The 57,671-nt window shown below is 38.5% G+C and carries 59 protein-coding genes, 2 pseudogenes and 1 riboswitch (1 of these 62 cut by a window edge); of the genes and pseudogenes, 17 read left to right on the top strand and 44 right to left on the bottom strand.

Features of this window, described 5'->3' with window-relative positions:
- The 7 genes from MKY45_RS11750 to MKY45_RS11720 all read right to left on the bottom strand — a co-directional run.
- Positions 1-577, bottom strand: partial view of an IS110 family transposase gene (locus MKY45_RS11750; RefSeq protein WP_341035585.1) — the beginning only. 707 nt of this gene lie to the left of the window's left edge; 577 of the gene's 1,284 nt are visible here — the first part of the coding sequence; the start codon lies at positions 575-577; its stop codon lies beyond the left edge, outside the window.
- A 159-nt stretch (positions 578-736) separates the two neighbouring features.
- A complete protein-coding gene (locus MKY45_RS11745) occupies positions 737-1,258 on the bottom strand; it encodes a hypothetical protein (protein ID WP_341172962.1) in 522 nt (173 codons plus the stop codon).
- 60 nt (positions 1,259-1,318) lie between these two features.
- Positions 1,319-1,978, bottom strand: coding sequence for an ABC transporter permease (locus tag MKY45_RS11740; protein WP_175297059.1), 660 nt, complete (start codon positions 1,976-1,978; stop codon positions 1,319-1,321).
- 96 nt (positions 1,979-2,074) lie between these two features.
- The gene (locus MKY45_RS11735; protein WP_289585248.1) at positions 2,075-2,764 is read right to left on the bottom strand and encodes an ABC transporter permease; all 690 of its coding nucleotides are present in this window, start codon (positions 2,762-2,764) and stop codon (positions 2,075-2,077) included.
- Positions 2,757-3,677 carry an ABC transporter ATP-binding protein gene (locus tag MKY45_RS11730; protein WP_341172961.1) on the bottom strand — a complete coding sequence of 307 codons (921 nt, stop codon included), beginning with the start codon at positions 3,675-3,677 and terminating at the stop codon, positions 2,757-2,759. The genes MKY45_RS11735 and MKY45_RS11730 overlap by 8 nt, the downstream gene beginning before the upstream one ends.
- Before the next feature lie 128 nt (positions 3,678-3,805).
- Entirely contained in the window at positions 3,806-4,747 is a 942-nt protein-coding gene (locus MKY45_RS11725) for a sensor histidine kinase (protein ID WP_341172960.1), read from the bottom strand.
- 35 nt (positions 4,748-4,782) lie between these two features.
- A complete protein-coding gene (locus MKY45_RS11720; protein ID WP_042533975.1) occupies positions 4,783-5,472 on the bottom strand; it encodes a response regulator transcription factor in 690 nt (229 codons plus the stop codon).
- Positions 5,473-5,725: 253 nt separating this feature from the next.
- Here MKY45_RS11720 and MKY45_RS11715 point away from each other — a divergent pair, with 253 nt between their 5' ends.
- Both MKY45_RS11715 and MKY45_RS11710 read left to right on the top strand, forming a co-directional pair.
- The gene (locus tag MKY45_RS11715; RefSeq protein WP_341172959.1) at positions 5,726-6,028 is read left to right on the top strand and encodes a hypothetical protein; all 303 of its coding nucleotides are present in this window, start codon (positions 5,726-5,728) and stop codon (positions 6,026-6,028) included.
- On the top strand, positions 6,018-6,401 hold the full coding sequence (locus tag MKY45_RS11710) for a GNAT family N-acetyltransferase (RefSeq protein ID WP_341172958.1): 384 nt from the start codon (positions 6,018-6,020) through the stop codon (positions 6,399-6,401). Before MKY45_RS11715 ends, MKY45_RS11710 begins: the two co-directional genes overlap by 11 nt.
- Before the next feature lie 253 nt (positions 6,402-6,654).
- Here MKY45_RS11710 and MKY45_RS11705 read toward each other — a convergent pair whose 3' ends face one another.
- Positions 6,655-7,878, bottom strand: a complete 1,224-nt coding sequence (locus MKY45_RS11705; RefSeq protein ID WP_084612967.1) for a CynX/NimT family MFS transporter — start codon at positions 7,876-7,878, stop codon at positions 6,655-6,657.
- 316 nt (positions 7,879-8,194) lie between these two features.
- Here MKY45_RS11705 and MKY45_RS11700 point away from each other — a divergent pair, with 316 nt between their 5' ends.
- Positions 8,195-9,472 (top strand): N-acetylmuramoyl-L-alanine amidase, encoded by a 1,278-nt coding sequence (locus MKY45_RS11700; protein ID WP_341172957.1) that lies wholly within the window; start codon positions 8,195-8,197, stop codon positions 9,470-9,472.
- A 532-nt stretch (positions 9,473-10,004) separates the two neighbouring features.
- Here the strand turns inward: MKY45_RS11700 and MKY45_RS11695 are convergent.
- Positions 10,005-10,775: a TatD family hydrolase gene (locus tag MKY45_RS11695; RefSeq protein ID WP_341172956.1), complete on the bottom strand. Its 771-nt coding sequence runs from the start codon at positions 10,773-10,775 to the stop codon at positions 10,005-10,007.
- A 21-nt stretch (positions 10,776-10,796) separates the two neighbouring features.
- Positions 10,797-11,747: a threo-3-hydroxy-L-aspartate ammonia-lyase gene (locus MKY45_RS11690; RefSeq protein WP_193062112.1), complete on the bottom strand. Its 951-nt coding sequence runs from the start codon at positions 11,745-11,747 to the stop codon at positions 10,797-10,799.
- 316 nt (positions 11,748-12,063) lie between these two features.
- Here MKY45_RS11690 and MKY45_RS11685 point away from each other — a divergent pair, with 316 nt between their 5' ends.
- Positions 12,064-12,531 carry a hypothetical protein gene (locus MKY45_RS11685; protein WP_341172955.1) on the top strand — a complete coding sequence of 156 codons (468 nt, stop codon included), beginning with the start codon at positions 12,064-12,066 and terminating at the stop codon, positions 12,529-12,531.
- Between the two features lie 16 nt (positions 12,532-12,547).
- Here the strand turns inward: MKY45_RS11685 and MKY45_RS11680 are convergent, their stop codons facing one another.
- Entirely contained in the window at positions 12,548-13,465 is a 918-nt protein-coding gene (locus MKY45_RS11680) for a DNA-3-methyladenine glycosylase family protein (protein WP_341172954.1), read from the bottom strand.
- A 168-nt stretch (positions 13,466-13,633) separates the two neighbouring features.
- On the bottom strand, positions 13,634-14,608 hold the full coding sequence (locus tag MKY45_RS11675) for a D-cysteine desulfhydrase family protein (RefSeq protein ID WP_042533966.1): 975 nt from the start codon (positions 14,606-14,608) through the stop codon (positions 13,634-13,636).
- Between the two features lie 245 nt (positions 14,609-14,853).
- On the opposite strand from MKY45_RS11675, the gene MKY45_RS11670 reads away from it, so the two are divergent.
- Complete coding sequence (locus MKY45_RS11670) at positions 14,854-15,099, top strand: hypothetical protein (RefSeq protein WP_042533964.1); 246 nt, start codon at positions 14,854-14,856, stop codon at positions 15,097-15,099.
- 450 nt (positions 15,100-15,549) lie between these two features.
- Here MKY45_RS11670 and MKY45_RS11665 read toward each other — a convergent pair whose 3' ends face one another.
- From MKY45_RS11665 to MKY45_RS11630, 8 genes and pseudogenes are all read right to left on the bottom strand, one after another.
- Positions 15,550-16,017 (bottom strand): YfmQ family protein, encoded by a 468-nt coding sequence (locus MKY45_RS11665; RefSeq protein ID WP_341172953.1) that lies wholly within the window; start codon positions 16,015-16,017, stop codon positions 15,550-15,552.
- 177 nt (positions 16,018-16,194) lie between these two features.
- Positions 16,195-17,634 carry a MocR-like pyridoxine biosynthesis transcription factor PdxR gene (pdxR, locus tag MKY45_RS11660; protein ID WP_341172952.1) on the bottom strand — a complete coding sequence of 480 codons (1,440 nt, stop codon included), beginning with the start codon at positions 17,632-17,634 and terminating at the stop codon, positions 16,195-16,197.
- Positions 17,635-17,966: 332 nt separating this feature from the next.
- Positions 17,967-18,203 (bottom strand): annotated as a pseudogene (locus MKY45_RS11655) (sigma-70 family RNA polymerase sigma factor); the annotation flags it as partial.
- A gap of 691 nt (positions 18,204-18,894) precedes the next feature.
- Positions 18,895-20,031 (bottom strand): tetratricopeptide repeat protein, encoded by a 1,137-nt coding sequence (locus MKY45_RS11650; protein ID WP_341172951.1) that lies wholly within the window; start codon positions 20,029-20,031, stop codon positions 18,895-18,897.
- A 194-nt stretch (positions 20,032-20,225) separates the two neighbouring features.
- Positions 20,226-20,783, bottom strand: coding sequence for an isochorismatase family protein (locus MKY45_RS11645; RefSeq protein WP_193062108.1), 558 nt, complete (start codon positions 20,781-20,783; stop codon positions 20,226-20,228).
- Positions 20,784-21,000: 217 nt separating this feature from the next.
- The gene (locus MKY45_RS11640; RefSeq protein ID WP_341172950.1) at positions 21,001-21,495 is read right to left on the bottom strand and encodes a GNAT family N-acetyltransferase; all 495 of its coding nucleotides are present in this window, start codon (positions 21,493-21,495) and stop codon (positions 21,001-21,003) included.
- 17 nt (positions 21,496-21,512) lie between these two features.
- Complete coding sequence (locus MKY45_RS11635) at positions 21,513-21,893, bottom strand: VOC family protein (RefSeq protein WP_341172949.1); 381 nt, start codon at positions 21,891-21,893, stop codon at positions 21,513-21,515.
- A 17-nt stretch (positions 21,894-21,910) separates the two neighbouring features.
- A complete protein-coding gene (locus MKY45_RS11630; RefSeq protein ID WP_341172948.1) occupies positions 21,911-23,044 on the bottom strand; it encodes an ArsR/SmtB family transcription factor in 1,134 nt (377 codons plus the stop codon).
- Positions 23,045-23,307: 263 nt separating this feature from the next.
- On the opposite strand from MKY45_RS11630, the gene MKY45_RS11625 reads away from it, so the two are divergent.
- Together MKY45_RS11625 and MKY45_RS11620 are read left to right on the top strand one after the other, a co-directional pair.
- Positions 23,308-24,762, top strand: a complete 1,455-nt coding sequence (locus MKY45_RS11625) for a DASS family sodium-coupled anion symporter (protein ID WP_193062105.1) — start codon at positions 23,308-23,310, stop codon at positions 24,760-24,762.
- 691 nt (positions 24,763-25,453) lie between these two features.
- The gene (locus MKY45_RS11620) at positions 25,454-26,212 is read left to right on the top strand and encodes a sulfite exporter TauE/SafE family protein (RefSeq protein ID WP_341172947.1); all 759 of its coding nucleotides are present in this window, start codon (positions 25,454-25,456) and stop codon (positions 26,210-26,212) included.
- A 111-nt stretch (positions 26,213-26,323) separates the two neighbouring features.
- Here the strand turns inward: MKY45_RS11620 and queE are convergent, their stop codons facing one another.
- The 7 genes from queE to MKY45_RS11585 form a co-directional block, all read right to left on the bottom strand.
- Complete coding sequence (queE, locus tag MKY45_RS11615; protein WP_193062104.1) at positions 26,324-27,052, bottom strand: 7-carboxy-7-deazaguanine synthase QueE; 729 nt, start codon at positions 27,050-27,052, stop codon at positions 26,324-26,326.
- On the bottom strand, positions 27,045-27,512 hold the full coding sequence (gene queD, locus MKY45_RS11610; protein WP_289585258.1) for a 6-carboxytetrahydropterin synthase QueD: 468 nt from the start codon (positions 27,510-27,512) through the stop codon (positions 27,045-27,047). The genes queE and queD overlap by 8 nt, the downstream gene beginning before the upstream one ends.
- Entirely contained in the window at positions 27,512-28,180 is a 669-nt protein-coding gene (queC, locus tag MKY45_RS11605) for a 7-cyano-7-deazaguanine synthase QueC (RefSeq protein WP_289585259.1), read from the bottom strand. The genes queD and queC overlap by 1 nt, the downstream gene beginning before the upstream one ends.
- 82 nt (positions 28,181-28,262) lie before the next feature.
- Positions 28,263-28,308: riboswitch (PreQ1 riboswitch) on the bottom strand.
- Between the two features lie 251 nt (positions 28,309-28,559).
- Entirely contained in the window at positions 28,560-29,033 is a 474-nt protein-coding gene (locus tag MKY45_RS11600) for a thioesterase family protein (RefSeq protein WP_042533943.1), read from the bottom strand.
- Entirely contained in the window at positions 29,020-29,988 is a 969-nt protein-coding gene (locus tag MKY45_RS11595) for a 3-hydroxyacyl-CoA dehydrogenase NAD-binding domain-containing protein (protein WP_042533941.1), read from the bottom strand. Before MKY45_RS11595 ends, MKY45_RS11600 begins: the two co-directional genes overlap by 14 nt.
- A 10-nt stretch (positions 29,989-29,998) precedes the next feature.
- Positions 29,999-30,883 (bottom strand): BKACE family enzyme, encoded by an 885-nt coding sequence (locus MKY45_RS11590; protein ID WP_341172946.1) that lies wholly within the window; start codon positions 30,881-30,883, stop codon positions 29,999-30,001.
- The gene (locus MKY45_RS11585; protein ID WP_042533936.1) at positions 30,873-31,463 is read right to left on the bottom strand and encodes a GbsR/MarR family transcriptional regulator; all 591 of its coding nucleotides are present in this window, start codon (positions 31,461-31,463) and stop codon (positions 30,873-30,875) included. The genes MKY45_RS11590 and MKY45_RS11585 overlap by 11 nt, the downstream gene beginning before the upstream one ends.
- Positions 31,464-31,721: 258 nt before the next feature.
- On the opposite strand from MKY45_RS11585, the gene MKY45_RS11580 reads away from it, so the two are divergent.
- From MKY45_RS11580 to MKY45_RS11555, 6 genes are all read left to right on the top strand, one after another.
- The gene (locus MKY45_RS11580; protein ID WP_341172945.1) at positions 31,722-32,870 is read left to right on the top strand and encodes a betaine/proline/choline family ABC transporter ATP-binding protein; all 1,149 of its coding nucleotides are present in this window, start codon (positions 31,722-31,724) and stop codon (positions 32,868-32,870) included.
- 17 nt (positions 32,871-32,887) lie between these two features.
- Positions 32,888-33,535, top strand: coding sequence for an ABC transporter permease (locus MKY45_RS11575; protein ID WP_042533932.1), 648 nt, complete (start codon positions 32,888-32,890; stop codon positions 33,533-33,535).
- Positions 33,536-33,551: 16 nt separating this feature from the next.
- Entirely contained in the window at positions 33,552-34,460 is a 909-nt protein-coding gene (locus MKY45_RS11570) for an osmoprotectant ABC transporter substrate-binding protein (RefSeq protein WP_341172944.1), read from the top strand.
- A complete protein-coding gene (locus MKY45_RS11565) occupies positions 34,460-35,101 on the top strand; it encodes an ABC transporter permease (RefSeq protein WP_042533929.1) in 642 nt (213 codons plus the stop codon). The genes MKY45_RS11570 and MKY45_RS11565 overlap by 1 nt, the downstream gene beginning before the upstream one ends.
- Before the next feature lie 262 nt (positions 35,102-35,363).
- Positions 35,364-36,749, top strand: a complete 1,386-nt coding sequence (locus MKY45_RS11560) for an FAD-binding oxidoreductase (RefSeq protein ID WP_042533927.1) — start codon at positions 35,364-35,366, stop codon at positions 36,747-36,749.
- Positions 36,746-37,705: a bile acid:sodium symporter family protein gene (locus MKY45_RS11555; protein ID WP_341172943.1), complete on the top strand. Its 960-nt coding sequence runs from the start codon at positions 36,746-36,748 to the stop codon at positions 37,703-37,705. Before MKY45_RS11560 ends, MKY45_RS11555 begins: the two co-directional genes overlap by 4 nt.
- 79 nt (positions 37,706-37,784) lie before the next feature.
- On the opposite strand, the gene MKY45_RS11550 is transcribed toward MKY45_RS11555, so the two are convergent.
- From MKY45_RS11550 to MKY45_RS11530, 5 genes and pseudogenes are all read right to left on the bottom strand, one after another.
- On the bottom strand, positions 37,785-38,135 hold the full coding sequence (locus MKY45_RS11550) for a hypothetical protein (RefSeq protein ID WP_052485059.1): 351 nt from the start codon (positions 38,133-38,135) through the stop codon (positions 37,785-37,787).
- Between the two features lie 117 nt (positions 38,136-38,252).
- Positions 38,253-39,218, bottom strand: a complete 966-nt coding sequence (locus MKY45_RS11545) for a DUF7309 domain-containing protein (RefSeq protein ID WP_341172942.1) — start codon at positions 39,216-39,218, stop codon at positions 38,253-38,255.
- On the bottom strand, positions 39,219-39,773 hold the full coding sequence (locus tag MKY45_RS11540; protein ID WP_341172941.1) for a plasmid pRiA4b ORF-3 family protein: 555 nt from the start codon (positions 39,771-39,773) through the stop codon (positions 39,219-39,221). It lies immediately after the preceding gene.
- Positions 39,774-39,872: 99 nt separating this feature from the next.
- Positions 39,873-41,744, bottom strand: a pseudogene (locus MKY45_RS11535) (serine hydrolase domain-containing protein).
- A gap of 218 nt (positions 41,745-41,962) precedes the next feature.
- On the bottom strand, positions 41,963-42,361 hold the full coding sequence (locus MKY45_RS11530; RefSeq protein ID WP_042533922.1) for a c-type cytochrome: 399 nt from the start codon (positions 42,359-42,361) through the stop codon (positions 41,963-41,965).
- Positions 42,362-43,109: 748 nt separating this feature from the next.
- Here MKY45_RS11530 and MKY45_RS11525 point away from each other — a divergent pair.
- The gene (locus MKY45_RS11525; RefSeq protein WP_341172940.1) at positions 43,110-44,012 is read left to right on the top strand and encodes an alpha/beta hydrolase; all 903 of its coding nucleotides are present in this window, start codon (positions 43,110-43,112) and stop codon (positions 44,010-44,012) included.
- A 522-nt stretch (positions 44,013-44,534) separates the two neighbouring features.
- Here the strand turns inward: MKY45_RS11525 and MKY45_RS11520 are convergent.
- The 7 genes from MKY45_RS11520 to MKY45_RS11490 form a co-directional block, all read right to left on the bottom strand.
- Positions 44,535-44,747 carry a hypothetical protein gene (locus tag MKY45_RS11520; protein ID WP_139089130.1) on the bottom strand — a complete coding sequence of 71 codons (213 nt, stop codon included), beginning with the start codon at positions 44,745-44,747 and terminating at the stop codon, positions 44,535-44,537.
- Between the two features lie 8 nt (positions 44,748-44,755).
- Entirely contained in the window at positions 44,756-44,938 is a 183-nt protein-coding gene (locus tag MKY45_RS11515) for a hypothetical protein (RefSeq protein WP_042533918.1), read from the bottom strand.
- A 348-nt stretch (positions 44,939-45,286) separates the two neighbouring features.
- The gene (locus tag MKY45_RS11510; protein WP_042533916.1) at positions 45,287-45,616 is read right to left on the bottom strand and encodes a PadR family transcriptional regulator; all 330 of its coding nucleotides are present in this window, start codon (positions 45,614-45,616) and stop codon (positions 45,287-45,289) included.
- A 433-nt stretch (positions 45,617-46,049) separates the two neighbouring features.
- Positions 46,050-46,805, bottom strand: a complete 756-nt coding sequence (locus MKY45_RS11505; protein WP_256706241.1) for a hypothetical protein — start codon at positions 46,803-46,805, stop codon at positions 46,050-46,052.
- Positions 46,802-47,605 (bottom strand): hypothetical protein, encoded by an 804-nt coding sequence (locus MKY45_RS11500; RefSeq protein ID WP_289585264.1) that lies wholly within the window; start codon positions 47,603-47,605, stop codon positions 46,802-46,804. Before MKY45_RS11500 ends, MKY45_RS11505 begins: the two co-directional genes overlap by 4 nt.
- Before the next feature lie 5 nt (positions 47,606-47,610).
- Entirely contained in the window at positions 47,611-48,393 is a 783-nt protein-coding gene (locus MKY45_RS11495) for an ABC transporter ATP-binding protein (RefSeq protein ID WP_256706239.1), read from the bottom strand.
- Between the two features lie 230 nt (positions 48,394-48,623).
- Entirely contained in the window at positions 48,624-49,493 is an 870-nt protein-coding gene (locus MKY45_RS11490) for a DMT family transporter (protein ID WP_042533912.1), read from the bottom strand.
- A gap of 126 nt (positions 49,494-49,619) precedes the next feature.
- On the opposite strand from MKY45_RS11490, the gene MKY45_RS11485 reads away from it, so the two are divergent.
- Positions 49,620-50,990: an aminotransferase-like domain-containing protein gene (locus MKY45_RS11485; RefSeq protein WP_193062094.1), complete on the top strand. Its 1,371-nt coding sequence runs from the start codon at positions 49,620-49,622 to the stop codon at positions 50,988-50,990.
- A gap of 139 nt (positions 50,991-51,129) precedes the next feature.
- Here MKY45_RS11485 and MKY45_RS11480 read toward each other — a convergent pair whose 3' ends face one another.
- Genes MKY45_RS11480 through MKY45_RS11460 form a run of 5 tightly spaced genes read right to left on the bottom strand, consistent with a single transcriptional unit; the run spans position 51,130 to position 55,267 of the window.
- Positions 51,130-52,179 carry a sensor histidine kinase gene (locus MKY45_RS11480; protein ID WP_193062093.1) on the bottom strand — a complete coding sequence of 350 codons (1,050 nt, stop codon included), beginning with the start codon at positions 52,177-52,179 and terminating at the stop codon, positions 51,130-51,132.
- Positions 52,176-52,901, bottom strand: coding sequence for a response regulator transcription factor (locus tag MKY45_RS11475; protein WP_341172939.1), 726 nt, complete (start codon positions 52,899-52,901; stop codon positions 52,176-52,178). The genes MKY45_RS11480 and MKY45_RS11475 overlap by 4 nt, the downstream gene beginning before the upstream one ends.
- A gap of 38 nt (positions 52,902-52,939) precedes the next feature.
- Entirely contained in the window at positions 52,940-53,728 is a 789-nt protein-coding gene (locus tag MKY45_RS11470) for an ABC transporter permease (RefSeq protein ID WP_341172938.1), read from the bottom strand.
- A gap of 31 nt (positions 53,729-53,759) precedes the next feature.
- Positions 53,760-54,533, bottom strand: a complete 774-nt coding sequence (locus tag MKY45_RS11465; RefSeq protein WP_042533902.1) for an ABC transporter permease — start codon at positions 54,531-54,533, stop codon at positions 53,760-53,762.
- Positions 54,533-55,267 carry an ABC transporter ATP-binding protein gene (locus tag MKY45_RS11460; RefSeq protein WP_341172937.1) on the bottom strand — a complete coding sequence of 245 codons (735 nt, stop codon included), beginning with the start codon at positions 55,265-55,267 and terminating at the stop codon, positions 54,533-54,535. Before MKY45_RS11460 ends, MKY45_RS11465 begins: the two co-directional genes overlap by 1 nt.
- A gap of 358 nt (positions 55,268-55,625) precedes the next feature.
- Between MKY45_RS11460 and MKY45_RS11455 the strand changes: the two genes are divergently transcribed.
- Both MKY45_RS11455 and MKY45_RS11450 read left to right on the top strand, forming a co-directional pair.
- Positions 55,626-56,093: a DUF6323 family protein gene (locus MKY45_RS11455; protein ID WP_042533897.1), complete on the top strand. Its 468-nt coding sequence runs from the start codon at positions 55,626-55,628 to the stop codon at positions 56,091-56,093.
- 3 nt (positions 56,094-56,096) lie between these two features.
- On the top strand, positions 56,097-57,533 hold the full coding sequence (locus MKY45_RS11450) for a DUF6179 domain-containing protein (protein ID WP_289585268.1): 1,437 nt from the start codon (positions 56,097-56,099) through the stop codon (positions 57,531-57,533).
- Positions 57,534-57,671 lie beyond the last annotated feature (138 nt).

Raw genomic sequence — 57,671 nt, 5'->3', positions numbered from 1 at the left:
CGGCCTTTCCATTCCATTGTTTAAATACATCCTGAAACTCTGGAAAATAGCGCTGCATGTTATTTTGTATACGTCCTTCCGTAACTGTCTGCTGTTTGATGAGTTGATCTCGTAGTTTCATGGCTTCTCTTAACTCGGCATAGATGCCGTCGAGAAGGTTTGGTATAGAGTATCTCCCATCCTTCACCAGCTGGGCAATCACGCGCGCATCTTTGGTATCATTTTTCGTTGGCGAGTTATCATCCAGTTCTTTTGCTTTCTTGACATGCATCGGATTAACCAATACAAAATCCGTATCCTTGCTGATCAGATAATAACCTAAACTCATCCAATAGTGACCTGTTGGCTCAGCTCCTATGATGACATGGTTTTTATCGTGTTCTTTCTGGAGCTTTGAAATCCATTCCAGTAGGATTTCAAAGCCTTCTATTCGGTTTTCAAAGATCAATCTTTTCCCAAATTCATAGCCTCTGTCGTCCTGTGCTCGTGCCACATGTTTGTCTTTGGCAATGTCTATTCCCACTACAAGTGTAGATGGTGTGATTTGCGATATTTTGTGATTTTGATTATAATTCATGGATGAGTCCTCCTTGGTATTTTTTAATTTCGGGGTCATTGCAATGACACCCTGTACTATACCAAGAGGGCTCTTTTTTGTTCAAACCTCAAATTTCTTCATTACAGGAATGCTCCTATTCGGTAAAAAATGTATGAAATTTGAGCCTCCCTCTTCTGGTTAAACTGCGCCTTGTAATTTGCCCTGATAGATAGAAATTAATCCAGGCAGCTGCTGAATATCCTGCGGTGTGATAAGCTCCGGCGGCTTGTCAAAAGAAACCATACCAGCTTCCATCAGCAGATAAGCCACAAATTGCGAGCAGAAGTAAGCATTTGACCGTGGAATGGGCTTATTAAACATGACTCCAAACAGTCCTATTACGTTATAGTGGTAATTGTCTTTTCTTTGCTTAAAAAATGCTAACGTTTCTTGTAATTTCTTGTTTTGTTTTGAACTGATTGCATAAGCATAGATGGAGCAGTCCGCTTTCTGAAACAGTTTCTCTTCTGTATTTTCCTTCACAAATCCTCCCCAAAATGGATTGCGTAAATGCTTCCTGCCAAAGCTGTATATTTCATTTAATTCCAAATCCAAGGCTAACGAAACATGATTGTATTCTGCTTTGGTATACAGACTAATAGCTTTCGTCAATAAAGTACCAGTGTTTGTAAATAACAAATAAATGTAGTCTTGTTTCATCGCTAGTAACTCCTGTATATTTTGATTTTTCGGTCTTTTCAAAATAGAGACCTTATGTCATTAAGATATATCTTTGTGCTCAATGTTTTTTATTGATAAGTAAGAAGCAACGATACCAATAAGACTAAGTGTCACCGGAATACCAATAAAGGATCCTATCGATAAGTCTTCATTACTGACACCAAAGAAAATGGCAATAATAACAGAGGTAATAATGGTCGTCCTAACTGATTTTTTAAGCATTCCAAAGAACAAAGGAACTAAGCTGACACCACTGGCAGAAAGGTCATATAAAATCGTATTTCTAAAATGTTCGATGAGCATGGGAATCGTTATGTCACTGTCAATAAATCCTAAGTTGCTGTTTAACATAGATAAAACAAATGCAGCAAAAATTCTGGACAGAAGCATAGAGAAAAAGGTAAAGCCTATGATAATCAATAGCTTCGAGATAATGATCTTTTTTCTGCTGATTGGGTATGTGAACATCAAGGTAATGGTTTTATCATTGTATTCTTCGATAACTAATTTTGAAATTAACACTCCTGAAAAAACGATGAATACCATTCGTGTTATACTGTCAATCAGAAATAAAAAATCTGTACTGCTGGCAGCAAATTGTTCCCTGTCTATATATAGCATGAAGAATAAAAATCCGGTAACGGCAAAGCATGCCGCTAAGGAGTTATTTATATATCGGCTAAAATTTATTTTTCTCATTTCCAAACTCATTAACTTAAAGATTTTTCTCACCACTCTTCCTATTGACATTGAAAATTACATTGTTGGCAGTAATATTCCGGAATACCCTCATCGCTACGTTACATCCTTGCGCTCCATATTTCTTATCGCTAAATACGAAGCAGCCGCACCAATAATGATAAATACCAATGATCTGACAATGAAGGAACCTATCGAAAGGTCTGATAGATTTTCATTACTTATGCCAAAGAAAATGGCAATAATAATCGATGTGATAATGGTTGTTCTAACAGATTTTTTGAGCATTCCAAAAAATAAAGGAACTAAGCTGATACCGCTGAAAGAAAGGTCATAGATCACGGTGTTTTTAAAATATTCCATTATCAAATGAATCGTTATGCCTCCATCGATAAAATCCAATTGACTGTTTAACATGTATAAAACTGCTGCTACAAAGATTCTTGATACATGTATAAGGAAAAATGTAGCACAAATGATAATCAATAATTTAGAGATAAAAATCTTTTTTCTGCTGATGGGATACGTAAACATCAAAGAGATGGTTTTATCATTGTATTCTTCAATAAACAGCCTCGAAATTAATATACCTGCAAACACAATAAAAACCATTCTCGTGCTGTCAACAACAAAGAAAAAATCTTCACTGGTGGCACCAATCGTGTTTCTATCCGTATACATTGCAAAGAATAACAATCCGGCAAGAATAAAAATTGCTGCTAAAGCACCAAAGACATACTGTCTGAGATTTATTTTTCTTAATTCTAAACGAATTAATTTAAACATTTTTTCCGCCTCCAATTAAGGACAAGAAATAGTCCTCTAATGAAGCCGACTTCGTATTGATTGATGTAATGGAAACATCCTTTTCCATTAACTTCTTATAGATTTGATTTTGTGATGTCCCTGATTCATATATCCTTATTTTGTTCGTATCAAGTACTTTGAAATTTTTTATATTCAGCTCTGAATCAATAATATATACTGCTTTCCCGGCATCATCGGTTTCTAATTCTATATACTCTGCATTATTTTCTCTAATCGAATCCATGGAAACTTCTTCTACTAGATATCCATTATTCATTACGCCTATTGTGTCAGCAATTTGCTCTATTTCCGCTAAAATATGACTTGAAATCAGAATGGTTATGCCATACTCTTTATTCAGGCTTGCCAGTAAGTCTCTCATCTCAATAATGCCAACTGGATCCAGTCCATTAACCGGCTCATCTAATATCAACAGCTCTGGCTTCGTGATTACCGCTCTGGCAATTCCCAGCCGTTGTTTCATACCTAAAGAGAAATTTTTAACCGGCTTGTTATCAATGTTTTTTAGATTCACAAGATCCAAAGCGGCCTCTATCTCTTTTTTATTGTGATAACCCATGTATTCACAATGCAAATCCAAGTTATCCATTGCAGTTAGCTTCTCATAAAAAATGGGATATTCGATAATTGCACTCATCCTTTTAAATAATTCATAAGAAGTATCCGTCAATGTTTCATTAAACACTTCAACGGCGCCCTGACTTGGTTTAAACAGATTTAAAATCATTTTCATGACTGTACTTTTACCTGCGCCGTTCGGACCTAAAAGGCCATAGATTTCTCCCTTCTTGATATTCATATTGACATTGGAAACAACATGACCTCCATGAAAAGATTTTCCTAAATCATGTGTTCTTAAAATATATTCCATAATAATAAATCCCTCCCTTTCTCTGCAATATTGCTATATTAATAATCATAAACATTAAAATTATCTTTTTTCTTAACAAAGTCTTACGAATTTCTTAAGTTTGCAAAGAACGGGACGGAAGCGGATTTTTAGTTTTCCTGCGAAGACAGTTTCTTTAATTTCACAGTAAATACTGTTTTATCATAAGCTTTGCTGGATAATGATATCTCACCTTCCAGACTTTCGACTAATCTTTTCGTAATGGTAAGCCCCAGTCCGCTTCCTTGATACAGCTTATTTCGCGAGTCCTCCAGCGTATACAATCTTTCAAAAACGCTTTCTTTATTCATTTCATCAATGCCTTTCCCCTTGTCCCAAACCTCGATGTAAGCAAATGCGTTATCATGTTTTAAGTTTAACCCCACTACTTGACCATCCTTTCCATACTTGATGGCATTCGATATCAAGTTTCTAAGGATTCTGTCAAGAGCTTCTTCATTTCCAGCTACAAAGATATTCTCATCTGGAATGTTAATGGAAACATCTAATCCTTGCTGAGTTAACATTTCATAAAACTCTAAAATGCTCTTTCTGCAAATTTCATTTATATGTATCTTTTCGAGTGTTATCTCCTTATCTCCAGACTCCAGCTTTGCCAAATCAAAAAACGTATTGATCAATGTCAGCAGCTCTGCCGCCTTTTCATGTGCTTTACGAACCTCTTTGCCCGCTTCTTTTTCGATAACTTTATTCGATTGAATGATTTCTAAATATCCAACAATAACTGTCAGCGGTGTTTTTAAATCATGAGAAATATTTGAAATCATTTTCCGAATCGATTCTTCCTTTTTTGTATAATCCGCCAATATTTTCTGATTATGGTTTAAAAGATGATTGATGCTGATCAATAAAGGAATAAGCTCTTTATCATCGGTAAAAACAAGCAGATTCTCACTGGTTTTATCAGCGATAATCTTATCCAATTTTTCATGCATATATTTTATTTGCTTGTCTCTTGCTATCTTTGCTTTATATTGAAAAATGATAATCCCGGTTAAAATCAGGGTAATCCCTATAAAGAAATAAGCCATGCCTTTCCCCCCCTTTTCAAAAGATATTCACACATCTATTCCCCTAGTTTGTAGCCAATTCCCCAAATGGTCATAATATAATGAGGCTCAGCCGGGTTGTCCTCAATCTTTTCTCTTAGTCTTCTAATATGAACATTGATGACATTTTCGTCTCCAAAGTAGTCGTTTCCCCAGACCGTGGTATATATTTGAGCCTTTGTAAAAACATTATTGGGATGCTTGAGAAACAGCTTTAAAATATCGAATTCCTTGGAAGTCAGTTTGATTTCCTTACCATGTTTTTGAACAGAGAAATTATTGATATCAATTGTTAAATCTTTATGGTTTATCACCTGCTCTTCTTTTTTTGTCTCCGAATAACTGGTGGCACGCCGCAACGCCGATTTTACTCTGGCGGAAAGCTCTATCATGGAAAAAGGCTTCGCTATGTAATCATCTGCACCAAGCTCCAGGCCTAGCACCTTTTCCACGTCCGTATCCTTCGCTGATACAATTAGTATCGGCACGGAGCTGTCCCTTCGAATTTGTTTCATTACCTCTATGCCATCTAATTTCGGCATCATAATATCAAGAATGATTAAATCAAATGTATCGTTTTGAAATTTTTGCATTCCTTCTTCGCCTTCCAAAGCAGTAACTACCTTATAGCCTTCTTTTTCTAAATAATTTTGTATCATTTCGCTTACTGAGATATCATCTTCTACGATGAGAATGTTATTGTTCAAGTGAGACAGCCTCCTATGAAATTTTAGTTTAATAGATTTCTATTATCTTTATTGCCGACTATACCCTTTTGCCTGCCTCTTTATATATTACAGAGATTTTTACAGGTATTTCATAAAGTTTAACACATTCCTTTGCACTTTATAGATGTACTTTGCCTAAGGATGCCTTTTATGGTAAAAAGAACATATAATATTCTGTTAAAAAATCATATTGTTAGCTAAGCAAATGGTTAGGAAAGGGAGGAACACTTTATTGGTATCTGATATAGCATTGATGAAACATCATGTAAACGTGTTATTTAAAAAGGATGATAATAATCGAATGACCTTTGTGAATGAGCCGCCAAACGAGGCTGCACCTCGTATTTTCATTGGCGGGACGCAGCTTGGTAATGTAGTAAGATACTCCAATGCCCTTGAGGAGAACGTAATAAAGAAGCTGGAACGAAGCACTTCATGCAGATTTTGCTATAGACTTGGCAGAAATAATCACCATTTTAAACACAGACCGGCAAATCAGCAATTTTTGGACTGGACCTGCTTTCGTGTTTCCTGATGTCAGCAGCATAACAACAAAAGCAATACGAATTACCGACTTCAACAAAGACTGCCTGAAGCAAAATTTCCCATATATCTACGAAGTGCTTAAATATAAACAGCCTTGCTTTGCTATTATTGAAGATGAAGCAGCTGTATCCGTTTGCTGCAGCGCGAGACAAACTAATGAAGCGGCTGAAGCAAGCTTAGCTACATTTGAAACGTATCGTGGAAGAGCATACGCGATAGACGCTTCCATTGCTTGGGCAGCTGAAATTCAAAGTCAAGGATTACTTGCATTGTATAGTACCTCCTGGGATAACTTTGCATCCCAATCTGTAGCAAGAAAATTACATTTAATACAATATGGAACGGACATTCATATGAAATAAGACAATATCCCCGAACACAAGTCATTCTTAAATTAATGGACACAATTACTGAAAATCTGATGTATTCTTTTTCATGCTCGAGAAATAAACCGGGATGAAGATTAACGCAAAATCAAAAATAGGCCCCCTTGGACTTGGTCAGTGGATCCTGTAAACACTCTGGAGCTCTCGTTTAACTCTCTACACAACAAAAAATCCTGCTCGTAGCAGGATTTTTATCAAACATTCTTATTAATTATCAAAGGGCAGATCGTTACACAAACTTATTCCTGCCAGCACCTAATCCTGCAACCATCATTAACAAGCAAACAACGATGATAGCAATAATCGGCGCAGACCAGGCCTGCGTAATATCAAATAGAAGCCCGATAAATAACGGTCCAATGGCAGCAAAAATATAACCGACGGATTGCGCCATCCCAGACAGCGCTCCAGCCTGACGTCCATTACGTGCGCGCATGCCAAGCATAGCAAGTGACAGGCTGATGGCCCCTCCAAAAGTAACTCCAATCAGTGTTACCCAGATGAAAATCAGCGGAAGCGGTCCCCCGATTAGCAGTCCGATAAATCCAACTGCTGCACCGCCGCTGATTCCCAGTACGATCCCCTGCTGGTTAGAGAATTTCTCTGCCAGCACCGGTGCCAGAAAAGTAGACGGCAATCCGACAAACTGCACATAAGCTATCAGCCAGCCGGCAGCAGATACGGAAAATCCAAAGCTTTGCATGATTTCTGGCAGCCACGATACCATTACATAAAATATAAAAGATTGCAGACCCATAAATAACGTAACCTGCCAAGCCAATGGGGATTTCCACAGGTTGCTGTCATTAAAAGGCTTATTGCTTAACTCCACTTGTTCTTCTTTAGGCGCAGGGTTCCGGCTGATAACAAAAATCCAAACAATGATTCCGACAAGAGCCAGCACAGCCCACGATAATAAAGCCAATTCCCATCCTAAGCCTGCTCCTTTTGCAAGCGGAACTGAAAGTCCAGAAGCCGTGGCCGCGAATATTGCCATCGATGTGGAATAGACACTCGTCATTTGACCGACTTTATGCGGGAATTTTTCCTTGATGACTGCCGGCAGCAGCACATTCATTACTGCGATGCCAACCCCGATAATAGCTGTTCCGATAAATAATGTCGGTGTATATGGAATGGACCGGGTGCCTATTCCGGCGAACAGCAGGATCAGGCCAAGCAAGACCGCTCCTTCATTCCCCAGCTTCCGGCCAAGCTTTGGCGCAAGCGGCGATACTATGGCAAATGCGATAAGCGGTAAACTGGTAATCGTCCCCGCACTCCAGTTTTCCAGTCCAATCTGATCACGAATGGTCCCTAACAACGGTCCAACGGAAGTAATTGCCGGCCTCAGGTTAAAACCAATCACCATGATAGCAATCAAATATAGCATTCTCTTATTAGAGGATGCTTCCTCAGTCAGACTATTTGTTCTTGCTCTATTTTTCTCCATCTAATACCTTCTTTTCTACTTTCCACCCCCTTTACAGGAAAGGAGGAGGAATAATTTTGCACAATATATATATGTTATGGCAATGTACATCCTATTGTCAAGACACCCATTTTTAATAGACTGCAATCAACGCATCTGCTCTGCGATGCCCCAATGTGTTAACACTGATAAAACGCAGCTTCATCCAGGAAACAGTTTTCATATTAACCTGTACCCGCAAACTTCCAATCTAATAATTTTGAATAAAAGGTATATCTATGAAATTTATTGGAGAGCCTGTCAATATAACAAACTATTAATTGGAGGTATTTCCAATATGAAGTACAACCTAATGATAGGCATTGCTTTTCTTATTTGCCTATTCATTTTTATACCAACAGTACATGCAGATAATGGGACATTGTACAAAGTTGATACGGAAACAACAGAGTTAATGGATGCGCCTGCTCAGGATACAGTCCTTCTAAGTGAATTTAAAAAAGACTATAAGGTTACTATTTTTGAAGAATCCAATGGCTGGGGCAAAACATTTTATAACGGCGAACAAGCTTGGGTCGCGTTACATCACCTATCAGCAGTGGATGAGATACAGACAGAGCCAGAAAACGAACAATCCGATACAGAAGATAATCAAGCTGAAACAGCAGCTGCTGCAGCAGAAACAAATACAGAAACTGCCGAACCAGCAGAAAACGGACAACTGTACCGAATTCAAGCACCAGCAGTAAATGTACGCAATGCGCCTGATAAGAATGCAGCTGTCGTTACGCAGATGAATCATGGTGAGAAGGTTACTATTTTTGAAGAATTGTACGGCTGGGGCAAAACATATTATCATGATGAAGAAGTATGGATCACTTTATATTTACTTGATAAAGATGACGAATCAAATGGAAATAGTGACACATCAGAAGAAAATGAAAAAACAGAATCATTAGAAACAGTAGAAGAAACCGAAAATGAAGCGTCAGAAGCAACATCTGAGCCAAAAGACGGTGAAAGCGAAAAGGAAAATGGCGAAACAAAAGAAGTTCAAGCGGAACAAAGCACTGAAAATCCGCTTGCCGGCCGTCAATTTGTGATTGATCCAGGTCACGGCGGGAAAGATCCCGGTGCAGTGGGGTCCGAAGCATATGAAAAAACATTAGCTTTAACCACAGCAAAAAAATTAGGAGAACAATTACGCCATCAAGGAGCTTCTGTTACGTTTACCAGAGAAGATGATACGTACCTCTCATTGGGAGAACGGGTCAACATAAGTAATTCTGCCAATCCAGATGCATTTATCAGCCTGCATTATAATGCGTCGGAAGACCAGGCTGCGCATGGAGTGGAAACCTTTTACAAGAATGAAAGCGAAAGCCAGATCCTTGCTGAGTATGTACAAACGTCATTGATGAGTCATGTTCATCTCGACAATCGTGGAGCTAAACAAGCAGATTTCCAAGTACTAAGAGAGAATCAGCAAACTGCGATTTTAATTGAGCTTGGTTTTATCAGCAATTCAGAGGAACAGCAGACAATTCAAACGGATAATTATCAAAATCATGCAGCAGAAGGTATTATTGCCGGATTAGAAGACTATTTCAGCTAAAATCAACGGATGAAAAGGTAAAAGTGTATCTAGGTGACACTTTTACCTTCGATTACGTTTTTTGGACTTCCTTTTAAATTACAATCTGTAATGAGCTGCTCAGGGGGAATATTACGAATCTTTCATTTTACGTTTAGAACTTTTTAGTTTTACAATCGCTATCATAATAGCTGCAACCCCGATTAATGGAAGCACAAGGAATAATGGTTCACCCGTACCAGAGTACATAATAGGTCCCCAAATGATAGGCACAATACCGTAAACAATAAGATAAATAATTCCCATTATAAATTCAAATATATGCTTTTTTTTTAGATATGGTTTCACCCTTTTAATTTGAATCCAATCAGGAATGCTAACTTATCAAGTCAGGATTTTTTAGGATGTTATTTTTAATCCATTATAAAAAAGCATCCTCTTTCACTATCTTATTCCCTTATTTTGAAATTAATTAACGTACTTCCCTTTAGAGTCCGGGCTATCATTCCATGTCTTTTCACAAAACCTGAATGGATATTAATCCCTTTACAGTTTATTTATTAAACCGTTCTAAATGATAAAACTGATACGTATTATTCGTCAGCTGTTGTCGAACTTTATCAAAAGGCAGCTGTTTTACCTCAGCTATTTTTTTTATCACATCGATAATCATATTTGGATGTGTCATCTGATTTTGAAAAGGCTCTTTAAACGGCCATGGCCCATCTGTTTCTGCCATAATAAGTTCTAACGGATATTGTTTGATTAAAGACTGAATCTCCTCTTCATACCAGCAATCAGGCGTGATAGAAATCATATATCGATTATCTATCATACGGTTAATCGTAGCTTTATCCCCTTTAAACCAATGAAAATGGGCTTGTTCCAGTTGATATTTTTCAAGCATATCACAGACAACAGAGGCATCTTCATAAACAGCATGTAATACGATTGGCAGATTATACTTTTTTGCAGCCTGTACAAACCGCTCTAATATGGCATGATAAGGTGCAATATCCAGCGAGTCATCATTACGTTTGGTATAATACGGAAGCCCTACTTCTCCAATAGCCACGATTTTTTCGAATTTTTGTTCAATCTCCTGAAAGATACGATTGATTTCTTGATCAGGCGGCAATGCTTGTTCCGGATGCCAGCCGAAAGCAGGATAAACAAACGGATATTTCTGTGCTAACCACCATACCTTTTGACAGCTCTCAAAATCACTTGAAACGGCTATCATCCCATCTGCTTGAAGCGTTTGAATTAACTGTTCCTGCTCGTCAGGCTGGTACCAATCTAAATGAATATGTGCATCAATCATTATGCAAACTCCCTCATCAAATCAATCTGTTATATCCTTAAACAAATCCCCGGCTTTTCTTACATCCACATTTCCGCCGCTTAATACGACACCTGCTCTTTTGTTTTTAACAGAAAGCTTTTGATATGCTGCTAAAGCGACTGCTCCAGATGGCTCCACAACAAGTTTTAATCGCGTCCATAGGAAGTACATAGCAGCTTTTATCTCTTCTTCAGAAACCGTGATAAAATCATCTACATGCTTTTGAATGAAAGAAAAAGTAATTTTTCCTAACGAAGGTGTATTTAAACCGTCAGCTATCGAGTTTGGAGCTTCAATCGTCTGCAATTCTCCTGCCTTAAATGATTTCGTCGCATCATTGGATACCACAGGCTCCACTCCAATCACCTTGCATTGAGGCGACAGCTGTTTTGCAGCAATGGCACATCCGCTTATCAACCCGCCGCCTCCACAAGGAACGAGCAGATAGTCAAGCTCCCCGACTTCTTCAATCAATTCTTTTGCAACGGTGCCTTGTCCGGCTACAATTGGCTCCGCATTGAAAGGAGGAATTAATGTATAACCAAATTCATCTATTAAATCCTGCGCTTTTTCCTCTCGGGATTCCGTCTTGCGGTTATATCTTATAATCGTTGCACCATAGTCTTTCACAGCTGCTGCTTTGACTTGCGGCGCATCATCCGGCATGACTACTGTCGCAGGGATACCAAGTATTTTGCAGGTTAAAGCCGTAGCCATTGCATGATTTCCGGAAGAATAAGCGATTACTCCTTTATTTTGGGACGCTTCCGGCAGAGAGCTTATCGCATTATAAGCACCCCGAAATTTAAATGCTCCCATCCGCTGGAAATTTTCACACTTGAGAAACATTTGGTTTCCGGTTAATTCATTCAATAATGTTGACGTATGGACTGGGGTTTTATGTGCAATTCCTTCTAGGCGATTTGCTGCTTCTACTATTTTTTCATACATTTTGAATTCCTCCCTCACTTTTATATCAAGACAGGTTGCTATTTTAATAATTTTTAGTAATGCCTATATCCTCCTTTCGACAAATCGGACTAAATTTCCTGCTAAAATCTTTCTCAATTGATATAAAGAACAATCAAGTCACAGTTGTATATTTAAATCGAGTTTTTAAATGATATACTTAACTTTTTATATTAGTCTTCATTTTAAATGAAATTTGCATCGCTTGTGCCATTTGAATATAATTATATAAACTAAGCTTTTTTACATATTGAAAATATCTAATCATTTCTTATCCGGACATACAAGGAGGTCAACCATGATGATAAGTCCCCAAGCTGCTGACAAACTTAACGCCAGTATAGAAGATTTAAAAAATAGTTTAGAAGAAAATGTTTCCAAAAAGCTTGATTTGGATAACTGTCATCGAATGATTCAAAGATTGGTTGAGCTTTCTTCCAGCTGTGAAGCATGTAACCAATATTTTGTTGATTTAGAAGGTCATATAGCCCAGCTTTTAGACAAGTCAGATCAGCTGACAAAAAATGATTTTAAAAACCATCACCAAATATTAAATAACATCCGTACACACCTCATGAAAAAACACAAACTAGTTGCGAAAGACTATTATCTCAGTATCTATATGTCCTGTGGTCTCAGCTTAGGACTAGTTTTTGGACTCTTATTCGATAGCCTTGCATTAGGTTTGCCAATTGGCTTAGCTGTTGGTGTAGCGATTGGAGCAGGTTTAGACGCAGATGTTAAGAAAAAAGGAAGAACCATCTAGCATTCCAATCAGCCGTTCAATACAGCATTCTCCACAGATAAAACGTAGCATACGCTTCCCAGGTTGACCATGCTGCCGATAATTCTCTAATCTCAGCTTTTGTCGGCTTTCGTTCCATTCCCTTTACAAATTGGATGGCATTGATTAATCCCACATCATCAATAGGAAAAGCGTCCGGATACCGAAGACAGCGCATCAATACGTAATTCGCTGTCCATGGACCAATCCCGCGAATACGGATCAATTCTTTTTCCGCTTGCTTCAAATCATCTACATGTAATAAGTTTTCTTTTGATAAATCTCCATTTGCCATTAACTTTGCTACACCAATAATATATTCCCTTTTCCTTTTTGTCATTTTAATATCAGCCATATCTTCCGCAGTTAATTTAGAGATTTTTTCATACAAAGGGAAAATCCAATAATTTTTTCCATTATAATCCAAATGTTCTCCAAATTTTTCAACAAATTGACGTTTTAATGTGTACGCAAACTTCAGGTTAATCTGCTGGCCTAATATCCCCCAGCATAAGGCCTCAAATAAATCATTTAAACCCATAATCCGAAGTCCGTAAAATCTTTCAATGACTGGTTGCAGTAACAAATCCCGGCGACCCATTTCATAAAAAGGCAGCAGGTCGGTGTCAAAGTCAAACCATTCACAAATATAATTTACGATGGTCTCTTTATCTTCAAATGATTCCGCTTTTGTACCGGCTAAACACTCAACAGCCAGATAGTCACTTCCTGCTTTACTTATCTGTATCAATGTACGCAGATGATTTATTTCAATCACACGGGTAATCGTATTCTCCTCTATTTCATACATGCATTCATTTGGATCCCTCAGGAAATAGTCTACATTCACTTTAAAATTAAACGGCTCCGGTGCTTTTATGAAAATGCAGTTTTTACTTTCTTTCCAGCTTCTCACTTTCTTCGTCCCCCCTATCTTCAAGATCTGTTTTATATTTTGCTTGCGAATTCAGCAACCTACTATGGTTGTACAACAAGCAGCGCTTATGCCAAAAGGCAAAGAGACGCTGTTTTCACACTGACCCTTTGCCTTTTAGTTAATGCTTGCATTATCATTTAACAAAAATTATTCTCCATCATTCTTTCTTAAAATATCCTTCACTCTTTCTCTCATCTCTTTCGTATAGCCTTGCTGTCCGCCGGTATGAATAAAAAGGATATTTTCCTGGTCAACATAGTTTCCGTTTTTAATTTCAGTCACTAACCCTTTAAAAGCCTTCCCTGTATAAACAGGGTCAAGAATCATTCCCTCATTTTTAGCAATATCCAAATAAAATGCCAGTTCTTCATCAGTTGCCTGACCGTAGCCAAGTCCAATATAGTTATCATTAATAGTAATAGAATCAAAATGATGGCTGATGTTTTCCAAATCATTTACTATTTCCATCACATCTTCTTTGAACACTTCTGCTATTTGGTCAACAGAATAGCCAATGATTTTCTTTCTGGTATCTGCCCCCTCATTTGCAAACCATAGCCCTGCATATGTTCCGCCAGAACCAATTGCAAGGTTGATAGAATCAAAATGAACACCCATCTCTACTTCCTGCTTCATGATTTCATTATAACAATTAATATAACCGTAAGACCCGATGGCATTTGAAGCACCTACCGGAATAATCAATACCTTTTTCCCTTGTTCTTCTAACTCCTGCTTCTTCTCCTCCATCGCATCTTCTCGGGATGCATCCGGCGGAATAATATTTACATTCGCTCCAAGCATATCGTCAAGAAACAGGTTTCCTTCATATTCTTTCGCTTCACCTCTAAGCACCAGATGGCATTCTAAATCCATCATGGCACAAATCGCGGCTGTCGCTCTGGCATGGTTTGATTGGCAGGCTCCTGTAGTAATGATTGTGTCATATTTATTATCCAATGCATAGGCAATAAGGTATTCCAGCTTTCTTATTTTGTTTCCCGAGACTTCCACTCCTGTAAAATCATCTCGTTTGATATAAATATTTTTCCCAAGTTCATTACTGAGTTTTTCCAGCTTTTTAATGGGTGTATCCAAATTAGCAATATTTAATTTACGCATAGTCGTTCCTCTCGCTTTCATCCAGTTTATACCTTTATGATAGCGAACAAGAACGAATATAAGCAAATAATAAATGAAAGGAATTTGTTATTTTAGTGTAAAGAATCGATGAAGAGGGTAAATTTTCTATAAGTCTGTACTCTTTTCCTGTCAGCATCAGCGGATAGAGACTGCAATTAGAAGAAAAGTTAAAAACAAGCAATTATACTTATTAAAAAAATAAAGTATGGGAGGTGTCACAACGTTTGAAAAGACCGTTGGGAGTTATAATAATAAGTTATATATTTGCTTTTAGTTCAATGCTTTTATTATTTTCTGCTATTTTTTATGATGCGGATACCGATTCCATGCGCAGTATAGCGGAACGTTTTGCATTACCGAATATACCTGAGCAATTAATGAGAGCAATAGTAGCTTTATTTTCATTAGTAATGGTCTATGGTTATATCCAATTGAAAAATGGGGCTTTTGGACAATGGTGGCTTATTTAGTCTATTTTGGAATGATTAGCTCTCTGCTCGTAAACAATCAAACCCACCTGCTATATATAGTTAATATGCTTCCTTCTCTGGCTATGCTAGCTTATACGATCTATGTAAGGAAAGCATTCTTTAATCCATCGAATTTTCAACATTAGAATAATTGAAAATGCCCTTTAAATAACAATAGAACTTCCTATTTCATAAGAAGTTCTATTGTGACGCCTATTCTATTTGAACCCAATCTTAAATGAAAACCCATATAAGAACAGAAACCAAAATAATCGCGGGCAGTCCAAGAAAATAAATATAAGTAAGACTTGAAAAACTCTTCTTTCGTTCGTAAGTATCGTCCAGCTTTTTTGTGACAAAAAGTGTTCCGATTAATGCAAGAACACATACGATAATCACCAGTATGATAAGGGTATTCAACATCTCCCTTTCCCCACCTTTATAAAATAGTCAACGCAGCCGCATAACAATAACCTCAGGCATTATGCAGCTGAATATTTCAGCCTGTTGCAGATAATCTGAATCCAGCGTATAGGAAGCGGTCTTTTTCTTCCATTGTTTCACGACATCTACCCGATTTTCATATCCGAAAACATGGAAGGTCATTTCTTTATTTTTCTTTTTAAAATGAATAATATATGGGGGCATCTTTGTTTCAGGATGAAGAAACAAAGCTTCCTTCCCTGGAAAGATATGATTCTTATATAAAAATTGAGCTTCATTAAAAGAATCTATAAATCTCCTTTTTTCATCTCCATCAAGCGGTGCTCCGTCGAAGGTTATCGTACTGTTTCCTGCATCAATTTTAGGATGCAGTTCAAATTTATTTAAAACCCATCCTACCAAAGCGCTTGGCGGGCTGGTTAAAAATTTCAATATAATTCCTGCCAGCGTAATTAATATAAATGTCCATGTCATTTTCGAATTCCATCTCCCTGATAAACTATCACTTTCTAATTTTGATATAAGGTTACACAGCTTGCTGATTTTATCCTAACCTAGTTTTATTGTACTGGATATCCCAAAAATGATACCATCCAATTCGCATAAAAATCCCCCATCCACTTTACGAGCAGACAGATTTTTATCGCTTTTTTATTTTCCGCGCAAATGCTGAAGAGCTTTCGAAAATCTGGATATTCCTTCCCAAATATCTGTGGGCGTACTCCTGCCATACGTAAAACGAACGAATCCTTTGCTCTCACCAAAAATAGAGCCTGGAACAAAAGCAACTCCTCTCTTCAATGATTCATCCAGCAATTGAAATTCATCCACCGGATCTTTCAGCTTGCACCATAAATGAATCCCGCCATCTGGTTCCAGGAATTCTGCCTGATCGCCTGAAAAATGAATCAGTGCTTTGGATAATTGCTTTCTCCGTACTTCCAGCTGCTGCCTGATTTTATGAATATGTTCATCGAATTGCGGAGATCCGATAAACTCATTTGCAACCCATTGCGGAAAAATACTATGTCCAAAATCAATCTGCTGTTTTGCATCAGCTAAGCGTTGAATAACTTTTTTCGGTCCAACAATCCAGCCGATTCGTAATCCAGATGCAACGATTTTGGATAAAGAACTGATATATAATACATTTCCGTTATCGTCCATTCGTTTTAAAGAAGCTGTTACGTTTCCATCAAATGCCGTAATGCTGTACGGATCATCCTCTACAACAGGAATGCCATACTCCGAAGAAATCTCTAATATTCTTTTCCGTCTGCTTAAAGGCATTTGCACTCCGGTCGGATTTTGGAAATCCGGATTGATAAAAACCATTCGAATGCGATGTTTTTTATGCAGTTCGACGATATCATCCGGATTAATCCCATTTTTACTGCTCTTTAAAAGAAAGGGACGTAAACCTGCTGATTTAAATAATGGCAATGAGTAAGCATACGATGGATTTTCTATTGCGACAGCATCACCAGGCTTTAGTAAACATTGCACAATAAGGTGAAGAGCTTGCTGCGCACCAGAGGTAATCAGGATTGATTCTGCATCAATAGAGATTCCCTTATACGCATACAAATGATTAGAAATCGTTTCTCTTAAACGGACATTGCCCTGAGGGTGATCATATCCCAGATGCTCTGTAAAAGGCTTCTCTTTAAAAATGGAATGAAATTGTTCTGCCGGAAATAGATCCGCCGCCAGTTCTCCGCTTGCCATATTAATCATTTCATTATTTTGTGTTTCCGTCCGTATTTTTTGAACTAACGGCAAATTAGGAAGAAATGAACCATCCTCCACATACCTTCCCCAGTTGGGAATTCTTTTATCGGATATTCCCCAGATATCCGTACTAATATGCGTCCCGCTGCCTTTCCTTCTTTCAACAATTCCAATGGATTGTAATTCATCATAAGCGGCCACTACCGTGCTGCGATTAACTTGCAGCTCTTTTGCCAGATGGCGTTCTGATGGCAGCGGGATATCCGGAGAAAAATCACCAGTAGAGATTCCGTTTTCGATATATGATGCAATTTGTTTGTATAGTGGTGTTTTCGCTGAACGGTCAAGTTTAAAATTCATGTGAATTCCTCGATTGTGTTGTAGATTTAAACGCGCAGTGAATAATACTGCCCAAAGCTCTTTATTCGTATACTAAAATGAATATATTCTTAATTTTAAACTTATCTTATGGAATTCTTTCCTAAATAAAATGATACAAAAATAAAACTGCTAAACAAAGATATCTTCTACTATCATAGCGAACAATGACCTAAATAAGCAACTCACAGATGAAATGATCCAAATTTTATTCTTTCCAGCAAAAAAGCCCGAATCACAATGAAGTTACCGGGCTTAAATGCATGGAAATAAATTTTATTAATTATCCGTTAAACATATAACTCCGGCCTACGCTAATCAAGAAAATCTTTTAAACGTTTACTGTGTCTTGGATGCCTTAATTTCCGCAATGCTTTTGTTTCAAGCTGACGGACACGCTCTCTGGTCACGCCAAATACTTTTCCCAGTTCTTCCAGCGTTCGTGACTTCCCGTCATCCAATCCAAAACGGAGACGGAGAATACTTTCTTCCCGGAGAGGAAGGGTATCCAATACCTCCTCTAATTCCTTTTTTAACAGTCCATCCGCTGCATATTTGATTGGTATTATCGTGTTGGGCATCGTTGCTTTGTGGGTGGCAACATGGGCATGGAACCAAACTTCCATCCGTCTGACGGTTTCCATGGCAGGGATGATGATTGTTTTTGAGTCTTTATTTGGACTGCTTTATTCTTTTATTTATCAATTGTCATTCCCCTCCGTATGAGAATCGATTAGTATTTTCTTTATTATCGCCGGTGTATCTTTTGGAATTTGGAGAATCAATAGAGAAAAGATTTCGGAACATAGTTTATAAAATGAAAAATAACTTTCAGAGAAATTTTTCAAGGAGAAATACAAGCTGTACTTATGAGAAAGCTGTTTTTTCTCCTTCTGACTCGGCAAGAGAAGCCTTTATTCGCTCATTCACCGTCTTCTCATATCAAAAAATCTTCCTGCTCTTCGCAGTTTCAAGATCCCATTGAATCTGTAATATCTGACGTTCTATCCACTTAAACTTCTTAAAACTTAACCAATGCAATGTTTTGAATAGGTAAAGATCGAGTGTTGAAATACCAACCTTATCTCTGTTTGAAAGAATATTCAATATTTCTCTCATGATAAAACGATACCAAGTATATCCTTATTTTAAGATGAAGCATCCTGTTCCGCAATGCTTCCAATAAACGAAAAAGCAAAAAATGATTGTTTTACAACTATCAATCATCTTTTGCTTTTTTAACTACAGCTCGTTATATGAGTCCTCATAGGATTCAGCAAGTTCTATAAATCTTTCATTATCTAAAACATCTTCAAATAAAGGATCTGTCACAGCATAATCAATTAAGCTGGGGTCCTCATCCATTGCTTCTTCCAAATGATCCAAGCCTTCTTCTATCTCCCCGCGCTCAATATCGATAAAAGCCAGGCCGTAATAAGCAATTCCTTTATCTAACGGATGCTCCTCTAGCATTTCTTCGTAGAGTTCTTCTGCTTCATCCAGCTGCCCATTTTTTGTTAAAAGGATGCCTTTATAATCCAGATTATAAATGATATGCATTTCATCATCTACTTCTAATACGGCGTCAGCGTATTCCAACGCTTCTTCATAATCCTCTATAAGTTCATAAGCATATACAAGCATATCCAGTGCATCGACATCTTCCGGATGCTGTTTCAAATATTCTTCTAAATAAACAATACTTTCTTCTGTTTCATCTAAATAGAGCAGGCTGGCTCCCAAACCATATAAAGCGAAATCTGCCTTGGGTTCAATTTCTAAAGCTTCTTCAAAATAAGTCAGAGCTTCTTCATCTTCATCAAGAAAAGATAGTGCATTTCCCATAGCAACATATTGTTCCGGTGCATTCGGATTTAAATCAATCGCTTCCTGCGCAGCTTCCATAGCCTCTTCATATTCGCCCAAGTCTATTAACGCATATGCAAGATTACTGTAAGCAGCTTCCATCTTGTCATCCAGTTCAATTGATTTTTCTAACGCTTCTCTTGCTTCTTCCGGTCGTCCAAGTTCAATGAGAATAAAACCCTTATCATTATAAAGGAAAGGCTCTTCAGCGTGATCTTCCAGAGATTCCTCGATTAGCTCTAAAGCTTCTTCATAATCTCCATTCGCGTATAGAGGCTGCAGCTTCATTGATAATGAATATGTACTGGTGCTTGAACCAGAGGATAATTGTTCCGCTTCCTCTTCCTCTGCTCCCGATTCGTTTTCTTCCTCTTCCTCTGCTTGTTCTGAATTCGTGTTTTCCTCGGAAGATTCAGATGAAGAAGTTTCTGATGCAGTGGATTCCTCGGACGTACTGCATCCGGCAATAAATAGTAATAATGACATAAAAATAATAATTCGCTGTTTATTCATTTTATCCTCCTCTATTTGACAAATTATTCTTTAAAATGACATTTTTATTATAGTACAAATGGAACATAAATGGAAGACATATCCAAGACTGTTTTCACAAAAATTTTTGCTAACAGATACTTGTCTCGTGAGCTTCGTGAAATAATTCTCAAAACAGTAAAAGCGGCACAGGTATATGCCGCTTTTCTATCAAATTATCTATATGAATCATGTGCAGGGTGAAATAAATCTTCCTTTGCATTTCTTACTATGGAAAAATGATCCACGTTATAATGTCCATGAAGTGTATCGTTATGGTGTTTTATAATTTGTTCTGGATTCAGCAAGTCGTTCCCCAGGCTGGAGTGGCCGTCTCTAACTAATGTGACATCCAATCCGTTAATGGTTGCTGTTCTGACGGCACTGTCTATGCAATGCTGTGTTTCACAGCCCATAACAACAATATGTTTTACTTGATGTGACTTTAGGTATTCCAACAGACCTGTTCCATAAAAAGCATTGGTAGCAGATTTGTCAAAGATTTTTGATTCTGCAGGCACATAGATGTCTTTGTGAATTTCAAATCCGCTTCCTTTTCCATCACCGACATCTAAATCCCTTACAAATACACTTGGCACCACTGCATTTTCTGCTTTTTCAATTACTAAATTAATATTAGCAATAAGCTGTGATTTTTGAAAAACTGCGTTTCTTTCATGATTGCCTTCGATTAATTCCTGTTGTGCATCAATAACTAATAAGACCTGATTCAATTTAAGTCCCCTTCCAATTTAGGGAAACACGATGTAACGGACTAGTTAAACGCTCTCCCTTTTTTACTTATTACATTCTTTTTATTATTTATCATATGAACGCCTCCTTTAATGAAATTCATTTTAATAACCTTTATAAACCAAGGTAATCTTTATTTTACCATAATAAATAGACGATATTTTCAAAAAATAAATTTAAGCTAATACTAAGTTGATATTACAAGCTTCGCGAATACCGAAGATTAACAAATGGTTCGCCTGTATCCGTCACGCCACTTTTCTTTTCCTGCTTCCGAAATCCTCTTGCTTCATAGAAAGGGATTCCTCTTTGATTTCCATCCTGTACAGACACCCATTGCTCTGTTGCTCCTGCTTTCTTATGTACTTCTGTAAGTATATTTAATAATTGTCTTCCTATTCCTTTGTATCGATATTTTTCTTCTACATATAATACAAAAACTTGGCTGACCCTGCTCTCCGTTATTGCACCGCCAATAACGCCTGCCACCTTTGAATTAACGATAGCAACATGGGTATAAGAGCCTTGTTCTATATCCGCCTTTACTCGTTCATGGTTATACCATTCCTCTGCATGCTTGTTCCGGTACTTCTCACTTAACTTACCTTCTACAGTTTGTTTCCAGCCAAAGGAGCAAATAGCAGCAATGGATTTGACATGCTCTGTGACTGCTGTCTCAATAGCTATATCCATTTTGATTCCTCCCTTCTTTAACCCCGATATATGGTTTCTACTATCCAAATTCGATATCCATCCGGATCGGCAATAACCGCTTCCTTCACACCCCAGGGACGCTCAATCGGGTCTTGTATAATTTTTACGTTTCGATTTCTTAGAGATGAAACAGCTGAGCTGACATCATTGACCAGAAATTCTATTACCATTCCTTTTTCTACCGGTTCTGGCTCATCAATGATATGCAATAATATAGTTGTATCATGCTCTGAAGTCCCTGCAGAAATGAAGGCCATACTTTGATCAGTAAAACCTTGCTCTAAATATAATATATCCTTATAAAATGCAATGGATCTGTCTAAATCCTTTACTGGAACAACGATTGTATTTAACTTTTCGATTCGAAAATCTGTCATCTTTATTCTCCTCTTCTTTACATGTTGGAAAATGAATGGAGGCTTTCCGCTACTTTTTTCAGTTCATCTCTGTTTAGTGAAAAATACTTTGTATTTCCTTCCTGATGCACCATAACAAGACCAGATTGCAGCAACTGATTTAAATGACGAGAAACCGTGCTTTGCTTCAGGTTCAGCTGCTGGATAATCCGTTGGGCGAACATCTCTTTATTTTCAGCTAATAAGTCAATGATTTGCAGTCTTGTCCTGTCACCCAATCCTTCAAAAGCAGTATAATAGTCTGCCAGCTTTTCTTTATTTCCTGCCGTTTCTATCTGCGGATCAAACATCAGGTAAACATGTTTATCAAATTGAATAAAAGAAAGCAGCCTTTCCATATTACAAACAGGAACAAAGGTTATCATTTCTGCTCTGTTAATGTTCTCCAATTCTGCGGTATCTGGATACAAGCCTGTGATTGCAAAAATCGCTTCTCCATTGGTACGATAGGATTTTGACAGTAAAGACTCTTGCTGTCTTACCCATGCTGCTAGCATTTTCTGCTTTTCTTCCCACTGTTTTTTCAAACCGGCAGCCCAAAAAGCCCTTATCAACCGGATAATGCTTTCTTTTATATCGGATAAACTATCATAATCCGCTGCATTGTTTTCTACTTTTTCTATCGGGACAGACCAGCTGAGCAGTACTGCTTTCACGGCTTTCTTACGATTATCAGGGTCCTGTAATTGCCTTTCGTCCAGGTAAACTTCCTGCATTGCCTCTTCCACAACCGGTATACGAGGCAGGTATTTATAGTAATAGTCCATTGTTTCTCTAATTCCATAAATAAGAAGCTCCATCATGTCTGACTCCTCTAGCTGCTTCCACCAATCGATAAAAGCATCCCAATCCATGGTTAAATCCGCGGTCTTTTGGATATAGAAATCCCTTAAAATCACTCCATGCGCAAAAACAGTTCTTAATAATTTCAAATCATTTTTAGCGGTATCTGATAAGTTATCCGATAAACTCCTTATCCATCGATTCTGCGCTGAGGAGCTGTTTAAATCGTAATCCGCCAGCTGGATATTCGTAAAAATATAGACTCCTAAGGAACGGACTGCATCCAGCTCTGTTTTCGGTAAAGCTGGTACAAATAAATTTCTCTCCACTTTGTCACCTTCTTCTTTATTCTATATTCGTATATTGAATATATTAATATAATGTATATCCTTCGTCAATCAGCTTTCGATTATATGATTGGATAACAGTTATTTAAAATGCGGCTCTATTAAGCGCCAGTTTATAAAAATGAAATGTATTTTTTGAATGAACTGTGAATAAATACACAAATTCATTTATTTGTAACATGTGAAACCAATCACAAATATAGGGTTTTATATTACAATTAAAGTAACTAAAGGGAGGGGTTTTCATGAAAAAGAAAGATGCTATTGCACTTATTGCAGCTTTTTTAGTTCTTCTTATTATTTTAATTCTGCCTAATCCTGATTCATTGCCTCTAGTTGGACAGCGAGCGCTTGCTGTCTTAGCATTTGCGGTTGTTTTATGGGTTACGGAAGCAGTTTCCTATCCTGTCAGTGCGGTAATGATAGTCAGTCTGCTGGCCGTTCTTATCGGAATCTCCCCTGCTATCGAAGATCCAGGTACGATATATGGAACAAGTCAGGGGTTAAGCATGGCCGTAGAAGGATTCAGTTCTTCCGCTGTGCTGCTTGTTGGAGGAGCGCTTGTTTTGGCTACTGCTATGGAGATTACAGGTCTTCATAAACGCATCGCATTGTATATTATGTCAAAGGTTGGAACAAAGCCTGGAGCACTTGTGATCGGAACCATTATTGTCAGCTTTGTACTGGCGCTGTTTGTACCAAGTGCCACCGCGCGTGCAGGTACGCTTGTCCCTATCCTATTAGGAATTGTAGCTGCATTTGGATTGGCAAAGCAAAGTAAGCTTGCAGCATTATTAATGATTACCGCCGTACAATCTATTTCTATATGGAACGTCGGAATAAAAACAGCGGCCGCACAGAACATGGTTGCTTTAGGATTTATGGAATCTGCTTTTGGTATAGATGTGACATGGGGAGAATGGTTTCTCTACGCTGCTCCTTGGGCATTTATCATGTCTATCGTACTTTATATTGTTATGGTTAAACTAATTAAACCAAATATGTCGAAAATAAAGGAAGGAGTAAGCATAACGAACCAGCTGAAGGAGCTCGGGAAAATCAGTGGAAAAGAATGGCGCTTAATCATTATCGCCGGCTTGTTATTATTATTCTGGTCGACGGAAGGTGTTTTGCATCCCTTAGATTCTACTACAGTTACCATTGTTGCAGTTGCCATCATGCTGACACCTGTTATCGGTATCTTTTCCTGGAAAGAAGTGCAAAGAAAAGTACCTTGGGGCACATTAATTGTATTCGCAACAGGAATTTCATTAGGGATTGTTCTGTTAGCAACAGAGGGAGCAACCTGGCTTTCTTCTAATTCCTTTGAAATACTCGGGGTGTCTTCCCTACCTCTGGTTGCGATGATTGCCGTACTTGCTTTATTTAATATTTTGATTCACTTGGGCTTTGCAAGTGCCACCAGTCTGGCATCTGCTTTTATTCCAATCGTTATTGCTCTGGTCGGATCAATGGAGCCAGCAGCCTTTAATGGTCCAGGTCTTGTCTTGATTATGCAATTTGTGATCAGTTTTGGCTTCCTATTGCCGGTCAGCGCTCCGCAAAATATGCTCGCTTATGGTACAGGTACATTTACTTTAAAACAATTTATCAAATCCGGTGTGCCTCTTACTGTGATTGGGTATTTGCTTATTATTCTGTTTAGTGCAACCTATTGGCAGTGGGTTGGATTGTTATAACGAGCTGAAAAAGCGATATGGAAGCTGAATTATGTATGCTTCTATATCGCTTTTCTTTTTTCAGTAACTCAACTTTCGCACCTAAGAATAAGCAAATATATTTTGCTATTCCAAGATGAACGTGTTCTTCATTATCATACTTGCATTTTGGTTAAATATCCGGCCTTTTTGGAATTGGTGATGGTGCATAGCTCCTGCAACCAACCACTCCGCTTTCCGACGTACAAATGTTTTCGATGGGACGAGTAATCGCAGTCCCAGGACGTTGCGGTCCTAGTCTGCCATGGGGACGGCTTCAGCTAACTTGATAAGAAAACCGCTTTTCAAGTGGATCTTCAGCTCGCCCTGCGATGCACAAATGTTTTTGATGGGGCGAGTAATCGCAGTCCCAGGACCTGCACTAGTACGTCCTGTACGTCGGAAAGCAAAATGGTCCGCCGCAGCGGTGCTTTACACTTCATCTTTTATTCTTGGTCAAGGGTGTTTCAACCCCTGTTTCTATAAAAATGAAGTTACTTTTTAATGTACGAAAGTTGAGTCAATAAAATATAATATTGATAATAGTAAAAGCTGTATTCACTATAACTTGAATAGACTGTCAACATATACTTCAAGTGCCTTCATCCCAAAATTTCTCGCCCGCTATGCTATAATGACTTATGTAGTAAAGAAAAAGAAAGGGATTTTTGTTTTGATTGTTTTATGTACGATGTTAGTGATTGGATTGTTGCTTGGTTTTGTCGGGGCTGGCGGTTCCGGATTTATTATTGCTATATTGACGGAAGTTTTTGGTATTCCTATCCACACAGCGCTTGGAACATCTCTCGCTGCAATGGTCTTCACATCCTTATCGGGCACACTCAGTCACCTGCGGGAAAGAAATACCATGGTAAAAATCGGGCTGGCAACTGGGCTATTTGGTGCAGTTGGAGCTTTTTTTGGTTCCAGGCTGGCAAGCTTTATCCCGGAAAGTGAATTGAAATTTTTTACTGCCGGAATGCTCATTTTATCAGCCATATTGCTGTGGATTCGTGTAAAAGCAGGATTTGGCAAGTTTGCCACACAAAAATTTGCTGAGAAAAACCGTTCCTCGAAAAGCAGATTTTGGATGACAGCTGCTGGGATCGGCATCATTACCGGCTTACTATCAGGTGCATTCGGGATTGGCTCAACGCCGTTTATCCAAATCGGGTTGCTAGTATTCTTTGGTTTGTCGATTCAGCTATCTGCAGGCACGACGATGCTTGTTATTATACCAATCGCACTGGTAGGCGGTATCGGTTATTATTCTGTCGGTTTTCTCGATTTGAAATTATTTGCAGAAGTAGTTATCGGAACAATTATAGGTTCTTATATCGGCGCGAAATTCACCACTCGTCTGAATCCAATGATATTAAAAATTGCAATGGTTGCTGTGCCGTTAATCGGCGGGATTATTTTATTGATTTAGATTCCTGTCCATTCGGAGAAAAGCCAGAAAGTGAAAGAAAAGATTACCCTATCAAAAAGGCGACAGCTCTTACTGCCTTTTTAATAGGATAATAGCTTTTAATCTCCCTTACTATACGCCCCGCTTATTTCCCCATACTAATGCATGTACCTGCGGAAGAACACGAACACGATTCAGCACTGTGGATGCCACTACCTGATCAATTAACCATTCATATTTATTTAATAAATGCCGGGATAATTGCTGCGGTTCGATTTCCTCTAAATCATCATTTCCAACTTGCAGAAAAAAAGCCAGTTTTGGATAGCGCTGATGCACTTTTTCTGCATAACGAAGGTCCTCTTTATCAAAAATTACTACCTTTAAGCTGGCATGCGCTAATCGATCATTGATTTCCAATTGATGGATGATATCATCTAGCGTCTCCCAGTTTGTTTTCATCTTAGAGCTTGGCGGTTTAGGAGAAATGGTCAGATCATCAATTTTTACAAACCAGTCCTGGTAGCGGCTTCCCTGTGTTTCCAGTGCAACCTCAATAGACTTTTCCTGAAGCAAATCAATCAGATTATCAATAGCAGATAACAAAGCCGGATTCCCTCCTGAAATCGTCACATGATCAAAGCAGCTTCCTCCTACTTCTTGCAGCCGCTGCCAAATGTCTTCACTCGTCATCTGAACAATATCTTCTTTGGCGCTTCCGTCCCATGTAAATGCGGAATCGCACCAGGCACATCGGTAATCGCATCCAGCAGTTCGGACGAACATGGTTTTTCTTCCGACTACCATTCCTTCACCTTGAATTGTAGGGCCGAATATTTCTAAGACCGGTATTTTACGCATGATTCATCCACTCCCGTCTTGCTTCCGCATAGCTTGTCGGTGTTTCAAATAACCGAACAAATTCCACCTGGCATTGGTTAGGGAGTTCCTGAATTGCCGCTTCCATTTGTTCAAAAATCCAGACGACCATATTCTCAGCAGTTGTGTTCATTTTGGGCAATGTTTCATTTAAATAACGGTGATCTAAAAATGTTTCAATCTTGTTCTTCCAAATCTCTTTTATATCACCAAAATCAATTACGAAACCCACCTTATCTACAAAACCGCTGATACCGAATACAACCTGATACGTATGTCCATGCAGATTCTTACACTTCCCCTCATAACAATGAAGATGGTGCGCTGCATCGAAGGAAAACTCTTTACTTACCATCACGCGTTTTTGGTGATAGGCCAATTCTTCTCTATGAATATCTTTATCCAGCTTTTGCAGCTCTTCGACAATACGAAACCCGAACATTACTGATTCATCTCCTGTCTTCTAACTAAGTATTGGTCTAATCCACGCTGGCGTAATTGACATGCAGGACATTCTCCGCATCCTGCTCCTCTAACCCCGTTATAACAGGTCAACGTCCGTTCTCTGACATAATCAAAGGCTTGCAGTTCATCCGCTAATTCCCATGTTTCTGCCTTATCCAGCCACATTAATGGCGTATGAATCACAAAATCTTCATCCATGGATAGATTTAAGGTGACATTTAATGATTTGGTAAAGATATCCCGGCAATCCGGATATCCGCTGAAATCTGTTTCACAAACTCCCGTAATAATATGCTTGGCATCAATTTGCTTGGCTAGAATGGTTGCAAAAGAAAGGAACAGTAAATTTCTTCCCGGAACAAACGTATTCGGTATGCCGCCATCCTCTGCATTCTCTACTTCAATGTCCTCCCTGGTCAGCGCATTGGGCGCTAATTGATTCAGTAAAGACATGTCTAAAATATGATGTCTCAATCCCTGATCTCCAGCGATTTCCTTTGCCACCTCAATTTCTAAGCTGTGGCGCTGATTGTAGTCGAAGGTGACTAACTCTACATGCTCAAACTTTTCTAATGCCCAAAATAAACAGGTGGTGCTATCCTGACCACCGCTGAATACAACAACTGCTCGATTATTTTTTTCCATAAAAAAATCCCCTTTCCAATTTGAAAAAGAGAATTCTAAACACCCGAAAAATGCAAAAAACCATACCTAAGGCGCGGTATGGGTATCCTTAGTTTTTTATAGAGGGTGTTAGCTAGAACCTCTTCTACTTTGTATCGTAGATTTTATTCAATTTCTTTTACAATTGGCAGTATAACATATATTTCCTGATGATGTTATCCTGATTTCTTTTTTCAAACATGAAATTACGTTTCATCAACCAGTTTGGCTTTGCAGTGTTTGCTTTTTCTCTCTTTTTAATATTACAAAAGCTCCCTTTATTCGTTTCATTATCCACGATAAAGGGAGCATCATTACAGATTACTGCATGAAATTCTGCTTTCAGCTGCTATTGTATATTTTACTTTTTCTCACGAATCCCCATAAGCGTGTTTGCCCCTGCTGGCCAGTTTTCTTTTGCCAGTCTTGGAAATTGATTAATCCGTACATCAACAGATTCCGGAAACGGCGCAGGGCGTCCAGATGACTGATCTATCCCCATCACCATCTGTTCACTGGTTGCCACAGTATCATTTTCTTTGTTTTTCATTTCAAACCAAAGATGCACACGCTTTGCATCCCGGTTCAACACAGTGACCTTTGTAAGCAGCTCCTCGTTTTCATGCGCCTCTTTTACATATTTAATATGCGCTTCCAGCGTAAAAATGGTATAAGCACTTGCTTTTCGTCCTTCTTCATCCAGACCGATCACATCCATGAAAGCATCGAGGCTATAACTGAAAATCAATGCATAGTATGCATCGTTCAGATGTCCGTTATAGTCTACCCACGCACGTAACACATTGCCCTTCCATACTTGTTTACTTTCTGTCATAGGAGATCAGCCTTTCTGCCGGCCAGAAGCCTTCTTCCTCTAAAAGCCCCATTAATTTAATCAAGAAACGGTCCCGGCGATGTTCAAGGTCATCGATAGAAATCTCTCCGCTCTGTTCAGCAGTCCCTGAAATCACTTTTTCACTTAATTCTTCCGTCAGTTCAGGTGCCACTAAACGGGTCCAAGGCAGCTTCAATGCAGGGCCGAATTGTTCAAGCATGTGCCGCATCCCGTCCTTACCGCCTGCTAAATGAAGCGTTAGAAATGGTCCCATCAGTGCCCAGCGAAGACCAGGGCCGTAGACAATGGCTTTATCTACCTCTTCCGTTGTCGCTACGCCATCATTGACAATATGAAGCCCTTCACGCCAAATTGCTTCCATAAGCCGGTCGCCAATGTGGCCGTCAATTTCACCTTTCATCACAAGCGGCTTCATATGCATGCTTTCATAAAGCTCCTCTGCCTTTTCCATATAACTGCGCTCTGTCTGCTTTCCTCCTGCGATTTCCACCAATGGAATTAAGTAAACGGGGTTAAATGGATGGGCAACAATGATTCGTTCTGGGTGATGCACACAATCTTCCTGCAGGACAGAAGGCATGTATCCAGAAGTACTTGAAGCGATAATCGCTGTCGGTTTAGCAGCAGCATCCACCTGCGCTAATACCTTTTTCTTCAAGGCTTCCTGCTCTGGAACATTTTCCTGTATCAAATCGGCTTCTTTTACAGCTTCCTCCAGCTCGTTGTAGAAGGTCAGATTCTCCTTTGCAGCTTCGTTGCTTATTCCGTATTCTTCTAATGTTGTCCAAATAGCATCTATCATTTTTTCTGTTTTTTCTTTTGCATCAGGAGCCGGATCAAAAGCATTGACCTTATGACCATTTGCTAAAAAGCGTGCAATCCAGCCATTGCCAATCACGCCGGTTCCTAAAACTGCCATTGTTTTTTGCGCCATATTTCACCTCTTAGGAATTAAATTTTTTAAGATTTAAATGTTCTCTTGTCTCTGCAGCCGTCATCGGCTCCAGCTTGACACTATTTAAAATGCTGACAGCTTGATCAACCAGCTGTTCATTTGTACCAAGTACACCTTTTTCTAAATATAAGTTATCTTCTAAACCGACCCGGACATTCCCGCCGAGTAAAGCAGCCTGTGCCACAATCGGCAGCTGCATACGGCCAATACCAAAGGCTGACCAATGCGCGCCATCAACCACTCTTCTTTTCATATATTCGATTGTTTCTGCATCCGCATCAGCGCCCCATGGAATACCAAGACAAAATTGATACATTGGTGTTCCTTCTACTAGTCCTTCAGAAATTAATTGGTTAGCAAGACGGATATGTCCTGTATCAAATACTTCCATTTCGGGTTTTACGCCGCTTTCTTTAATCAGCTTTGCGTGCTCCCGAAGCCAGTCTTCCGGCCCTAAATAAACCTGATTGCCAAAGTTTAAACTGCCGCAATCCAAGGTGGTGAGTTCCGGAAGCAATTCCCCGACCGGTTCATGACGCTCTTTTGGTGTCTGAATATCAGTCCCTTCTCCTCCACAAGTTGGATTTTCTAGATTTGGAACAAAGTCGCCGCCCCCGCCAGCCGTAATATTAATAATCACATCTGTATCGGATTCACGGATTCGTTCCACGGTTTCTCTAAAAAGGGCCACATCGTGACTGAGTTTCCCTGTCTTGGGATCACGAACATGGATATGTGCAATTGCAGCACCTGCTTTTGCTGATTCAATAGCAGATTCCGCAATTTCTTTTGGCGTAATTGGAACATGTCTGCTTTTCTCTGTTGTATCACCTGCACCAGTCAGTGCTGCAGTGATGATTCGTTTATTCTTCATTTTTTGCTTCCTCCTTTTTGGTTGGGGTGACAATAGGAACATGGTTAAAAATCTCGCCACTTTCAAAAAACGCAACAAGATTATTTATCCAATTATAATAGGCATTCCATTCATCCAGCTCCTGCTGTAATCTCTCCATTCGAACTTTTACTTCTTCTGAGGAATCCTCTGTCAAAAAAGTTTCTAAATGACGAATTTGTTCTCTGAGACGGCGTTCTAAACTCGTATTACGTTTTACAACCTCTGACCAGTTACTTGTAAATAAGGATATAAATGTTTGTGCATAATCGCGTTCTACATTGTAATGATCTTTGCGGCTGCCTTTCACGTATTCTTTCTCAGCGATATTAAATGAGATCATCTGTCGCATGACCTGACTCATTCTTGTTTTACTCATTCCAGTTTCTTCAGCCAGTGAATCTAATGTCATTGCCTCGCGATTCATATAGATAATGCCAAGCAGCCGTCCGACTGTCGAGGATACGCCGAACGTTTCCATGTTATCTGCGATTCGATCTGTGAGCAGTTCTTCGCAGGATTTGATTTCTTGAAGCAATTGATTATTTGAAAATGATTCCATCGTCAAGCTCCCCTTTAACTTGTATATGTGTCACTGTAACACGGATTAAATAAAATTGGAAAAATCAAGTTTGATAGTAAATGAGCGTAAAAGTAAGCAATTCTAAGATAAACTGCACTGTATACTTTGTAAAGTTTAAATTGCACAGATTTTACGGTTTAAATCGCTTTTTTCGGATTTTCATTTTTACCTGTCTGTTTATTATACTGAGTAAGTCTAAATTTTAGTTTTACGGAATAAGCAATGGAGGTGCTTGTAGTGCTTGAATTTAAAGAAGTAACTAAAAAATTCGAAGGAAATAATACTCCTTCCGTTCATAAACTGAACCTGAAAGTAGAACGAGGAGAATTTGTTGTTTTTATCGGCCCAAGCGGGTGCGGGAAAACAACTACGATGAAAATGATTAACCGGTTAATTGAACCTTCCGGGGGAGAAATTCTTGTAGACGGCGTGAATGTCCTCAAGCAGGATGCTGTCCAATTACGTCGATCCATTGGATATGTTATTCAGCAAATTGGTCTTATGCCCCATATGACTGTGGGAGAAAACATCTCTCTTGTGGGATCGCTTTTAAAATGGAATAAGGAGAAACAGAAAGAACGGGCAAAAGAACTTATTTCACTGGTTGACCTGCCAGAGGATTATTTAGATCGTTACCCACATGAGTTAAGCGGAGGACAGCAGCAGCGAATCGGGGTACTGAGAGCGTTAGCTACGAATCCCTCATTGATTTTAATGGACGAACCATTTGGGGCGCTTGATCCAATCACTCGTGACAGCTTACAAGAGGAGTTTAAAAAACTTCAAAAAGAAATGGATAAAACGATTGTTTTTGTTACCCATGATATGGATGAAGCGATAAAACTTGCTGATAAAATCGTGATTATGAATCAAGGAGAAATCGTTCAAGTCGGCACACCAGATGATATTCTTCGCCATCCGGCCAATGAGTTTGTAGAAGACTTTATCGGAAAAGACCGGTTATTAGAAAGCCGCCCGGAAGTAACACGCGTTGAACAAATTATGAATCCAAACCCGATTACGATTGAAGAAGAAAGCAGCTTAAAAGAAGCTATTCAAAAAATGCATGCCAATCGTGTCGACTCCTTGTTAGTAGTTGATGGAGCTGGAATTTTAAAAGGATACATTGATATTGAAATGGTCGACTCCAATTATAAAAAGAAAAGCTATGTTCATGAAGCGATGGATACAGCAAAATATGCCGTGGATAAAAACAGTCTGCTCCGGGATACAATGCATCGTATGCTTCGTCGTGGCAGCAGTTACGTACCCGTTGTAACAGATAATAATAAATTAGCAGGAATCGTAACAAGGGCGACCCTTGCCGATATGGTTTTTAACACTATTTGGGGCGATGAAACAGAAGATATTACTGCTATAGAATAAAAAGGAGGCAAAAAATAATGCAAGCTATTAGAGATACACTTGCATCCTATGGATGGGAGCTGCTCGAAAAAACAGGAGAACATATGTACATTTCTATCGCTGCGATTGTTTTAGGTATACTGGTTGCGGTCCCCTTGGGAATTTTACTCACTCGCATACCGAATAAAACAGCGGATCGGTTTATCTCGTTTGTCGGGATATTACAAACTGTTCCAAGTTTAGCTATTTTAGCTTTTTTGATGCCTTTCTTAGGCGTAGGTGTTGTACCTGCGATTATTGCTTTATTTATTTATTCCGTACTTCCCATACTTAGAAATACGTATACCGGCATCATGGAAGTAAATACAAGTTTAAAAGAAGCGGGTAAAGGCATGGGAATGAACACCTTTGAAGTTATCCGAAAAGTTGAGCTCCCTCTTGCTTTGCCTGTTATTATGTCAGGCATACGGTTCGCAACCGTTTATTTAATCGGCTGGGCAACACTGGCAGCATTTATTGGCGGCGGCGGTTTAGGTGATCTTATTTTCGATGGTCTGAATCTATATCAGCCTGAGCTTATTGTTTTAGGTACTGTGCCGGCAACGATTTTGGCTTTACTTGCCAGCGGATTATTATCGCTTCTTGAAAAAGGATTAACACCTAAAGCCTTAAGGAAAACTGTTTAAAAAGGAAGGATTATAAATGAAGAAATTATTGCTGATTCCCCTTCTTTCGGCGCTGCTCCTTTCAGGATGTGCCCTGCCAGGTCTCAGTGGGCCTTCAGAAAGTACGGTTCGAATTGCAACCTTAGATACGGTAGAATCCGAAATTTGGGGTAATATACTGTCTCAGATGATTGAGCATTATACAGATTTAGATACGGAGTTAGTAACGAATTTAGGATCAACGATGGTCCTTCATCAAGCAATGATGCAGGAGGAAGTAGATATGACTGCTACCAGATATACCGGCACAGATATTGCCGGCGTCTTAAATTACGAAGATATTACTGACCCTGAGGAAGCGATGGAAATCGTACAGCGGGAATTTGATGAAAAATTTGACCAGACATGGGGCGACTCTTACGGTTTCGAAAACAGCTATACGATTTCCATTACACAAGAATTTGCAGATGAAGAAAACATTACACATGTGGATGATCTGGAGCCTTTTGCCGATGACATGAATTTTGGTGTAGATAATGCCTGGGTCAACCGTTCAGGTGACGGGTACGAGGCTTTTACAGAAACACACTTTGCTTTCGGCAATGTCTATCCAATGGCAATAGGCTTAGTATATGAAGCTGCTGCTTCCGGTAATATGGACGCGGTTCTTGGTTATTCTTCAGACGGAAGAATTGCGGCGTATGATTTAAAAGTATTGGATGATGACTTCTTCCCTCCTTACGATGCTTCTCCTGTAGCGAGAAATGAAATCTTGGAGGAAAATCCGGAAATCAAAGAAGTCATGCAAAAGCTTAGCGATACCGTAACAACAGAGGATATGCAGGAAATGAACTATCAAGGTGACGTGGAATTAGTCAGTCCTGCCACCATTGCCCGCGAGTTTCTGGAAGAAAACAACTACTTTGAAGATAAGGAGGGCATGTAATGAGTGTCTGGGAGCAATTGATAACCTATGTATCTCAAAATGGTTCTTATATTTGGACAGAATTTTACCGTCACTTCTTAATGGCCGCTTATGGCGTGTTGTTTGCTTCCATCGTCTCCATCCCTATTGGTGTGCTTATTGCCAGATATGGAAAATTAAGTGGGTGGGTACTCACACTTGGAAGTATTATTCAAACTATTCCTGTATTAGGTTTTATGGCCATCACCATGGTTGCGATGGGATTAGGAACAACAACCGTCGTAACAACTGTGTTTTTTTATTCCCTATTACCAATTATTCAAAATACCTATGTAGGGATAACCGGGGTTGATCAAACAGTGAAGGAAGCTGCCTACGCTTCAGGAATGACACGGTTCCAGCTGCTGATGAAAGTAGAATTACCCCTTGCTATCAGTGTCATGATGGCTGGAATTCGTACAGCACTTGTTGTTGGGATTGGCGTTGTAGCAATTGGAACGTTTGTCGGCGCCGGAGGACTTGGTGCTATTATTGTGCGCGGAACAAACGCTACCGATGGAACAGCGATTATTTTAGCAGGTGCTGTTCCTACAGCCTTGATGGCAATTGCAGCAGATTTAATTATGGGTAAGATTGAAAGAATGCTGAACCCAGTGAAGTAAAATAAATAATAGAAATCATTATACATGTGTGTTCAAACATCCCGGCTTGTTACCAGAATTAACATAAACAAGCCGGGATGTTTACGTTTTATAAATGGCTTTATGCAACTTTTCTGGACTAGTCCCCTATCCAGCAGGATTTCTTTTTTAAATCATTGAATTAATCTGAAAAATCTTTATAATAAGGATAATACATATTATCCTTATAGCAGGATATATTTACAACGGATTTTCCATTTTAACGATTGAAAGGAGTAAAGCTATGAAACAAGTAATACAAGCATTAGGTACAAAATTAGCGCACGATCAAATCTCTGACAATGATACGGTGAGAGAGCTACATAGCAAAGACGAAACCTATCAACAGACAAGTCTTCCGGATATCGTTGTTTTCCCAAAATCAACTGAGGATGTTACGCATATTATGGAGATTGCCCAAGAATACCAAACGCCGGTAACGCCATTTGGAGTTGGGACGAGTTTAGAAGGACATGTCATCCCTTATAAAAATGGTATTACCATAGACTTTTCATTAATGAATCAGATTCTGGAAATAAAAGAAGGTGATTTACTTGTCAGGGTCCAGCCGGGTGTAACAAGAGAGCAGCTGAATAAAGAATTAAAGAAATATGGTCTCTTTTTCACCGTTGACCCTGGCGCAAACGCAACGCTTGGCGGGATGGCAGCAACCAATGCCAGCGGTACCACAACCGTAAAATACGGCGTCATGCGTGATCAGGTTCGAGATATGGAGGTGGTTCTTGCGGATGGGAGTGTAATTCATACAGGGAATTTGGCTGCAAAGTCTGCTTCCGGCTATCATTTGAACGGTCTTTTCATTGGTTCTGAAGGAACACTTGGCTGCTTTACCGAACTGACGCTTCAGGTATATGGCATACCAGAACATATTGTTGCTGCGCGGGCAACGTTTCCGAGTCTGACGAATGCCATCGAAGCGGTAACTTCTATTTTGCACGCAGGCATCCCTATCGCCAGAGTGGAGTTTGTAGATGAAGCCTCAGTGGAACAAATCAATAAATTCAGTGAAACCAATTATCCTGTTAAGCCGACGCTTTTCCTGGAATTTCACGGAAATGAATCTGGTTTACAAGAAGACCTTGCATTTTCTAAGGAAATTATGCAAGATCACGGCTGTGACCATTTTAATTCGGAAACAGACAATGCCGCCCGTAACCGTTTATGGGATGCAAGGCACAATTTGGCATACGCTTATATTCATGATTATGTCGGTAAAAAAATGATGCTGACAGACGTTGCTGTTCCCATTTCAGAATTAGCAAATTCCGTTATCTATGCCGGAGAAGAATTAAAAAAACTAGCTATTCCAGGAGGGATATTAGGGCATGTCGGTGACGGAAACTTCCATTCATTGATTATGATTGATATGGAGAATGAAGAAGAAGTTAAAAAAGCAAAACAATTTAATGAAAAAGTCGTTCAGTATGCGCTGGAGCGAGGCGGAACCTGTACAGGTGAGCATGGTGTCGGCGTTGGAAAGAAACCTTATCAACGCGTGGAGCATGGAGCAGCTCTCGACGTTATGACAAATATTAAAAAAGCGTTAGATCCAAATAATATCTTAAATCCTACTAAAATAGTAGATATCGATAACGAGGATAAGCTATGAAAACATTAGAGAAGATAAGCGCATTAGCCGGTAAATATTTTGCAGTACTTGTCATTATAGCAGCTGTTATTTCGTCTATCTTCCCTTCCGCCTTCCTTGTTTTTGGAAGCTTTATTACACTCTTGCTTGGCGTGGTTATGTTTGGTATGGGGCTGACATTAAAGCCTGTTGATTTCAAATTAATTGTTACAAAACCATTGCCGGTAATTATCGGCATAGCGGCACAATATACAATTATGCCCCTTGTTGCTTTTGGTATCGCTTATTTATTAAGGCTGCCCCCAGAGCTTGCAGCCGGACTTGTTTTATTAGGCTCTGTCCCAGGAGGCACCGCATCCAATGTGATGGTTTATTTAGCAAGAGGAAACGTTGCCCTGTCAGTTGCGATGACTTCCTTTTCAACGATGCTGGCTCCAATTATGACACCATTACTGCTTTATTTATTAGCCGGTCAATGGCTGCCCGTTAATCCGGTAGCCATGTTTTTGTCCATTATCCAAGTTATTATTATCCCTATTATTCTTGGTTTCTTGGTACAGCGTTTCTTCCCTGTTGCCGTAGAAAAAAGTATTGCCGTTGTTCCGTTAATATCCGTTACAGCCATTTTGATTATCGTAACAGCAGTAACAGCTGCCAATGCTGCCAATGTTGCTTCTGCAGGAGCACTTGTATTTGCTGCAGTGTTCTTACACAATAGCTTCGGATTATTTTTAGGTTATTTTACTGCCCGTTTGATAGGACTTAACGAAAATGATCGGAGAGCCATTTCCATCGAAGTGGGCATGCAAAATTCAGGGCTCGGCGTTTCCTTGGCAACAACGCATTTCAGTCCGCTTGCGGCCTTACCAAGTGTCTGGGGTGCGATTTGGCATAATATTTCCGGGCCGATTATCGCAACCATTTGGGCAAATAAATCACCCGATAAAAGAGATGTGAAATTAAAAAAAGCAAATTGAGGTCAATTCTACCATAAAAAAATCCAGGCTGAAATTTCGGCTTGGATTTTTTACGGTGTTACCTGCTATAGATAGACACTTAACCAGTCTTTGTTTGACGTACAACCCCAAATATACCCGCAATCATATAAAAGAAAGCCCCGATAAATACGCCGCCATAGGTGATAAGTAACGTAGCCGCTGCAAAAATAAGCAGTATAATGCCAGCAGCTTTTGATTTCTTATCCCCTTTAAACCATATAATGGCAAGGATGCAAATGATAATTGCTATCCCCATAATGCCGAAACCGATGGTAAATGCTTCTAATAATCCGCCCAAATGATTTGAATCTCCATATGCCTTATCGATGGTTTCCATGTACAATCCGATTGATAATATATAAGATAACCCGCCAAGGAGGCTTAGGCTTATTTCAATGGATCTCTTCATATACCGGTCTCCTGTTCTTTTTTATTTCAATTCAATCAAATGATAGAAAAACATCCTTTCTATGTGTATGTGCATCACAAAGAAAGGATGTTTCTATTATTTATACTCAGAAGCTTCCTAAAAAGGCTTATCCTCTTCCATCATTTGAATAAATTGATTCATCCCATGTAATTCTTCGGTTTTTACTAAAGGAAGAGACAATTTATCAAACAACGGTTCCGCATGTGTTGCAAAGAAATCATCAAACATATGGACCGCTTGCGGCAAGGCTTCTATTTTTTCGAAAAGCTGAAATATTTTTTCTTGGATACCTTCTGAGTAATAAATCGAGTCTACTAAATCATAATGTAATACCGCTCCCGTTTGTCGATCCAGAAGTACAAGGATATATGGAAGAAATGGCCGGGATTCAGGTGTCCTCTGTACCGGCTCTCCTGCTTGGATGAATGCCAGCTCCGCCTCCACGCCATTGATTTTATCTATTTTATTCCTCATCCGTTTCCATTCTATTTCTGACATATCCAATTCTAAATCAGGGTCTTGGACAGCCTTTTCAACCAGATCAAATGTTGACAAAATGATTTGTTCGCCTTCTTTATTTAAAGCGAGTATTTTGCCGCTATCAAAGCTCGGAGTTATTTTAGACAGATTATCCGTACGTGAAAGGAATGATTCCAGTTTAGACATCACTTCTGTGAAAATCAAACTTTCTTCTTGATTAAAACTCCATGGGACGGTATCCGGAATCATGCTGGTAAATGAAGGCCATTGATTTTTCCCGCGATACTTTCTGTTGAGACTTTTAATTAAATCATATTCGTCCTCATTCAATTCCTCTCTGCTATTAAAATTAACCGTAAGAGAATACTGCATGAAAACAACTGCTAAATTATCATCAAATGGATCGTCATCCAGCAGATCCAGATAAGATAATAACCCTCTGCTACCCAGAAAACCGGAAACGCCATAACTTTCTCCTGCATTCCCCATGATGGAACAATAGACATAATCATTTACCCTATCTGACCAGACTGCAATAAATTGATTATCTTGAATTTCAAGCCATGGTTGTTTTTCTTTCACTTAATCAGCTGCATCAAATAATTGATTCCATTCCGATTCATCCGGCTCTATTTCCTCAGCGCCTTCTTCACCAAGAAGCCAGTCTTCGTAAAACACACTTAATTGATGATTGATGTATTCTACAAGTTCCTCATTGTCGGAAAACGTATACGTATTCTCGAAACCTTTTTCCAAAGGCTGGTTCCCTTCTGCCGCAAGACAGAATGGTAATGGCAGATCCATCGGCAGCTCCACTTTTTGTTCCAAAATAATCTCATGCTGCCAATCCAGATTCAAATCATAAATATAGGTCAGCTTATCACCGGGATTTTTCAAGAAATCCGTTAAGATCGCCGTTTTTTCATCAACGGCCCCTGTCTGTTCAAGTAGATCTCCTGCTTGTGGCACAATCGAGGTACCTTTCTGTGAAAAAAAGTGCAAATGTTCGTCAGACCACGCAAATGCAGTCTGCAGGAATAGATGCAATTCTTCAAAAGTACTCTGTTCCGATACGATTAGTGTTCGCTGTTTCGCGGGGTTCACATCTTTTACTTGAATATTTAATTGAAGAACCAAGAAAATACACCCTCTCTCTATTTTCATTTTGTCTGTTCATTTTCTATTATAGCTTTCACATTTAACTTAAGCTTTCATAGTAAAAAAATGCAACTATTTTTATGCGTACATCTGCCAGATAATCAGCCAAATAATAAACAGAATACTGCTGAAACCCGTTAGCAGATAGCCGGTCTTTTGCATTTTGGACAACGGAGCTTTTTTCCTGACCAAAATCATCATTACAACAGCGATAATACTGGTCGCGGTAAAGAGATAATTCCCTATAAAGTGTGGCAGCAGCTCGGAATAGGTGCGCATCGGGTTAGATAGCATACGGATAATCAGAACCGCTATATTCACTGCCAGTAAAGTTCCAGATAGCATTAATAACCAATTCCACTTTGCAATTGGCGCTTTTTTTCGTTTTCGTCTCCTTCGAAAAAATGCCAGCACCATTAACACAAAAGGAGAAATTAAAAAATAAACCATGCACCAAATAAACAGTCCTAAGCTAATGAGCAGAAAAGGAGTATTTTTGTCCATAGGAAGATAATCCGCATAAGCAGTTGAAATCTGTTCGGACATCCCATCATTTACATGAAAGTACATGACATTACTTGGTATAAATACGTCATCTCCGCTTTTTAATTTATAAACATAAGGACTTGTTTGTACATAAGTTGCTTTGAACCCTGCTAAATCCAATTCAATTTCATTGTCATCCATTGGCTTAACATCGAGTGGTGCAAGATATGCGTAAAGATTCATAAAACCATTAAACGTACGGCGTGCCGATAAATAAGATCCTTCTACTTCAGCAGCCGGCGGGAGGTTTTCTCGAACTGTTTGATCCCCTCTGCCCACTAATTCATCTGTCAGACCAAATAAAAGATCGATTTCATCTGCTTGATTAGTTAAGATGACAATCGCAAAATTATCTTCAGGAACAATTTGCATATTACTGGAGTAAGCGACCGTATTACCGGAATGGGTCAATCCTCTGTATTCGCCATCATATTCCCAAAAACCGTGAGCAAGTCCGGGAACTCCTTCTTCTGGAGCATAGCTTGTTGTAAGTAATTTTTGAAGTGTCTGGTCTTCTTGGAATAAAGAAGTCTTTTCTGGTTCAGACGGCATCAAAGCCTGTGCGAACTTTGCTAAATCGGCTGCTGTTCCATTTATTCCCCCGCTGGGATACATAGAAATATAAAAAGACTGTGATTCCATAAAATCACCATTCTCTCCAGGAAAATAACCTATCCCTTTATGACGCGTAATTTCCTGATTATCTTCTACAGGTAAATGCATGGTGGAATGATTCATTTCCAATTCATCAAAAATATGCTCATTCACATAATCATAAAACGGCTGTCCGGTAATCTCTTCAATAATATAAGCTGCTAAAGAAGTTGAGTAATTGGAATAAGCAACAACTTCTCCAGGCTTATAAACCTGTTCCGGCTCTGCTAATTTTAAGGATTCTTCCAAGTCAACCAACTGCTCCGGAGATTCAAACAGCAAATCAAAAATATATTATTCAAAGCCTGCATTATGATGCATTAAATTCAAGATGGTAATGGGGTCATCGTAATTTAATTTGGTCAAAAATTCCTCCGGCAAATAAGTTCGTATATCCTCCTCTAAATCCAGTTCTCCCTGTTCAGCAAGCTGCATCGCAGAGACCCATACAAATAATTTTGTAATCGATCCCCATTCGAGAACAGTTGTATCCGGATTCATTGGAATTTGATTTTCTACGTCGGCATACCCATATCCTTTAGATAGAACAATTTGATTGTCTTTAATAGCAATGATTGCCGCTCCTGCTACAGTGCTACCTATGTATTCTTCAGCATATTCGTCAACGAACTGCTCCAGTTCTTCTATTGGAATACCAGATGGCGTTGTATTTTCTGCCGCTGAAAAAGTATAGGGAAAACATAAGCTGAAAAAAACTATGTGAAGAAAAATACTGATTCTTTTTATCATCTTGCTACCCTTCTCTCTTTTTGGTTAAATAAGCTTCTAAATAAACTGGCCAATTATTTTGAAATAACGTTCACATTACAAAGCTTCTCCGCCCCAAAATGATTTTTATATATTCATACTTCTTCAGAGAGTCTTTAAATCCCTTTTTATTTACGGATATGGCAAAAGAAAAACAACAGCTGCATGGGAACTGTTGTTTTTCTGATCATTGCACTATATTATTTATGCTCGCTCAGCCATTTCGCAAGTTCATCCAAATCATCATCACCAAGATCCGGAAAGGCCGGCATTCCTCCGTCTGTTCCATTTTCAACGATATCAGCAATTTCATCCTGTGAATAATTGCTGCCAACTTCGGTTAAATTTGGACCGGCTGCTCCTGACAAATCTTGACCATGACAGCTGGCACAATTATTTTGAAAAACTTCTTCTCCAGTTTCAATACTTGCAGATTCTCCATCTTCCGCTTCTCCCCCTGGATCAGATGATTCCGTTTCCTCACTGTTTTCCGTATTATCAGCCCCTTCATCACCGCTGTCACTGCCATTATCACCGTCACAAGCCGCAAGTACAATTGCTAAAGTGAATGCTAAAAACAAAAGATAGAATTTTTTCAACTTACTTCTCCTCCTTTGGATGATTTGAATTTTTCACAAAATACGGGTAATGAATAGGCTATCTCGTATCAAATCAACTTCATGATTATCTCGAAGAAGCCAGTAAATGGAGACCCCGAAAATGTGATTGAACCAATAATGTTACATTATATTCTCAATTTTCATTTTACTCCTCTTTTCTTTTTAAAGCTTTATATATGCTTATATAATCCCCCTTAACAAGAAAAACATATATCATTTTTTCTATAACAGCTGGTGCTAATCATCTTACCCAAAAGCTTAAAGAATAAAGAGAATAATGATTAGGTAAAATGACAGGAATATGTTGATGGTTTCAATTCGGTAGGCGAGTTAAATTTTATAAAAACGTTAAATAATGGAGAGCAGCATATACCTATATGGTATGTAGAATTTGCAGTTTATATATTATAATAGAGACAGACATTTTGTATTCATGTAAAAAGTGCATAATCGAGAACGGTAAGATAGAAATTCAAGGATACAGCCATTCCCTTTTGTTTAAAAATGAAGTTATACGGGGATTTATGCTTACAAAGAAAAGTGCTAATGGTTGTACAAAGCTAAACGATTACTGCTAGTATAAAGATAAGAAAAGTCAACAGCAGGTATTCCTGATGGATACATATTTTACAAATTAGGAAATGGATATTATAAGTGAGGCCCCCCCTGCGTATTGTCCGAGGTTTATTAAACGCTGGTGAATAGTGACCTACAGGAGGAAAAGAATATGAGAAGTTTTCAAAGCCGGATTGCGGAACGTATACTTACACGGCTGAGTAATAAAGACAGTTTTACCGATCCTCAATTATTCAAATCGTTTCTAAAAGAAAAACAAAAAGAAAATGAGAAACCATATGACCTGCCAAAATATATCCAGACAAGGTTCAACATTGAAAAAAAGATGTTTGATGGAATGGAATGGTATATCTTTAATCAAGAAGAGAATCACTCAGGAAAATCCATCCTCTATTTGCATGGAGGCGGTTATATCAAGCAGCCCTCGTTATATCACTGGCATTTTCTTGGGAAAGTAGCAAGAGAAACCAAAGCTAACATATATGTTCCTATTTATCCAAAAGCACCCAATCATCATTATAAAGAGTCTTTCGAAAAAGTGCTTCCAATATACAAATGGATGTTAGAAACAACCGATAGCGATAATATTATTTTGATGGGTGACTCTGCTGGCGGAGGATTTGCATTAGCATTAGCACAATTGCTTTTGGAACAGGGGCTACCACAGCCCCGACATATCATATTAATTTCGCCTTGGCTTGATATTACGATGAAAAATCCAGAAGCTCATGAACTCGAACCTAAAGACCCGATGTTAGGTATCTATGGGCTGATTCAAATGGGAAAGGCATATGCAGGAGGTACTGACCGAGATAATTATTTACTAAGTCCGATAAATGGAGAGATACATGGGATAGGAGAAATTACTTTGTTTATTGGGACACATGAAGTTCTTTTACCAGATGCTAAAAAATTTCAAGAGATGGCTGCATCGCAAGACATCCACATTAATTATTTTGAATATCCGGAAATGAACCATATCTTTGTGCTTTACCCCATTCCAGAGGCCAGAGAAGCAACCAAAAAAATAGTAGATATTATAACAAACAGCTGATGTATTCGCTGCCTAACGTATTCAACTTCCTGTTCAGAAACTGTATCAACCTGCGACCTTTTCAGGACAGCTTACAACAAAGCAGCCGCTAAAGCGTTGCTTTTCCCGCTTTTCTTTACATAAAACGAATTAAAAGCAAAAATAAAGTAAAATGACAGGTGCGGAAACAATATTACGTATGTAATTCCTAATTTGGTCCGCAGAGATGCCTCACCATTCCCGTGATAAAGATGCTTCACGCCGGAAAAATTTAAATTGGAGCAAATCGTTAAGGAATAAACAGTTCACGACCAATGCAGAACAGAACAGCGACAAGCAATGTAACTGTCCAAACCGGCAAACGCTCCCCCAAAGTAATTATGTAATAATTCGAATGTAAGATAATCCCGCCTGAATACAGAGACGGTCATTCCAGAAATATAGAGCAGAACTGGAAGTGGCAAACGATCGTACAGAGGGAGCGTCAGAGCAAAAAAACTGGCAGGCTATATATAAATCCATGCTGGGAAACTTGTTAATAACCTATCCTTTATTTACTAAATAAATCAACACTATTAAAGCTCCAAATATAATGGAAAACCTGAGCCGTTTTGGCACGTTTAAAAACCATTTAGATGCCATTTCCTGACCAAATCCTGCTTTTTTATCATTATTCATTTTACCAACCCTATCTGCTGTAAAAAATCGCCCCTTTTCATTACCGTCAATTTGGGAGTAAAGCGTAATTTCATTCACAAGAAAAGCTATTTATCTTTCTCTGACTGTAATTTATCAATTTTTTCTTCTAATTGACTTATTCTTTTATTTCTTTTGATACACATGACGACGAGCGATACGATTCCTATAACGAGCAAAATAACAAGTAACAAAAAGAGTAATTGAATTATTACGTCTCCCATATTTAATCCGCCTACAGATGCTGACAAAACAAAATTCTCCTTCCCTTCACAAATTTTTCTTTAAAAAGATACTTGCACGTTGTTACCTATTCCGAAAATGTGCCCTGATATGGAACAGGTAATAATGCGCTAAAGATGCATAGTAGTTTATAAACTTCCAAAAATATCCCATATCTAAATAATATAACTTAACCCTGTCTTCTTCAACACCTGTTTTTAAAACGGCTTCATTTTTAATTCGCCAAATAAATCATTTACATTATCCATGTCCTCTTTTTCCCCGTAAAAAATCCGTGTTCGTTTAAAGACATCAAATCGTTGCCTTTCAGACTTCTTAATACCAAAAAACAATTTCAAATTAATACTGCGTCTTCTTCAATCTAATCCTTCCATAAACAAATCAATAATTTCTTTTGTTTCCTCCCACTCTCTGGCTGTCTCTTTTAAATATGCTTTCCCCAACATCGTAATTCTATAATATTTTCGCTTTCCGCCATGAGACACTTTACCATAGTAAGATTCGATTAATCCTTTCTTTTCAAGACGCTGAAAAACGGCATATAGTGTCGCTTCTTTAATCTGAAAACGACTTTCAGTCCGTAAGCTGATTTGCTTTGATATTTCATAACCGTACTGATCATTTTCATAAATCAGACGCAGTATAATCGATTCTAAATGTCCTCGTATAATATCACTTCTAATCATAACATATCCTCCTTATCACATAACCATATCTGGTAGAGTAATAAATCAACTGATTACTCTTCCTGTCAAAGTAATTATATATAAAACAGATTTATCATTTCAAATATCTATAAATATTATTATACCAGATATTAATACATTTAAAAAAATATATGAAACTCATAATTATAATATTGTATTTTCATAAAAGATTGTATTTTCATAAAAGAGTAATTAATTAAATAACCACTCTTTTTACATTAGTAATTTAGTATTGACCTTTTTTAGACTTTTAATGAGATTTTATAAATGAGTGAGGAACAATCTTATAATATGAAAATACTATAAGATAAACAATCCGCACCCTGCTTTTTTTAAACAAGATGCGAATAATAGAGGATCAAGGGAATTATTGCGAAGCTTTTAGCTGCAGCTGCTTCTCTCTTATCGCTGCTTAGCTATCCCTCCGAAGAAAAGACAGCCAATAAGCAATTGCACATATTACCCCCCAAACAAAAAGCGTAAAGAAAGCAATCCACGGTGACAGTTCGGTCACTTCATAAGCAGGCGTTCCGAGTAAGCTCATGCTCGCTTGATCCGGCAGGAATCGCAGTCCTTCTGGCAATTGTAAAATACCAGTCGCAATAAATATAGGAATCATAATCAAAATGGAAAGTGGTACGATGGCGCTGCGCGTTAATCCCGCAATGCTAAAAGCAATGATAGACATTAGCAAGTAGACCGCTGTCCAGCGTGTGAGATCAATCAAAATGCAGCTCATATCTACATCCGAAAAGATATGAATAATTAATCGTGACGGGATGATAGTAACCAATATTCCGCATAACACCGCCAGTCCCACCGCAACTATTTTTCCTTTCATTAATAGCTGACGATTAGGAACAGTAATTAACGTCATACGATTCTGCCCCTCTTGATATTCACTGCTTGCTGCATAAACAGGCAGAATAAGAAACGCGTAAATAGGAGCAAACATAACAAGACCAAAATCTGCCACTGTAGACGGAGGCATATCATTTCCAGGATAAAAAACAAGACCACTTGTGTCCAATATAGCAAGCCCAAGATTCATAATCGTGGTGATAATGATAAATAGTACGATTGTTGGATGTGAGATAATCTTAGTGAATTCAGATCGAACTACATCCGAGAAAGAAATGACAGTTTGCTCAGAAGCAGCTACCTTCATCGGGCGTCCCTCCGCTTCATTAGAATGAGTGAAACAATTAATACGCCAATAAGCCAGAGGGCTAACACCATCCCTCCCATTAGATTACTCGAACTGAATGGCGGTCCTATCACAGGCATAGCTGGTTCTTGTAATAAAAAATTACGAGCTGCGCTAATTGGTGTCCATGCGTCCACGGCTGGCGCAAATGAAGCAATCGCTTGGGACATGGTCACCCCAATAAATCCACCCATGATTAAAATACCCAAAAGGGTTCGCCGGGTAATAAGCGTGATGCCTAAAGATATCAAGGTAATCGCGACAAGGAAAAAGATACCCCCTGAAATCCGGATAAACACTTCAGGTGACGATAAGATATCTAGCTGCCAATCTTTGACCATAAAGTACGCTGTAACCAGCGATATGATGGCATAAACAATTCCAATGCCAAGTGTATAAAGGATTGTCGCAATAACCTTACTGATAATCATTTGCTTTCGGGAAGGCACTGCAAGCAAACTAATTCCTAATTGGCCAGCCTGAAATTCAGCACCCGCAATGACTGCACCAAGTAATGGGAACAGGATTCCAGGATTAAATATTGCTGAACCGATGGTGCTGAAAAAATCTAGTTCTGCTTTGATGGGTCTTCTATACTCCCAGTGCATGCCATTCCCATCTAACGTTTTTAGGTTTCCCAAGAAGCCAGTTCCACTAAAATAATGAAATAAGAGACCGGCACCCAATAAGATAAAGGTGATAATCCAAACGCTTCGCAATGTAATTATTTTTGTGAATTCAGATCGTATTGCTGCTATCATGCTCATCACCAGCTTTCTTCGCTCTTGATACCAGTTAAGGCAAAAAAAGCTTCCTCAAGAGAATCATGATCTGCAACAACCTCTTCCAGCGATCCTGAATCAATAATCTTTCCATTATTGATAATCACAATATCATCCACTATTTTCGACGTTTCGTCCATTAAGTGACTGGAGAGTAACACCGTATTCCCATTTCGTGCATAGTCTTGCAGAAGTCGCCGCACACTCCGGATACCTTCAGGATCTAACCCATTTACAGGCTCATCGAGTATAAGAATTCGGGGCTCTCCAAGTAATGCAGCAGCCAGACCAAGACGCTGTTTCATCCCTAAAGAATACTTTTTCACTCTTGCTTTTGCCGCATTAGAAAGACCCACCATTTCCAGTACTTCAACGATTCTTTCTTTTGGAATACGATTCGATTCAGCTATCCACTTTAGGTGATCAATACCCCGGCGCTCCAGAACAGCCGCAGCACCATCTAGCATCGCACCAACTGTTCGCAATGGCTGACGATGATTAACAAATGGTTTACCTTCAATAAGCGCTGTGCCGCTGGTAGGAAAATCCAAACCGAGTAAAATGCGCAGTGTACTCGATTTCCCTGCTCCGTTAGGCCCTAAAAATCCAGTCACCCGGCCTGGTTGTGCTGTGAACGATACATTTTCAATGGCTGTTTTCTTGCCGTATCGTTTTGTTACATTATTAACTGCAATCGCTTCTGTTCCTGTCCTGCTATTTTTCGCATGCAAATACATCGCTCCCTTTCTTCCAATCGTTTTTTTCATGTACTTCTTTAGTATAGTAGCGAAAAATAAACTGCTGCATTTGACTTCATATACGTCTATTAACAGAAAGATTACAATTCTATAAACAAGGACCAGGTATACAAATACTACTGATTTCAAAAAGTCATTTTTTCACCTTCAAAAAACAGCTGGAAAATATGTTTTTTCCAGCCGCTGATTAATAAAAGTATATTAAACTTTAACGGTACTTTCTTTTACGCCCCCCTCATTCATGCTGCGTTTTTACCAATAATCACGCAGCTGACGGTTACAACAGCAATAATTACGGTATACAAATTAAATACTTCATTCAGAAATAAAAAAGAGAATGTAATCATTAAAAAAGGTTGTAAATATTGCAGTTGACTTACTTTGGAAATTCCGCCGACAGACAATCCTTTATACCAAAATACATACGCCAAAAATTGACTGATTACTGCTAAATAAATAAAGCTCACCCAGCCCGTTATAGGCACAGCTAAGATTTCTTCTGCATGAATAGAACGAATAACAGGTATTAAAAATAAGGGAGCTCCAATAATGACGGACCAAGCTATGGTTTGCCAGCTGCCTATTTCTTTAGCTAATTTAGCCCCCATCGCATAACTCAATCCCAATATAATGACAGATATAATCAACGCCATATCCGCCAAATGGATAGTTCCTAATCCTAAAGTAAATGCATATATAATCACAGATAAAGAAGCGATCGAACTAGCTACCCAAAATTTAAAAGCAGGCCTTTCATTCGCTATAATCATCGCAAAAAATGCTGTGGCCAACGGAAGCAATGCTAGTTCAACTGCCCCGTGAGATACTGGTAAATCTGCCATTGCATAGGTTGTTAACAGCGGGAAAATTAAAACTGCCCCAAACGCAATAATAAAAAGATCTCTGAATTGTTTTTTGGTCGGTACAGGTTGTTTATTGATTATCAAAAATAAGACAGCCAATAGCGAGGCTGGTATTGTTCTGCCAAGTCCAACAAATGTAGAATTAAAATATTGAACCGCTACATTCGTTGCTGGTAATGTGAGGCTGAAACATAGCACTCCAAGCATCCCCCAAACAAAACCCGATAAATGATTACGCTCTTCCATAAATACTGCTCCTTTTCATTGAATTATTGTACCGGTACATATAACATACTAATATAATAATTTTTATCATAAAAGAAGAGTTATCACGATGTGTACCGGTACAAACCTGAGCAGGGAGGTATTTTAATGAATAAATTTGAAAAAGTGGTTCGTTATATTATAAGTTTGATTAAAGAGGAGAAATTAAAACCAAGTGATAAATTGCCCTCGATCAGAGCAATGGCAGAAGAATTTTCCTGCAATAAAAGCACCATTATTAGGGCTTATCAAGAATTGGAGGGTAAACATTATATATACTCCGTCAGCAAAAGCGGATATTATGTAATTGAAAGCATGGAACGTGAGGAAGATAACCTTGAAGTTTTTGATTTTTTATCGGCAAGTCCTGATTTGAATGTCATGCCGTATAAAGATTTTCAACATTGTATTAATCAGGCAATAGATATATATAAAAATGAAATATTCTCCTACTCCCCTTTTGAAGGTATTTATAGTTTAAGGTGCGAAATACAAAAATACCTGCAGGATTTTCAAGTTTTCGCAGATGTGAATAATCTATTTATAACCACCGGAGCGCAACAAGCTATTAATTTAGCTGTAAATATGCCCTTGCCTAATAAAAGAACGAATATTCTCGTGGAACAGCCTACATATTATGGCGCCTTGGAGTCTATCAAAAATACCGATTGCAATATCTATGGGCTGGATGTTTCGAAAAATGGTATTGACTTAGAAAGTCTGGAGCATATCTTAAAAAATCATGATATCAAATTATTTTATGTCATAACCAGATTTCAGAATCCCTCCGGCTTCAGTTATTCGAATGAAGATAAAAAAAGAATCCTCGCTTTAATTCAAAAATACGATGTTTACTTAGTTGAAGATGATTATTTAAGCGAATTAGATTTAGATACGAAAGCCGACCCTTTTTATAGCTTCGATGACACAAATAGGGTTATCTATATCAAAAGCTTTTCAAAAGTTTTTCTGCCAGGGATGAGGATTGCTTCAATTATCGTACCTGACAGGATGAAAAATGAGTTTATTAAGTATAAATTTACATCTGATTTTAATAGTCCGGCCATCTCACAGGGGGCTTTTGAAATATACCTTAAAAGCGGTATGTTTCATACTCACATTGATAAAATAAAAAAGGTATACAAAAACAAGTTAGATATTCTGCTTGAAGCGTGCAAAACATATTTTGATGATTCTATTAAATACAGCAAACCCAATAATGGATTTTTTATTTGTATTTACTTACCTGACAATATCAAGGCGGCATATATAACCAATATACTGAAAGAACAAAGCGTGTACGTTAAAGATTGCTCAGATATGTACCTAGATGATTTTAATAAGGAAAACGCGATAAGAATATGCATTTCAAAAATCGAAGAGAATAAAATAGACAAAGGAATCGAAATTATCTCGAAAGTAATAAAACAGAACCGAAAAAGATTGAACTATATTGCGGATAATATAATGATTCCTTAATCGTTATATTATTTTTGTCAAGAATTGAAAACCCAGCTAAAAAAACAGCTGGGTTTTCAAAGTGCCTGAATGATGTTCAAATATTTATTATAATCATCATCTTTCCGCGCATAGCAATACAGTTCACGTATATATCCATCTAAAACGAAACTGGAATTGTAAAATAAAAGGATGTGCCCTTACCCCATTCACTCTCTGCCCAAATCTCACCGCCATGTTTATCAATTATTTTCTTACAGATAGCTAGCCCGAGTCCCGCCCCGCCAAAATGCCTTGATCGGGATTTTTCTGTACGATAAAACTGTTCAAATACAAACGGCAGATCTTTTTGTGTGATACCTGCTCCATTGTCTGTTACAGATACTTTTAGTTTTTGTTTATCCACATTCACTCTAATCGCAATAACCCCTTCTTCACCAACATATCTTTTCGCATTGCTTACTAAATTATCGAAAACCTGGGCGAGCTCGTTTGCATTAACAAGCAGATTCACCTCCGGAAAAGGCTTTATCACTTCTAATTGCATCGGCGCATCCATAAACTCCAGCTTTATTGGATGGATGATTGTTTCCAGCAGTTCTTGGGAATTCCAAACAGAAAAGCTTTCTTCTGCTGCCTTTATATCTAATTGCGAATATTGAAAAAGTGTTTCAATTAAGTGATCCAGATTTTCCGTTTTATTTTTAATTACCGAAATATAGCGTTGAAATTGGTCCTTGTCATGGATAACTCCATCCTGCAAACCTTCTACATAGCCTTTAATCGATGACATCGGCGTTCGTAAATCATGTGAAATACTGGCAATCAAGTCTTTTCGCGCTGTTTCGTGAGCAGCCTCTTTTTCCCGTAATTCTTTTAACTGGTCTTTCATTTCATCAAAAGCACGAGATAAATCACCTATCTCATCATTTTCCCGATAGGAAACAGCAAAATCAAGATTTCCTTCCCTGATATTTCTTGTTGCCTTTCCTAATTCTCCTAGAGGCTTTAAAACATTCCGGGAAATGACCCAGCCAGTAATCAGGGCCCCGATAATAAATGGGATAAGCAGAGCCAGCAAAACCGGAAGAAGCGTGCTAAAGGAAATACGATTGCTTGAGTTGACTCCAGAAAGCAGCGCAACCACTATCGGCAGCACCAGCATCGATGAAAAGGACAAAATCAGCTTCCCTCTTACACCCAGCCTCATTTTTTATCTCCCACAAATTTATAGCCTACGCCCCAGACAGTCTGGATCCATTTAGGGGTGGCAGTATCCTCTTCTATCTTTTGACGGATTTTTTTAATATGGATGGTTACGGTGTTTAAATCGCCATACTCATTGATTCCCCACACGTGGTCATAAATTTGCCGGCGGGTCAAAACGTGGTTAGCGCTCTTAGCTAAAAAACGCAGCACCTCAAATTCCTTAGTTGTCAGCTCTATTTGTTTTGCATTTATTTTGACTGTATAAGCATTTATATTAATCTCTATATTATCAAAGGTTAAGACTTCTGTTTTATATTCTGTTGATGCGCTTCCCTCTTTTTCTACCGTTGAAAGCTGATCATATCTTCTTAACTGCGCCTTTACACGAGCAACTACTTCTCTTGGGCTGAACGGTTTCACCACATAATCATCCGCCCCTAACCCCAAACCTAAAACTTTATCTATCTCTGATTTTTTTGCACTCAGCATAATGATAGGGACAGCTGATTCCGCCCTTATCGTCCGGCATACTTCCATTCCGTCTAATCCAGGAAGCATAATATCCAGCACAATCAAATGTGGCCGGTATTCCCGAAAGACCGCAAGGCACTCCTCCCCGTCCGTACTAATCTCAACATCATATTGTTCCTCTTCCAAATAATCTTTGATTAATTCCGCAATCTCCAGCTCATCATCAACGACCAGAACCTTTTTATCCCGCATGACGCAGCCCCTCCTAATCCCGTCTTAAATATTAATAATTATAACAATACATCCTTCTTTTTGATAAAAATAAGACTGCCTATGTAAAAAATGACGATATAAACAAAGATGACTCCTGTATCAAAAAGGATTTCCCGGGATGCTTCCTGGTTGATAAATAAAGCAGGAAATGCGTTCATGATATGGACAATGGAATAAGCGGTAATCTCTCCATTTAATAAAGGGGCAAATATAAATAAAGCCAATGCTGTACCGATGGTTATTCCAACATTCAGTGATAATAACGCAATAAACATGAGCAGCATAGCAAAACCAAATACAGGCAGAATATAAGCAAACGCAGCTGTGTAGGTAAGCACGATCCCCTCTCCACCATAGATAGACGCCCCCTCTGAAAAAAGCGGTTCTCCTTGAACCACCAGCTGCTCGCCCCAGCCTAAGAAAAAGAAGCCTGTACCGTAAGCGGTGAGGGTGGTAAAAACAACCATAAAACAGATACAGACCAATACGCCGGCTGACTTTGCTATTAAAAATTGGATACGAGTAACAGGGCGTAATAATACCAGTTTAAAGGTGCCACGCTTATATTCTTCCGCTATCGATTCCGCAATAAAAATAGCCTGGAACATGATGATAAAAAGGGAGGATTCGGCTAGCGCCTCCAGCGGATACGACTGTCCGTTCAATAGATAAGCAGCTTGCTCTCCCCTGTCCGCCTGATACTGTAATATATTTACCAGCTGAACGGCAATCATAACCCCCATAAACAAATAGAGTTTTTTTTGTTTAAAGAATTTGTAGATTTCATTCTTGATTAAACCTGTCATTTAATTCCCTCCACGCTTCCCATTAAATCAATTAATATAAGATTTCTTTCTTTTTAAATAACCAGAAGGATAATCCTGCAAATAAAACTCCGTATATGAGGACAACTCCAATATTTTGCAGTATTCCAGACCAACCCTGTATCTGCATCAACTCTTCAGGAAAATACATTAAATGATGCGCTAAGGAATACGGAGCAATAGCTGAGACACCATTTAAATTTAATCCAACCGTAATCAGGACCAGCGATATAATAATCGCCGTACTCATATTTTTAACTAAAACGGCAATAAAGCCCGCAAATATTCCGTACGCCATCGTCGGCAGCATAAATAAAGCATATACCCCTACGGTTACACCAATTCCTTTCATTGGCGGATAACTGACTCCCAAGTACTCTGTCACCTCTCCCCAGCCGATAAAATAAACTCCTAATGTATAGGATAAAATCAAAAAGAGAACCGTTGAAACAATAATAAATGCAAACAAAGCCATTAGCTTTGCCGATAACAGCTGCCATCGCGCAATCGGGCGCTGCAGGGATAATTTTAATGTTCCATTTCGGTAATCATTACTGATACAATCCGCTATCACGATTGGAATAAAAATAATCATAAATTGAGAGAAAATCTGAATCATCGATAGCGGAACAGATTGACCATAATAAAAATCCCAAACCGTCATTTCCGAACCGCCTGGTTGATAATCATATAAATTCAAAAAGGTGATTCCCAGCATAACTGCTGCAAACACATAGATTTTTTTCATTTTAAAAAGTTTATATAACTCATTTTTTAATAAGCCCATTAATGTTGACCCCCGCTGGTTATGTTAAAGAAGGCTTCTTCCAAGGAATGAGTTTCGCTATCATTAATCAGCTCACTGACATCGCCTTCTGCAAGAAGTTTTCCGTCATTAAGAATCCCAACACGGTTACAAATTTGGCTAACTTCGTGCAGTAAATGGCTCGAAATAAAGAAAGTAATCTCTTTTTTCGAAGAAAGCTGCAGAATCATTTCTTTGATTTCTATCATCCCTTGTGGGTCCAGTCCATTTGTCGGTTCATCGAGAATAATTAATTGCGGATCATTTAAAAGCGCATTGGCAATCCCCAAACGCTGCTTCATCCCTAGTGAATAAGCAGCAACTTTATCCTTTGCTCTCCGTGTCAGCCCGACGAGTTCTAACACTTCATTTATTTTCTCTTTACCAATACCAGGGATTAAATTGACCATCAGTGACAGGTTCTCATACCCGGAAAGATAATCATAAAAGACAGGATTCTCTACAATCGCTCCGATTTGTGAAATTGCCTGTTTAAAATCTCCCCTTAGATTCAAGCCATTAATGACAACCTCTCCCGAATCAGGAAAAATCAAGCCGGTCAACATTCGGATCATTGTTGTTTTGCCTTGTCCATTTCTACCCAGAAATCCATATACATCCCCTTTTTTTATATTAAGATTTAAGTTATCAATGATTGTTTTCCCCTGAAATGATTTCGTCAGTTTATGTGTTTCTAATAATGTTTCAGTAGCCATTTTATTATTTCCTTTCTGTTGTTTTATCGTTATATTCTCAAGTATAGATGCCAAAAATAAACTGCCGCATTTGAATTAATAAACAAGAGATAACAAATAGATTACATTGTTAAAACTCCAGCAAAAGAAACCTAACTCAGAATGAATACATCTCCTAGGCAGGGAGTGAAATAGAAAATAATAACTCAAAAGACTTTCCCCCAAAAACCACACTGCTATCAGGGTTCATTATCCAATCTAAATATTTGACAAAAAATTTTATTTATGCTATAATTTACTTTAATTATATAATAGGGTTCCCTTGGCCAGGGGACCCTTTTTTGCGTTCTAAATATCCTTACAGGAAAGGTGATACGTTATGGATTTATCCGATATGTTGAATTCCATCCAATTATCGCAGAATTCTAATGCAGTGATGGAACTTGTTCGTTTAAATGAGAAAACGAAAGAATGGGGCCTGATTCTGACGCCAGACGATGCAAAAACGCTGGTAGTGTCCAGAAATAAAGTGTTGCGGGATCATGCGAGAGTTGAGCTGAGCATCGGCGTGTTAAAAGAGCTAATTGAGGTATTTTCTACTTCTCCTTATATGGATCAAGAACATTATGTTGATACGCTGAACGAACTTCAAGAGATCTTTTATTATCTTAGGAATGAAACCGAAGATAAGTTTAGCGATGCAAAGCTTATTCAACTGATGAATGAGTTTTATAACGGGTCTTGTGCAGGGTCTATCGAATTGTTAAGAAGTAAAATGGAGGAACTTGCAGAGAATTTCAGAAGAAATATAGCACTTCCCAATTCTTTATTCAAAGGGGATGATTAACGCATGGAATCAGATGACAAATCAGCTCGTTTCCGGCATATTTCTAATAGAATAATTGACCGATCGCGGTTAATACGAAATCAATACACCTTGACCCTGCTGCAAGAAGGTCAGCGGTCAGCTATCATCTCCAGTCAAAAAGCTTACCAGATACAAGCAGAGATGATGCAGGTTCTGCAGCAATTGATTCTGCAGCATACTCAAGGCGAAAGTACATCAGTGACAATGGAAACAGCAGAAGGAATCATGACCTCTCTGCTTTATGCTATCGATGCTTACGCCCTTCAATGTAAGCATCCTGAAGAAGCGCTTGCTCATTTAAATATGAAAAACATAAAAGATATACATTCTAAAGGAGTTGAATTACTACGTCACTATTTTGAAGAGACGAAAAAAATATATCAAGAAGTGAAAAAGATAAAATTAGATGTGCCCGTCGATGCTTACAATACGACTATCGATGAATCATTACCTCTATTTTTGCAGCACTATGATATTATTTTTGAAGCTCAAAATACCATGGCGAGCATTGATTATCCTTTAGCCATAGACGATATGCGGCTCCAAGGCGTTTTCTATATAAAGCAGTATGTAGAACGTTTACGAATGGAGACAGAATTCTGCCATTTTTTTAGTCATCAGGATGTCATGTATATCTTAATAAATTACGGGAAAATAAGCCGATTTCAATATCAAATTGAATTATTCAATATATTTGAGTTAATGATAAACAATGCTGTTTTTTCACTGCTATCTGGGGGAAAGCCTAATAATGTTCGACTTTCGGAAGTTCAATTTGAACAGTTAAATCGAAAATTAATAACCTCCCCTACTGATCAAAGGACGCAGCTGATTCATGAAGCAGTCAATCAATTGCAAAAATCTCTGCAAACGGATCAAGCACTTACAGATTACATCAATTTGTACCGGGATGAATTGATGCAAAGGGTGAATCACGCTGCAAAAATCGGCAGCTTCGAAAAACTTATCATCAGAGAAATAAAAGAAACCGAAAAAACAATGGAATTCAAGTTAAATGAGAATGATCGGATGAGTGATATGGACTTACGCAGCCTGGTAGATCGTATCTTAGAAATTGACAATATTGAAGAAAAAGTACAACTTATCCGGAATAATTTTGTTTCACTGCATGATTATCTGGATCTTCTCCATGCTGAATGTCTGTTTAATGGTGATTATGAAGCGCTTTTTAAAACTTTTGGAGATATCGAGCTAGCTATTTTAGCCAAAATTGTTTTTTATGAGGAGTTACGGGAAGGTACTCATGAATTCTCCAATATGGTTGCTGACGGCGTTGAAACAGAGAATGAATGGGAAATGTACTATATTGCGTTCTTGCAGCAATTGGATGAAACGCGAATTAGAGTTATTGGAAACCTTATTTATAAAATCGATTATGAGGATATATCATTTGATTAGACAGGAATCATGGAAATGAGCTAGCCTCAGTAATTCACAGGGGCGGCGTCCGTAAATCTCCCTACTATATAAATTTAATTTTAAAACAGAAGATTTACGGACGCTTCTCCTTGAAAAATCATACTTTTGAAAATAGCC

This window comes from Oceanobacillus sp. FSL K6-0251 (genome assembly GCF_038004725.1).
Taxonomy (GTDB): Bacteria; Bacillota; Bacilli; order Bacillales; family Amphibacillaceae; genus Oceanobacillus; species Oceanobacillus oncorhynchi.
This window is presented reverse-complemented; position numbering and strand designations above follow the sequence as displayed.

Excerpts from the sequence above, each read along its gene's own strand:
- MKY45_RS11555 (WP_341172943.1), top strand. The coding sequence starts at position 36,746 with ATGAAAACATTAGAGAAGATAAGCGCATTAGCCGGTAAATATTTTGCA.
- MKY45_RS11560 (WP_042533927.1), top strand. The coding sequence starts at position 35,364 with ATGAAACAAGTAATACAAGCATTAGGTACAAAATTAGCGCACGATCAA.
- MKY45_RS11575 (WP_042533932.1), top strand. The coding sequence starts at position 32,888 with ATGCAAGCTATTAGAGATACACTTGCATCCTATGGATGGGAGCTGCTC.
- MKY45_RS11675 (WP_042533966.1), bottom strand. The coding sequence starts at position 14,608 with ATGCGTAAATTAAATATTGCTAATTTGGATACACCCATTAAAAAGCTG.
- MKY45_RS11595 (WP_042533941.1), bottom strand. The coding sequence starts at position 29,988 with ATGGCGCAAAAAACAATGGCAGTTTTAGGAACCGGCGTGATTGGCAAT.
- MKY45_RS11695 (WP_341172956.1), bottom strand. The coding sequence starts at position 10,775 with ATGATTGATGCACATATTCATTTAGATTGGTACCAGCCTGACGAGCAG.
- MKY45_RS11485 (WP_193062094.1), top strand. The coding sequence starts at position 49,620 with ATGAATAAATTTGAAAAAGTGGTTCGTTATATTATAAGTTTGATTAAA.
- MKY45_RS11500 (WP_289585264.1), bottom strand. The coding sequence starts at position 47,605 with ATGATAGCAGCAATACGATCTGAATTCACAAAAATAATTACATTGCGA.
- MKY45_RS11550 (WP_052485059.1), bottom strand. The coding sequence starts at position 38,135 with ATGAAGAGATCCATTGAAATAAGCCTAAGCCTCCTTGGCGGGTTATCT.
- MKY45_RS11480 (WP_193062093.1), bottom strand. The coding sequence starts at position 52,179 with ATGAGGCTGGGTGTAAGAGGGAAGCTGATTTTGTCCTTTTCATCGATG.
- MKY45_RS11735 (WP_289585248.1), bottom strand. The coding sequence starts at position 2,764 with ATGTTTAAATTAATTCGTTTAGAATTAAGAAAAATAAATCTCAGACAG.
- MKY45_RS11565 (WP_042533929.1), top strand. The coding sequence starts at position 34,460 with ATGAGTGTCTGGGAGCAATTGATAACCTATGTATCTCAAAATGGTTCT.
- MKY45_RS11600 (WP_042533943.1), bottom strand. The coding sequence starts at position 29,033 with ATGACAGAAAGTAAACAAGTATGGAAGGGCAATGTGTTACGTGCGTGG.
- MKY45_RS11590 (WP_341172946.1), bottom strand. The coding sequence starts at position 30,883 with ATGAAGAATAAACGAATCATCACTGCAGCACTGACTGGTGCAGGTGAT.
- MKY45_RS11650 (WP_341172951.1), bottom strand. The coding sequence starts at position 20,031 with ATGAATAAACAGCGAATTATTATTTTTATGTCATTATTACTATTTATT.
- MKY45_RS11460 (WP_341172937.1), bottom strand. The coding sequence starts at position 55,267 with ATGGCTACTGAAACATTATTAGAAACACATAAACTGACGAAATCATTT.
- MKY45_RS11510 (WP_042533916.1), bottom strand. The coding sequence starts at position 45,616 with ATGATTAGAAGTGATATTATACGAGGACATTTAGAATCGATTATACTG.
- MKY45_RS11525 (WP_341172940.1), top strand. The coding sequence starts at position 43,110 with ATGAGAAGTTTTCAAAGCCGGATTGCGGAACGTATACTTACACGGCTG.
- MKY45_RS11705 (WP_084612967.1), bottom strand. The coding sequence starts at position 7,878 with ATGGAGAAAAATAGAGCAAGAACAAATAGTCTGACTGAGGAAGCATCC.
- MKY45_RS11475 (WP_341172939.1), bottom strand. The coding sequence starts at position 52,901 with ATGCGGGATAAAAAGGTTCTGGTCGTTGATGATGAGCTGGAGATTGCG.
- MKY45_RS11635 (WP_341172949.1), bottom strand. The coding sequence starts at position 21,893 with ATGACAGATTTTCGAATCGAAAAGTTAAATACAATCGTTGTTCCAGTA.
- MKY45_RS11505 (WP_256706241.1), bottom strand. The coding sequence starts at position 46,805 with ATGAAGGTAGCTGCTTCTGAGCAAACTGTCATTTCTTTCTCGGATGTA.
- MKY45_RS11455 (WP_042533897.1), top strand. The coding sequence starts at position 55,626 with ATGGATTTATCCGATATGTTGAATTCCATCCAATTATCGCAGAATTCT.
- MKY45_RS11700 (WP_341172957.1), top strand. The coding sequence starts at position 8,195 with ATGAAGTACAACCTAATGATAGGCATTGCTTTTCTTATTTGCCTATTC.
- MKY45_RS11585 (WP_042533936.1), bottom strand. The coding sequence starts at position 31,463 with ATGGAATCATTTTCAAATAATCAATTGCTTCAAGAAATCAAATCCTGC.
- MKY45_RS11495 (WP_256706239.1), bottom strand. The coding sequence starts at position 48,393 with ATGAAAAAAACGATTGGAAGAAAGGGAGCGATGTATTTGCATGCGAAA.
- MKY45_RS11725 (WP_341172960.1), bottom strand. The coding sequence starts at position 4,747 with ATGGCTTATTTCTTTATAGGGATTACCCTGATTTTAACCGGGATTATC.
- MKY45_RS11685 (WP_341172955.1), top strand. The coding sequence starts at position 12,064 with ATGATGATAAGTCCCCAAGCTGCTGACAAACTTAACGCCAGTATAGAA.
- MKY45_RS11570 (WP_341172944.1), top strand. The coding sequence starts at position 33,552 with ATGAAGAAATTATTGCTGATTCCCCTTCTTTCGGCGCTGCTCCTTTCA.
- MKY45_RS11640 (WP_341172950.1), bottom strand. The coding sequence starts at position 21,495 with ATGGATATAGCTATTGAGACAGCAGTCACAGAGCATGTCAAATCCATT.
- MKY45_RS11740 (WP_175297059.1), bottom strand. The coding sequence starts at position 1,978 with ATGAGAAAAATAAATTTTAGCCGATATATAAATAACTCCTTAGCGGCA.
- pdxR (WP_341172952.1), bottom strand. The coding sequence starts at position 17,634 with ATGAATTTTAAACTTGACCGTTCAGCGAAAACACCACTATACAAACAA.
- queD (WP_289585258.1), bottom strand. The coding sequence starts at position 27,512 with ATGTTCGGGTTTCGTATTGTCGAAGAGCTGCAAAAGCTGGATAAAGAT.
- MKY45_RS11490 (WP_042533912.1), bottom strand. The coding sequence starts at position 49,493 with ATGGAAGAGCGTAATCATTTATCGGGTTTTGTTTGGGGGATGCTTGGA.
- MKY45_RS11730 (WP_341172961.1), bottom strand. The coding sequence starts at position 3,677 with ATGGAATATATTTTAAGAACACATGATTTAGGAAAATCTTTTCATGGA.
- MKY45_RS11470 (WP_341172938.1), bottom strand. The coding sequence starts at position 53,728 with ATGACAGGTTTAATCAAGAATGAAATCTACAAATTCTTTAAACAAAAA.
- MKY45_RS11690 (WP_193062112.1), bottom strand. The coding sequence starts at position 11,747 with ATGTATGAAAAAATAGTAGAAGCAGCAAATCGCCTAGAAGGAATTGCA.
- MKY45_RS11465 (WP_042533902.1), bottom strand. The coding sequence starts at position 54,533 with ATGGGCTTATTAAAAAATGAGTTATATAAACTTTTTAAAATGAAAAAA.
- queE (WP_193062104.1), bottom strand. The coding sequence starts at position 27,052 with ATGCGTAAAATACCGGTCTTAGAAATATTCGGCCCTACAATTCAAGGT.
- queC (WP_289585259.1), bottom strand. The coding sequence starts at position 28,180 with ATGGAAAAAAATAATCGAGCAGTTGTTGTATTCAGCGGTGGTCAGGAT.
- MKY45_RS11745 (WP_341172962.1), bottom strand. The coding sequence starts at position 1,258 with ATGAAACAAGACTACATTTATTTGTTATTTACAAACACTGGTACTTTA.
- MKY45_RS11665 (WP_341172953.1), bottom strand. The coding sequence starts at position 16,017 with ATGACATGGACATTTATATTAATTACGCTGGCAGGAATTATATTGAAA.
- MKY45_RS11450 (WP_289585268.1), top strand. The coding sequence starts at position 56,097 with ATGGAATCAGATGACAAATCAGCTCGTTTCCGGCATATTTCTAATAGA.
- MKY45_RS11625 (WP_193062105.1), top strand. The coding sequence starts at position 23,308 with ATGAAAAAGAAAGATGCTATTGCACTTATTGCAGCTTTTTTAGTTCTT.